This is a genomic window from Pseudomonas kitaguniensis (genome assembly GCF_049199985.1).
Taxonomy (GTDB): domain Bacteria; phylum Pseudomonadota; class Gammaproteobacteria; order Pseudomonadales; family Pseudomonadaceae; genus Aquipseudomonas; species Aquipseudomonas kitaguniensis.
Genome location: NZ_JBLZPT010000029.1, coordinates 1 through 57671, shown reverse-complemented (window position 1 = coordinate 57671; position 57671 = coordinate 1). Strand labels below are relative to the sequence as shown.

Sequence of the window (57671 nt, the reverse complement as noted above, 5' to 3'; positions counted from 1 at the left end):
GGTTTCTTCGAAGAAGCCATAAACCCAGAACGAGTTCATATCGACCACCGCCATCTTCGCCTCGCCGATGCGCGCGTAGTCGCCGCGATGCACATTAAGGTTGGTGACGTAACCGTCGACGGCCGCCAACACGTGCGTGCGTTTCAAATTAAGCTCAGCCGCTTCCAGTTGCGCCAGCGCCTGTTGGTAATCGGCCTGGGCTGCGCCTGCGAGGTTGCTCGCGTCGTCGCGGTTTTCCCTGGAGATCACCAGGGCGTCGAGGTCGGCGCGGCGGTGGGCGTTGAGCTTGCGCATCTCCCACGTGGCCTTGCGCGAGGCGACCAGCGATTGCGCCTGTTTGACCGCGATGCGGTAGTGCTCGGGGTCGATTTGCATCAGCAGGTCGCCCTTTTTGACACGCTGGTTGTCCCGCACCGGCACGTCCACCACTTCGCCGGTCACATCGGCGGCGACGTTGATAATGTCGGCGCGCACGCGGCCGTCGCGGGTCCACGGCGTTTGCATGTAGTGCACCCACAACGTACGGCCAATCCAGATCGCCAGGGCCAATACCAGCAAGGTCGCGAGCAGGCTGAAAAACTTTTTCATCGGGGCATTCTCAACGGTAGACGCTCAGCGCCAGCGCGCCGAACAGGCAAACGAACAGGCTCAGGCGCAGCAACGCCGGGTGCCAGAAAAACCGGTACAGGTCCAACCCGGCCAGGAAGCGGTCAAGCGCCCAGGCCAGCCCGGCCGCGATCACAAACATCAGCGTGATAGTCGGCATGTACAGGCCGTGGAAGGCGATTTCACGGGGCATGCGGGGATCCTTTGAGGGCAGCCAGCGGCGATTGCGGGTCCAGCAGCGAGGTGCGGATAAAGTGCAGGTAGCTTTTCACCCGGCGCAGCGCCGAGGTATCGAAGTGCGGCGCAAAAGGCTCGTCGGTGGCTTGCACGCGGCTGATCGCATGGTCGACGGCGATCAGGCCGCGCTCCAGGTTGCTCGCGCTGGGTTGCAGAAACAGCCGCACCAGCGAACGGCCCATCACGCGGATCGCCTGGCGCCACGGCTGGGACTCGGCATACGCCGGGTGCACCGGCAAAATCGCCTGCTCTTTGCGCAGCTCGATAATCGCGTGGCCGACCTCCAGCACCACGAACATCCAACGCAGTAAATCGCGTTGCACCTGCGGCTGGCCGACGGCAAGGCCATACGCTTGGTGCAGCAGGTCACGGGTGCGGCTTTCGAAGCTCGACGCGAGGCCTTTGAGCTTGCCGCTGATGGCGTACACCACTTGCTCGCGCAGGTCTTGCTCCAGTCGGCGCCACAGCCAGCGGCTGTTGGGCGGCAAAATGATCGCGCCCGCCGCCGCGCACACCAGCATGCCAATGACCATCGCAATGTAGTCATTGATGAAGCTGTAGGGGTTGTAGACCGTGAGGTTGTCCGGCACCGAGCCGGTACTGAAGAAAATCAGCAAGCCGACGCCGACACCAGCGTATTGCGGGCGTGAGGCGAGGAAAGCGCCGAAAATAATCACCGGCGCGAGCATCACGCAGAGCAGCGGAAAACCGTCGATCCGGGGGAACACAAAGAACATTTCGACAAAGCCGACCAGGGCGCCGATCAACGTGCCGCAGGCCATCTGAAACGCCATGCGTTTGGGGTTCGGCGTGGCGGCGGACAAGCCCACAGTGGCGGCCGCGATCAGGGTCATGGTCGCGCCGCTGGGCCACGCCGTGGCCACCCAATAACTGCCCAGCACGATCAAGATAAACGCGGCGCGAATGCCCGACGCGGCGCAGGCCAGCCAGTTGGTTTTAGGGGTAAAGGTTTCGTCCCACTGCTCGCGCGCATGCCGGTGCTCTGCCAGCGAGGCGTGGGTCAGCGCGTAGTTGTGCAGGTCGTCGACAAAGCGGTACAGCAGCTCGTAGGCGGTGTGAAAATCCAGTTGCGCGGCTTCGCTCGGGTCGCCTTGCTGAAAACTTGCGCGCAGGCTGCGAACCGTGGCGGGCAGGCCGTCCTTGTAGGCGCTCAGGGCGCTGACCAGGCGCGCGGCATCGGGGCTGGTGAGGGCGCGACCGGAAAAACCGTCGAGCACTTCGGCGAGGTCTTGCAGGCCGGGTTTGATCGCGACCACCACGTGGTCGGCGGCATCCGCGCGCAGCCGTTCAAGCAGTTGGTGCAGGGCGTTGAAGCGCGTGGTGATGCTCATGAATTCGCTGTTGAGGCGGCTGAGCCGGCCATTGCGCCGACGCATGTGCGGGTCTTCGAACACGGTCACGCTGCGCAGCCCTTCCAGGCCCACCGCTTCGGCGATAAAGCGCACGTTGCCGGCCTCGAAATCTTCACGCCGGCTGCGCCCGCGCAGGCCGTCGGTCACAAACAGCGCGAACACCCCAAAGCGCTGGTACAGGGCGTTGCGCATCGCCGCGCTGCTGGTTTGCGGCAGGATCGCGGCGCTGACCAGCGTGGCGCAGATAATCCCCAAGGAAATTTCCAGCACGCGCCACACCGCCGCCATAAAAGCCGCGTCCGGGTGCGCCAGGGCCGGTAGGCCGACCATCGCCGCCGTGTAGCCGGCCAACACAAAACCATAGGCGCGAAAGTTGCGATTACGCGTCGCACCGGCCGTGCAAATACCCACCCAGATCGCCAGCGCGCCGAGAAACAGCTCGGTGTTCTGCGCAAACAAGGCAATCAAAAAAACCATCACCGCCGAGCCCGCCAGCGTGCCGAGGAAGCGGTAAAAACTCTTGGCGAACACTTGGCCGCTCTGCGGTTGCATCACGATGAACACGGTGATCATGGCAGTGCGCGGTTGCGGCAATTCCAGGCGCATGGCCAACCACAGCGTGAGGAACGCGGCGATCAACACCTTGAAGATGTACACCCAGGTCACGCCATCGCTGCGTGCCCAGGCAAAAAAACCACGCCGCCACTCCAGCGAATGCAACCAGCGCAGCGGTGCAGGCAAGGTCGTCATGCAAGGCTCCTCAGTGATCAAACGCGGCAAGTGCCGCCGGCGCTTTGCCCGCGGCGATTTTGCCCGGCGGCGGCACATCGTCACCGGCGCCGAGCCCGCCACCCAACGCAGTGACCAATTCAGCGTGCGCGCTCAGGCGCGCGGCCTGTACCTGCTGCTCGATTTGCTGCTGGCGAAACAACAGGGTCTGCGCGTTGAGCACGTTCAGGTAGTCGGTGAGGCCGCGCTGGTAGGCGATCATCGCGATGTCATAGGTTTTCTGCGCCGAGGCCACCGACTGCGCGGCGAAGGCCGACTGCTTGTCCATCGACTCTCGGCGGATCAACTGGTCGCTGATGCCCTTGAGCGCATTCACCAGGGTTTGGTTGTACCGGGCCACGGCGATGTCATAACCGGCGCTGGCCTCGCCCAATTGCGCGCGCAAGCGGCCGCCGTCGAAGATCGGCAAGGTGATCGCCGGGCCGACGCTGTAGTTGAATTTCTGGCCGCTGAGAAACCCCAGCAGCGCGCCACCGGTGGCCATGTAGCCAAGGCTGCCGAGCAGGTCGACGTTGGGGTAGAAACCGGCGTGAGCCACATCAATTCCACGCGCCTGCGCCGCCACTTGCCAGCGGCTGGCGACCACGTCCGGGCGCTGGCCGAGCAACTGCGCCGGTAAGCGTGCGGGCAATTTCAGCGGCGCGGCGAGCGACACACTTGGGCGTTGCAGCTGCGCGCCTTCGCCTGGGCCTTTACCGGCAAGCGCCGCCAGTTGGTTACGGCTCAGGGCAATGTCTTCGTCCAGCGCGTCGAGTTGACGATGGGTTTCCGGCAGCGGCGTTTCGGCCTGGCTGACGTCCAAGTGCGTGCCAATGCCCGCGTTCAGGCGTTTATTCGCCAGGTCGAGTATCTGCTGTTGCTGGGCCAGGGTGGCGGCAACAATATCGCGGTTGGCGTAATGCAACGACAGCTGGATATAAGCGCGCACCACGTTGTTTTGCAGTTCGAGCTGAGCCTGGCGTGCTTCGGCGACGCGCCTATGGGCCACGTCGACGGCGCGTTCGCTGGCATTACTGTCACGCCCCCACAGGTCGAGGGCGTAGCTCAGGCCCAGCGAAGCATTGTTGTCCCAGGTCGTTGCGCCGCTCAATTCGCCGGGGCCGTAAAACTGATCTTTCGGCCAGTTGTGGCGTTTGAGCGTGGTGTCGCTGTTGACCTGCAACGACTCCGCCGACTCGGCAACCCCGGCCATGGCCTGCGCTTCGCGCACCCGCGCGGCGGCCATGGCGATGCTTGGGCTGTTGTGAGTCGCGAGGTCGACCCAGCGGTTCAATTGCGGGTCGCCGTAGGCTTGCCACCATTGACGGGTGGGCCAATGTGCGTCGCTGGCGGCGCTCTGGATGGCTGCATCGGTGGCCAGCTGGTCAGCGTTGAGCGCCTGGCCTTGGGGGGCGATTCCTCCGGTTCCGATGCAGCCGCTGATTGCTAACGATAAGGCCCAAACACTGAGAGTCTTCAGCTCTCTGCTGATGCGACGCGGCACGGCAAGCGAATTCCTGAGAGGGTGAGGCGGGGAAAGTGGCGCAATTCTAGGCGGCGGCATGCACGACGATAAGCTGGCATTCCTGTGAATCTTTGTTACCGTTCACGCGATAATCCGTTGGTAGGGATCACTGGACGGTGCAACTTTCTGTCACAATTTGTCATCTCCCCTGAGAACTCTCCATGGACACTTTGCAAAACATGCGCGCTTTCAGTTGCGTGGCCGAAGCGGGCAGCTTCACCGCCGCCGCCGTGCAACTGGACACCACCACCGCCAACGTCTCGCGCGCGGTCTCCAACCTTGAGGCCCATCTGCAAACCCGCTTGCTCAACCGCACCACCCGCCGTATCGCGCTGACCGAAGCCGGCAAACGTTATTTGCTGCGCTGCGAACAAATCCTCGCCTACGTCGAAGAAGCCGAGGCCGAAGCCAGCGATGCACACGCACGCCCCGCCGGGCAGTTGAAAGTGCACACCATGACCGGCATCGGCCAGCATTTTGTGATCGACGCAATTGCCCGCTACCGCCGCACCCACCCCGACGTGACCTTCGACCTGACCCTGGCCAACCGCGTGCCGGATCTGCTCGACGAGGGCTACGACGTATCGATCGTGCTGGCCAGCGAGCTGCCGGACTCGGGTTTTGTGTCGCAACGCCTGGGCATCACCTACAGCATCGCCTGCGCCTCGCCGGATTACGTCAAAGCCAAAGGTTGCGCGCAACGGCCACAGGATTTGCTCAACCATGCCTGCCTGCGCCTGGTGAGCCCGGTTATTCAACTGGATAAATGGACGTTCAATGGCCCCGAAGGCCAGGAAAGTGTGGCGATTAATACCTCGCCGTTTCTGGTCAACTCGGCCGATGCGATGAAAACCGCAATCACCAGCGGCATGGGCGTCGGCCTGCTGCCGGTGTATGCGGCCATCGAAGGCCTGCGCAACGGCACGCTGGTGCGGGTGATGCCGACTTATCGTTCGCAAGAGCTGAATTTGTACGCCATCTACCCATCGCGCCAGTATTTGGATGCGAAGATCAAGACGTGGGTGGAATACCTGCGCGGTTCGTTGCCAGAGATTCTGGCGGCGCATCAGGCAGAGTTGGTGGCGTATGAATTGAGCGGCAGCCTGAGCGGCGCGCGCCTGGCGAACTGACGGGGCATGCCAGACAGCCAAAACCCGCTCAACGGTGGGAGCGGGCTTGCTCGCGATGGCGGTGGGTCAGTCAACTCATGTATCAACTGTAAAACTGCTATCGGGAGCAAGCCCCCTCCCACAGAAAGCAAAAAAAGCAGATCTGCCGTGTATGCAAAACTGCTTTTGATCTGCTTCAACCACTCAGGTCGGCTTCCGGTCCTGTCAAAAGTGACTCGCTGTAAGAGCGAAACCGATACAAACCATCACCCAAACAACGGATATGTACGAAAATTCAAAGAACACATCGAACCCGCTTGCTGCGCGAAAGCGCCACATCAAAGATCCAATCCAACCACTCAGCGTCCTGACAATAAACGGCAGCAATGTTAGCGTGCTTAGCATTCTTCCGTAGTCGATGAGCCCGCCTGCCATGAAAAAGACCGTCCTCGCCTTCAGCCGCGTCACCCCGCAAATGATCGAACGCCTGCAACAGGATTTCGACGTCATCGCCCCGGACCCCAAGCGCGGCGACCTCAACGCTCAATTCAACGAAGCCCTGCCCCACGCCCACGGCCTGATCGGTGTAGGCCGCAAACTCGGCCGCGCGCAGCTCGAAGGGGCGAGCAAGCTTGAAGTGGTCTCCAGCGTCTCCGTAGGCTACGACAACTACGACGTAGCGTATTTCAACGAACGCGGGATCATGCTCACCAACACCCCCGATGTACTCACCGAAAGCACCGCCGACCTGGCCTTTGCCTTGCTGATGAGCAGCGCGCGCCGCGTGGCCGAGCTGGACGCCTGGACCAAGGCCGGCCAGTGGAAAGCCAGCGTGGGCGCGCCATTGTTCGGCTGCGATGTACACGGCAAGACCCTCGGTATCGTCGGCATGGGCAACATCGGCGCAGCCGTGGCCCGGCGTGGGCGACTGGGTTTCAACATGCCGATCCTGTACAGCGGTAACAGCCACAAACCCGCGCTGGAACAGGAACTGGGCGCGCAATTTCGCAGCCTCGACCAATTGCTGGCCGAGTCGGACTTCGTCTGCCTGGTGGTGCCGTTAAGCGAGAAGACTCGCCACCTGATCAGCACGCGCGAGCTGGGCCTGATGAAGCCCGGCGCAATCCTGATCAACATCTCGCGTGGCCCGGTCGTAGACGAACCGGCGCTGATCGAAGCCCTGCAAAGCCAACGCATTCGTGGCGCCGGCCTGGATGTGTATGAGCAGGAGCCGCTGGCTGAGTCGCCACTGTTCCAACTGAGCAACGCCGTGACCTTGCCGCATATCGGCTCGGCCACCCATGAAACGCGTGAGGCCATGGCCAACCGCGCGTTGCAAAACCTGCGCAGCGCCCTGCTCGGCCAGCGCCCGCAGGACCTGGTGAACCCGCAGGTGTGGAAAGGCTGACACCACCACTTCCAGGCGAATGATCGTTCCCGTGCTCTGCGTGAGAACGATCAGTTGCGCTGGTGACAACGATCATCAAATCCGGTTAAAGCCTGGCGCTGACAAGTCGATAACCCTCTATAGATTGTCTTCCCTGATCCACAGAAGGTTTTTATGTCCACCACCAAAGCCCGCGCAGACTCACTCTCGCTTCTGCTGTTTACCTTGCGCAGCGGCAAGCTGATGGCCATCAATCTGTTGAAAGTCAGCGAAATTATCCCCTGCCCACCGCTGACCAAGCTGCCGGAGTCGCACCCTCACGTCAAAGGCATCGCCACCCTGCGCGGTGCGTCGCTGTCGGTGATCGACCTGAGCCGCGCGCTGGGCGAAATGCCCTTGGAAGACCCGAACGGCGGCTGCCTGATCGTCACCGATGTCAGCCGCTCCAAGCAGGGCTTGCACGTGCAAGCGGTGAGCAAAATTGTGCACTGCCTGACCACCGACATTCGCCCGCCGCCCTATGGCTCCGGCGGCAATCGCTCGTTTATCACCGGTGTGACTCAGGTTGAAGGCGGGCTGGTGCAGGTGCTGGACATCGAAAAGGTTATCCACGGTATCGCGCCGGCACCGATTGAAGTGGCGCCGACCGACCTGACCATGGAAGAGGCCGAAGTGCTGGGCAACGCGCGAATTTTGGTAGTAGACGACAGCCAAGTGGCCTTGCAGCAATCGGTCCACACCTTGCGCAACCTCGGCCTGACGTGCCACACCGCCCGCAGCGCCAAGGAAGCGATTGACGTGCTGCTGGAATTGCAGGGCACCGTCGAGCAGATCAACGTGATGGTGTCGGACATCGAAATGTCCGAAATGGACGGTTACGCCCTCACCCGCACCCTGCGCGAAACCCCGGATTTCCAGGAGCTTTACGTGCTGTTGCACACCTCCCTGGACAGCGCCATGAACAGCGAAAAAGCCCGCCTGGCCGGGGCCGACGCGGTGCTGACGAAATTTTCCTCGCCCGAACTGACCAAATGCCTGGTGATTGCTGCGCAGACCGTGGCGCAAAAAGGCCTGTAAACAGTGGCGGAGTACTTTCAACTGTTGCGCCGCGACCTCACCGGCAGCCTGCCCGCGCCGCAGTGGCCGGCGGGTACTCGGCTGGAACATTACCGCGACGAACTGGCCCCGGCGATTCATGCCGTATTGCGCTTGGGCGAGGCGCAAGGCGGCGGCCGTGTCGCCAGCCTTGAGCAATGGCGCCAACGGTTCCTGACCGATGCCGAGTTCGACCCGACGCTGTGCCTGGTGGCCAGTCATGGCGACGGCATTCTTGGCGTCGCGCACTGCTGGACCAGCGCGTTTATCAAGAACCTGTGCATACACCCCGCCGCACAGGGCCAAGGGCTGGGCCGAGCGTTGTTGCTGCAGGCTTTTGCGGTGTTCAAGCAGCGCGGCGAACCGTGGGTCGACCTCAAGGTGCGCGAAAGCAACGCGCGCGCCCGGCAACTGTACGAAAGCGCGGGCATGGTGTTTGTGCTGCGCGACCGGGTGCCCGAGGCCTGACCGGCGCTGGCGCATAACTTGCTTCCCACGTGTGTGAGCAGTGCGAAGAGGTAAAAACCCGTCACTGTTCGAGAGTGCCCTCTGACCTTGCCTGGTGACAGAACTTCCATGAACACTCATTTTTCCTGCGTGGGTTGCGGCAAATGCTGCACCGACCATCATGTGCCACTGACCCTCGAAGAGGCCCGCCAGTGGGCGGCGGACGGCGGTAACGTCATCGTTCTGGTGGAAGGTTTTCTGGGCACCGGCCTGGGCTTGCCCGTGCAACAACGCGAACACGCGCAGCGGCGCTCGGTGGTTGTGCCTTGCGGCAGCGCCGAGGCGTTTGTGGCGATTACCTTTGCCGCCTACAACACGGGGCGCTGCCGGAATCTTGACGAAGACAACCTGTGCCGCATCTATGAACGTCGCCCGCTGGTGTGCCGCATCTACCCGATGGAGATCAACCCGCACATCCCGCTCAACCCTGCCGCCAAGGACTGCCCGCCGGAATCCTGGGAACAAGGCCCTGCGCTGATCGTCGGTGGGCAATTGGTGGACCTGGAGTTGGCTGACTTAATCAGCCGCTCACGCCAGGCCGACCGTGACGACGTGCACACCAAGGAGGCGGTGTGCGCCTTGCTGGGTATTCGCACCACGGCGCTCAAGGGCGACGGGTTTACCGCGTACCTGCCGGACATGCACGCGTTTGCGCAGGCGATCGAGTTGGCCGCTGACCAGCCGAGCGTGGCCAATGAGTGGGTGTTCCACGTCTCCGGGATGGACATCGCCGAACAATTGCTCGACGCCGGGGCGCAGCTTGCCACCGAGGTTCCGGCCAACTATGCGTTTATCTCGCTGCGCGCCGCTTAACCGGCGACGGGCCCAGGTAAGCCAGGGTAATGGCCGCGTATTTGCCAGTGTCTTTCAAGCGTTGCAGTGCCTTGTTCAGCGCCGCGGTCAGTTCAGGGGTGGCTTTGCGCGTAGCACTCGATGTTCAGGCCTGCGAGTTCACCTTGGGCGTCGTGGAATTTAAGGGGCGGTACATCCGCCTCGACCCCGAAGCGTATTTCACGCCGCAGGTTATCGGCTGGGGGCGCAACCGCGCAGCCCGCACCGACCAGTAAAATCAGAAAAAACGTCGTCAGTGTCAGCAGTTGTCTTGCCGTAGTCATATACCCGTCCAATACTAGAGTAGTGTGAGGCATGCGGGCCACGTAACGCATGGCCAAAACGCCGCAGACGTTTTAACAAGCACTGGCCGGTCTTTAACTGCGACTCGCCTGTTTAGTTCGTAGGCAAATTCCCAAAGTAGGGGTAGACGCGTTAGCGCCCTGGTGGCGTTTGCCGCCGTTAGCCATCGCTGGCTTCCAGTCGGTAGTGCGCAAGAATTCGCTGGTACTCGCCGCTGTGCATCAGTTGTTCCAGCGCATGGTTAAGTTGATCGCGCAGCTCGGTATCAGGCTTGCGCAGCGCAATCGCCACGCCGTCGCCAAGCAGATCAGCCGACACCGCCGGGCCCAGAAAGTCGAAATCCTGGCCTTCAGCGGTGTCGAGCAATACCTGGCGGATTTCCACGGTGCCTTGCAACGTCGCATCGATATGGCCCGCCACCAGGCTGCGAGCCAGTTCATCGTTGAGCCAAAAGCTCTGGATAATCACGCCGGACGGCGCCCAGTGGGATTGAGCAAACGCTTCACGGTTGCTGCCCAGCAGCACGCCGACGCGCTTGCCTTTGAGCGAGCGCACGGTCGGCAGCAACCCTGATGTTTTGCGCGCCACCAAGCGGGTGGTGAACGGATAAAGATTATCGGTGAAATTCACCCGTTGGCGCCGCCTCGACGTGGCGGCTATGCCCATGATTGCATCGAACTGGCGGGCCTCCAGGGCTGCAAAATTTTCCACGACAACCTGATCGACCCAGGTACAACGCACGTTGAGCTGTTGGCACAAGGCATTGCCCAAATCGATGTTCAAACCCACCAGCTGACCTTGCTGATTACGGCTTTGAAAAGGCGGGAATTGCGCGGCGACCGCGAAACGCAGGGCGCGCGGTGATTCTTCAGCTGTCGCAGGGGCGCAAAAAACAGCGGCCAGGACCAATAAGGCAGGCGCAACAGAGACCCGTACTAAGACCACAGCGAACATCCTTTTCCAGAAAGACCAGCTTCCACGCCCCGGCCCCAAAAAACCGGGGCGAAGCCAATGTCATGCAAGCTTTCTAGAACCGACCGTAGCGCTACAAGCAGAATTATCAGCAAGCGTTGTAGGCAAATGCCGATACGGTGTACGGATTTTTAGCCTCAGCGTTTACCCATCGAACGGCGAGTACCCGGCGGAGCCATGCCTGGCGACTTGGTATGGCCGTTTTTAGCGCCATTTTTGTACCAGGGCTGGGCGGCATTCTTGGCCCCGGCCAGCTCACCCGGTTTGAACGGAAACTTGAACGCCGGGATCTCGGCTTGTTCAACGCTTGCAGCGTCGGCCGGGTCGACGAGGTCGGTCGCTTCAACAGGCGGTTGTGTCGGGGAAGTCATAAGGGCTCCGGCGCAGCTATAGGTGTAAAACCGCGAGTATACCGGGGCCGGGGCTGCAAGCGGTAAGCTTCAAGCGACAGGTTAACAACGTTAGCTGTCACGGCTGTCAGTTAGCCGTCACGATCCTGACCGGCTTATAGCGCTATAAAGCATTCATACACATTCTAACTTGCGGCTTGCAGCTAGAAACCTGCAACCGCGCCTACGGCGTAATCCCATGCACATTCAACGCAAAACTGCCCTGATAGTGGGTGTCGTCGTGGTAGTGGCGATTGCAGCCTGGGCACTGACCCGGCCGGCCAAGACCAAACTGGCGGCGCCCACCGCGATTCCGGTGCGCGTGGTCAGCGTTACGCAACAGGATGTGCCGCGGTTTGTCAGCGGTATCGGCTCGGTGCTGTCGATGCACAGTGTGGTGATTCGCCCGCAAGTCGATGGCATCCTCACCCAATTGCTGGTCAAGGAAGGCCAACGGGTCAAGGCCGGCGACCTGTTGGCGAGTATTGATGACCGTTCGATCCGCGCCAGCCTCGACCAGGCCAAGGCGCAACTCGGCGAAAGCCAGGCGCAACTGCAAGTGGCGCTGGTGAACCTCAAACGTTACAAGGAACTGAGCATCGACAACGGCGTGTCGAAGCAGACCTATGACCAGCAACAAGCGCTGGTCAACCAACTGAAGGCCACGGCGCAGGGCAATCAGGCGGCGATTGATTCGGCTCAGGTGCAGCTTTCCTACACGCAAATTCGCTCGCCGGTCACAGGTCGCGTCGGCATTCGCAATGTGGATGAAGGCAACTTCCTGCGCATGAGTGACGCCCAGGGCCTGTTTTCCGTGACGCAAATCGACCCGATCAGCGTCGAGTTCTCCTTGCCGCAACAGATGCTGCCGACCCTGCAAGGCCTGATCGCGGCGCCTGCCCAAGCCAGCGTCGATGCCTACCTGGGCGCCGACACCGACGGCCAGACCGGCGACTTGCTCGGTGAAGGCCACTTGAGCCTGATCGACAACCAGATCAGCTCCAGCACCGGCACCTTGCGCGCCAAAGCCGAGTTCACCAACGCCTCGCAGCGCCTGTGGCCGGGGCAACTGGTGACCATCAAGATTCAAACCGCCCTCGACAAAAATGCTTTGGTAGTGCCGCCGACCGTGGTGCAACGTGGCCTGGACACGCATTTTGTGTACCGGGTAAACGCTGACAAAGTTGAGGTGGTGCCGGTGCAGGTGGTCTACCAGAACAGCGACCTGAACATCATCAAGGGCGTGCAAGCCGGCGATGTGCTGGTCAGCGATGGCCAGTCGCGCCTCAAGGCCGGTGCCCAGGTCGAAGTGCTCAAGGAACCGCCGCAGGTAATTCAGACCGTCGATGCCAAGGTGCAACGATGAGCAGCCGCCTTTCGCCGTCCGCCTGGTGCGTTGACCACCCGGTCGCCACCCTGCTGCTGACCTTTGCCCTGGTGCTGTTGGGCGCCATTGCCTTCCCGCGCCTGGCCATCGCGCCTTTGCCGGAAGCGGAGTTCCCGACGATTCAGGTCAGCGCGCAATTGCCCGGCGCCAGCCCGGACACCATGGCGTCATCCGTGGCAACGCCGTTGGAGGTGCAATTCAGTGCCATCCCCGGCATGACGCAAATGACCTCCAGCAGCGCCTTGGGCTCCAGCCTGTTAACCCTGCAATTTACCCTGAGCAAAAGCATCGACACCGCAGCGCAGGAAGTGCAGGCCGCAATCAATACCGCGTCCGGCAAATTGCCCAGCGATATGCCAAGCCTGCCGACCTGGAAAAAGGTCAACCCGGCAGACAGCCCGGTGCTGATCCTCAGCGTCAGCTCCGACAGCATGCCCAGCACCGAACTGAGCGACTACATAGAAACCTTGCTGGCGCGCCAGATCAGCCAGATCGACGGTGTCGGCCAGATCAACATCACCGGCCAGCAACGCCCGGCGATTCGCGTGCAGGCCTCGCCCGACAAACTTGCGGCCATCGGCCTGACCCTGGCTGACGTGCGCGTGGCCATCCAGCAATCCAGTTTGAACCTGGCCAAGGGCGCGATTTACGGTGAGAACAGCGTGTCGACGCTGTCGACCAACGACCAGTTGTTTCACCCGGATGAATACGCCCGGTTAATCATTTCCTACAAAGACGGCGCACCGGTTCAACTGCGCGACATCGCCAAAGTCGTTAACGGTTCGGAAAACGCCTACGTGCAGGCCTGGTCCGGCGACACGCCGGGGGTCAACCTGGTGATTTCGCGCCAGCCCGGCGCCAACATCGTCGAGACCGTCGACCGTATTCAAGCCGAGCTGCCGCGCCTGCAAGGCATGTTGCCAGCCTCGGTGCAGGTCAGCGTGTTGACCGACCGCACCAAGACCATTCGCGCCTCTTTGCATGAAGTGGAAGTGACCCTGCTGATCGCCATCTTGCTGGTGGTGGCGGTGATGGCGCTGTTCCTGCGCCAGTTGTCGGCCACGCTGATTGTGTCCAGCGTGCTCGGCGTGTCGCTGATCGCCAGCTTCGCGCTGATGTATGTGATGGGCTTCAGCCTCAACAACCTCACGCTGGTCGCCATCGTGATCGCCGTGGGGTTTGTGGTGGACGACGCCATCGTGGTGGTGGAGAACATTCACCGCCACCTGGAGGCGGGCTTAAGCAAACGTGAGGCGGCGATCAAGGGCTCCAGTGAGATTGGTTTTACTGTGGTGTCGATCAGCTTCTCGCTGGTGGCGGCGTTTATTCCGCTGCTGTTCATGGGCGGCGTGGTCGGGCGGCTGTTCAAGGAGTTTGCGCTGACCGCCACCTCGACCATTTTGATTTCGGTGGTGGTCTCGCTGACGCTGGCGCCCACCCTGGCCGCGCTGTTCATGCGCGCGCCGACCCATCCTGTTCACGACAAACCGGGTTTCAGCGAACGCCTGCTGGCCGGTTATGCGCGCAACCTGCGCCGCGCGCTGGCGCATCAGCGCAGCATGCTGGCGATTTTTGCCGTGACCCTGGCACTGGCCGTGGTCGGCTACGTGTTTATCCCCAAAGGTTTCTTCCCGGTCCAGGACACCGGTTTTGTGCTGGGCACCAGCGAAGCGGCGGCGGATGTGTCGTACCCGGACATGGTCGCCAAGCACAAGGCGCTCGCCGAGATCGTCAAGGCCGACCCTGCGGTGGAGGCGTTTTCGCATTCGGTGGGCGTCACCGGCAGCAACCAGACCATCGCCAACGGCCGCTTCTGGATCGCCTTGAAAGACCGTGGTGATCGCGACGTGTCCGCCAGCCAATTCATCGACCGCATCCGCCCCAAACTGGCGAAGGTGCCAGGGATCGTGCTGTACCTGCGCGCCGGCCAGGACATCAACCTGAGCTCCGGCCCCAGCCGCGCTCAGTATCAATATGTGCTTAAAAGCAATGACGGCCCGACGCTGAACACCTGGACCCAGCGCCTGACCGAAAAACTGCGCGCCAACCCGGCCTTCCGCGACTTGTCCAACGACCTGCAACTGGGCGGCAGCATCACCCACATCAGCATCGACCGCCAAGCCGCCGCGCGCTTCGGCCTGACGGCGACCGACGTTGACCAGGCGCTGTACGACGCCTTCGGCCAGCGCCAGATCAACGAGTTCCAGACCGAGATCAACCAGTACCAAGTGGTGCTGGAACTCGACACCCAGCAACGCGGCCGAGCCGAGAGCCTGAACTACTTCTACCTGCGCTCACCGTTGACCAACGAAATGGTGCCGCTGTCGGCAGTCGCCAACGTCGACCCGCCAACCGTGGGGCCGTTGTCCATCAGCCATGACGGCATGTTCCCGGCGGCCAATCTGTCCTTCAACCTGGCGCCCGGCGTGGCGTTGGGCGATGCCGTGATCATGCTCAACCAGGCCAAGAACGAAATCGGCATGCCGGCCACTCTGATCGGCTCGTTCCAGGGCGCGGCGCAAGCGTTTCAGAGTTCATTGGCCAGCCAGCCGTGGCTGATTCTGGCCGCGCTGGTGGCGGTCTACATCATTCTGGGTGTGCTGTATGAGAGTTTTGTGCACCCGCTGACGATCATCTCGACCTTGCCCTCGGCGGGCTTGGGCGCGCTGATCATGCTCTGGCTGCTGGGCCAGGACTTTTCGATCATGGCGTTGATCGGGCTGGTGCTGCTGATCGGTATCGTCAAGAAAAACGGCATCCTGATGATCGACTTCGCCCTGGAAGCCCAGCGCGTGCGCGGGTTGCCGCCCGAGGAGGCGATTTATGAGGCATGCGTCACACGGTTTCGGCCGATCATCATGACCACCCTCGCAGCCTTGCTCGGTGCGGTGCCGCTGATGCTCGGTTCCGGGCCAGGCGCAGAACTGCGCCAGCCACTGGGTATTGCCGTGGTCGGCGGCTTGCTGGTGAGCCAAGCGCTGACGCTGTTCACCACGCCGGTCATATACTTGTACCTGGAGAAGTTTTTCCACAGGCCCAAACCAGCGCTGGCGCTGACGACCACACATTGAGGCTGAGGCCCCGCCCTGGAGCAAAAGGCTCATGCGAGTCCTGATTATTGAAGATGAAGAAAAAACCGCGGACTACTTGCACCGCGGCCTGACGGAGCAAGGCTACACCGTCGACGTGGCGCGCGAAGGCGTCGAAGGCCTGCACCTGGCGTTGGAGAACGATTACGCAGTGATCGTGCTCGACGTGATGCTGCCCGGCCTCGATGGCTTCGGCGTGTTGCGCGCATTGCGCGCGCGCAAGCAGACGCCGGTGATCATGCTGACCGCCCGCGAGCGCGTGGAAGACCGCATTCGCGGCCTGCGCGAAGGCGCGGACGATTATTTGGGCAAGCCGTTCTCGTTCCTCGAACTGGTAGCGCGCCTGCAAGCGCTGACCCGCCGCAGCGGCGGCCACGAACCGGTGCAAGTCACCGTCGCCGACCTGTGGATCGACCTGATCAGCCGCAAGGCCAGTCGCAACGGCGTGCGCCTGGACCTCACCGCCAAAGAGTTCTCGCTGCTCAGCGTGTTGGCGCGGCGCCAGGGTGAAATTCTGTCGAAAACCTCGATTGCGGAAATGGTCTGGGACATCAATTTCGACAGCGACGCCAACGTGGTCGAAGTGGCGATCAAGCGCCTGCGCGCCAAACTCGACGGGCCGTTCGAAGAAAAACTGCTGCACACCATTCGCGGCATGGGCTACGTACTGGAAAGCCGCCTGCTGCAGAACCGCGTGCTGGAGAACCACAGTGGCGGCTAACTCCATCGCGCTGCGCCTGAGCGGCATGTTCACGCTGGTGGCGCTGCTGATCTTCGTGTTGATCGGCGGCGCACTCTATCAACAGGTCGACCGTGGCTTGGGGTTGTTGCCGGGCGCCGAGTTGGATGCGCGCTACAGCGTGCTTGAATCCTCGGTCAGCCGCTTCGGCACGCCGGAGCATTGGGTGAAGATCAAGGCCAAACTCAAGCTGTTGGGCGAGGAAGACAAGCGCATCCGCTTCTGGGTGGTGAGCAGCGATCCGAACTACGAATACGGCAACCCTGATGCGCAGATACGTGCGTTCGCCGAAGGCCCGACCGGCAAGCGCGACTTGCGCCTGCCGGAGCGTGAATACCCGTTCAAGGTCTTGGTGAGCAAGTTCCCGGCCAAAGACCAACGCCCGCCGCTGCGCTTTATGATCGCCATCGACACCGAAAACTTCCGCGCCACCCAGCACCAACTGCTGATCGCGTTGATCGGCCTGGCGTTTGTCGGCGTGGTGCTGGCGGCGCTACTGGGGTTTTGGGTCTCGCGTATCGGCCTCAAGCCGCTGAGCAAACTCTCGGACGAAGCGCAGAAACTCGCGCCGCCAAAACTCTCCGGGCGCCTGCAATTGTCGCCGCTGCCGCCGGAGCTGAGCCAGTTTGTCAACTCGTTCAACGCCACGCTCGACCGCGTGGAGCAGGCCTACTCGCGCCTGGAGTCGTTCAATGCCGACGTGGCTCACGAACTGCGCTCGCCACTGACCAACTTGATCGGGCAGACCCAAGTGGCGCTGACCCGTGGCCGTTCGGCCGAGCATTATTTCGAGGTGCTGCAATCCAACCTTGAAGAGCTGGAACGCTTGCGTTCGATCATCAATGACATGCTGTTCCTGGCCAGCGCCGACCAGGGCAGCAAGGCGACCAAACTGACGCAAAGCTCGCTGGCCGATGAAGTGGCGACCACGCTCGACTACTTGGATTTCATCCTGGAAGACGCCCAAGTCAACGTGCGGGTAAACGGTGATGCCTTGGTGCACATCGAAAAAGCCCACTTGCGCCGTGCGCTGATTAATCTGCTGAGCAATGCGGTGCAGCACACCGCGCCGGGGCAGGTTATCGAGGTGAACATCGACGTGCGCGAACGTCAGGTGACGATTGGCGTGACCAACCCCGGCGAGCAGATTGCCAGCGAGCATTTGCCACGGCTGTTTGAGCGCTTTTATCGGGTGGATGCGTCGCGCAGTAACAGCGGGGCGAACCATGGGTTGGGGTTGGCGATTGTTAAAGCGATTGCGTTGATGCATGGCGGGGACGTGTTCGTGCGCAGTGAGGGCGGCGGTAATACCTTTGGCATTACCTTGCCGGTGTAGCTGACCTGAATCACAGGGCCGAACTCAGTCAAAAATGCTCCCGGCATTGGCGCTGCATTCATCAGGTAGAGCCCCATTCCTTTCAGTCTGACTGTTGCGATTTGGGCAACAGTCATTATCTTGTTACACTCCGCCCCCGCCGCTCAACTGCTTGATTTTCAAGCAAGCATGAGCGCGACGGCAAAGACAGCTTCCGCTTGCTCGAATCCACATCGACTGAATCTTAGGGCTCTAACCTGGGATTCCGTCTCAAAGCCGCTGACTCAAGCGGCTTTTTTTTGCCGCAAAAAAGGCCAGGCACACCCCCACGACATTGGCCGTTTTCGATTGATCAAAGGAGCTCCCCCAGTGAAGAACTCGCTGACGTTAACCCCACTATTCCTAGCGATCACAGCAATTATCGCCCCCCTCGCCCACGCAGCAGACGCCGCGCCGGCCGACGGTTTTATCGAAGGCTCACACCTGACGATCAACACCCGCAATTACTACATGAACCGTGACCGTCGCGACATTCACACCGATGACAGCAAAGAGTGGGGCCAGGGCTTTCTCGGCACGTTCACATCCGGCTACACCCAAGGCACAGTCGGCTTTGGCTTGGACCTCAACGCCATGCTCGGCCTGAAACTCGACGGCGGTGGCGGCACCGACGGCTCCAGCATCCTTCCCTACGGCAGTGGCGACGGTAAAGCACCCGGTTCGTTCTCGACCGCAGGCGGCACCTTGAAAATGCGTGCCCTGGACACCGAGTTGAAGGCCGGCGACCTGTTCCTGAATAACCCGGTGATCGCCGGCGGCATGACGCGCATGTTGCCGCAGACCTTTCGTGGCGTCAGCCTGACCAACCACAGCTTTGACGGCTGGATGTTCGAAGGCGGCCAGGCCAGCTTCACCAAGCTCTACAACCAGAGCGGCCACCGGCGCATCGGCACCAGCTACGGCGCGCTGCCGAACACTGCCGACAGCCAGAACCTGAACTGGGCTGGCGTGTCTTTCAGCGGCCTGCCGGGGCTGACCAGCAACCTGTATGCCTCCGAACTCAAGGACGTGTGGCACCAGTATTACTACGACCTGGATTACACCTACGCGCTGAACGACTGGGTAAGCCTCAACCCAGGCCTGCACTACTACCACACCCAGGACACCGGCCAATCGCTGCTGGGCAACATCGACAACAACACTTACAGCCTGCATTTCACCGTGGGCGTGGGCAACCACAGCGTCACCGCCGCCTACCAGCGGGTACACGGCGACACGCCGTTCGACTACATCACCCAGGGCGACAGCGTGTACCTGGACAACTCCCAGCAGTACTCGGATTTCAACGGCCCCAACGAGCGTTCGTGGAAACTCAAGTACGCCTACGATTTCGCCGGCCTCGGCGTGCCTGGGCTGACGTCTGCCGTGTCGTATATCAGCGGCAAGACCGACCTCACCAAAGTCGACCCCAACAGCCGTGGCTACAGCACGTGGTACAGCGCTGATGGCAAAGACGCCAAGCATTGGGAACGCGACATCGACGTGAAATACGTGGTGCAAGGCGGTAAGGCGAAGAACTTGGCGGTACGCCTGCAGTGGGCCGAAAACCGTGGGAGTAACGGCTATTCGGCGGTGGACCGGGATGTGGATGAATACCGGGTGATCGTGGACTATCCGATCAACGTGTTCTAAACCGCGGCGGTTTCTTGCAAAGCAGTGAATCAATTTTCGTCGCGTAGAACTAAACTGCCAGCATCTTCACTGCTGAAGTCTGCGCGATGAGTCAACGCCCTGCTCGTACACCGCCTGCACTCCCGGAAATTCTGCTGATTCTGGGCAGTGGCCTCACTGTCATCGTGATTGTGATTATCGTCGCGGCGTTGCTGATTCGTGAACACGCCAGCACCCTGCGGGCGGCCACGCGCTCAACCACCAATATTGCCCAACTGATCAACGCCGATGTGCTGCGTAACGTCGAGCTCTACGACCTTGCCCTTAAGGGACTGATCCAGGCAAAACAACGCGAAGACTTGTCGCAGGTGCCCGCCGACATCCAGCACTTGGTGCAATTTGACCTCTCTACGGCTGCGCCCTTCAAGGGCGAAGTGCTGTTGCTGGACGCGAATGGCGCGGTCGCCGCTGATTCATCTACCCTCAAGCCCACCTCGCGCAACTTTGCCAACCGCGATTATTTCCAGGTACACGCAAATGACGCGCAGGCGGGTTTGTTTATCAGCCGACCGTTCAAGATCCACTGCGATTGCGAGCAGGTCTGGCGCATCGCATTCAGTCGTCGCGTGTCTGGCCCCAACGGTGAATTCGCCGGCGTTGCAGTGGCGACCATGCGCCTGGCGTACTTCGACCAGCTATTCAGCAGCCTCACCATTGGCAACGGCAGCACCGTGAACCTGCTGAGCAGCAACGGCATTCTGTTGGCCCAGCAGCCGCTGCTCGAACGCGACATGATCAACAAGGACCTCAGCGATCGGCCGAATTTCAAGCGCATGCTGCGTGAAGGCAGCGGGAGCTTCCAAGCTATCTCGACCACCAGCGGCAAGGAACGTTTTTACACCTTCACCACGGTCGGGGAGCTGCCGCTGATTGTGGTGGTGGCGCTGTCCAGTGAAGACGTACTCGCGCCCTGGAAGCGCGCCACCTGGCTGACCAGCGGGGCCACCGGCGTACTCTGCATCGGCCTGTTGTGGTTAACGTGGATGCTGCGCCTTGAGCTGCGCCGCCGCCATCGCGCCGAACAGGTGCTGTCAGAACTGGCAGCCACCGATGCCCTGACCGGCCTGGCCAACCGTCGCACCCTTGATGAACGCCTGCGCCTGGAATGGGACCGCGCACAGCGCTCGACTGAGCCAATGGCGCTGTTGATGATCGACGTGGACCACTTCAAAGCCTTCAACGACCGCCATGGTCACCACGGTGGCGACGAGGCATTGCGCACGGTTGCCCAGGTGATCGGCAGCAATATCCGCCGCCCCGCCGACCTGGCCGCGCGCTATGGCGGCGAGGAGTTCGCGGTGGTATTGCCGCATACCGACCTGACGGGTGCCTGGGTGATCGCCGAGCACATCCGCAGCAGTGTCGAGCTGTTGCCACTGGTGGCCGACGCTGAACGGCCGATTACCGTGAGTATCGGCATGAGCATCTGGGAGAAACACAGCCGCACGTCGTTGGAGGCGCTGCTGCTGAGTGCGGATCAGGCGCTGTATGAGGCTAAACGCAGCGGGCGCAATCGGATCGTCGACGCCACGACTGCGTGAATCAGGCACCCGTAACGTGTGGCGAGCCACAGTGCATGAATTTTCGGCAATAAAAAAAGGCCACCCGAAGGCAGCCTTTTAAAACTAAAGAAAAGAGAGTTGTTACTTACACCGCCGCGACGGGACGCATGTAAGAGATCGGTGCGGTGCTGGCATCTTCGAAGGTCACGACTTCCCAAGCGTCTGTCTGAGCAATCAACTTGCGCAGCAGCTGGTTGTTAAGGGCATGGCCCGACTTGAAGCCTTTGAACTCGCCTATCAGGCTATTGCCCAGCAGGTAGAGGTCACCGATTGCATCGAGGATTTTATGCTTCACGAATTCGTCTTCATAGCGAAGGCCGTCTTCGTTCAGTACACCATCCGCGTCGACCACAATGGCGTTTTCAACGCTGCCGCCGAGTGCGAGGTTGTGCTTGCGCAGGTACTCGATGTCACTCATGAAACCAAAGGTACGGGCGCGGCTGACTTCTTTTACAAACGAAGTACTGGAAAAATCCACGCTTGCACTTTGCACGCGGTCACGGAATACCGGGTGATCGAAATCGATCTCAAAGCTCACTTTAAAGCCTTCGAACGGGACGAAGGTGGCGCGCTTGTCGCCGTCTTCTACTGTCACTTCCCGCAGAATGCGAATGAACTTCTTGGCTGCGTCCTGTTCTTCCAGGCCGGCAGATTGAATCAAGAATACGAAGGGTCCAGCGCTGCCATCCATGATCGGGACTTCGGACGCGGAGAGCTCGACGTAGGCGTTATCGATGCCCAGGCCAGCCATGGCCGAGAGCAAGTGCTCCACCGTGTCCACTTTGACGTCACCGTTGACCAACGTGGTCGACATCGTGGTTTCGCCAACATTTTCCGCGCGAGCAGGAATCTGCACCACAGGGTCCAGGTCGGCACGAACAAACACGATGCCGGTGTCGACAGGTGCAGGTTTGAGGGTCAGGTATACCTTCTCCCCGGAGTGCAGACCTACACCTGTGGCACGGATAATATTCTTCAGGGTGCGTTGTTTAATCATGGCTTGGACCGCTTGAGCGCAAATTGCGAACTGGTATCAACAAAGGCTGGCGATAATAGCAGACCAGACCTTTGCTGAACACCAATCACCTTCATAGCCCTGATACATTCCATCAATCGGCCTGACGACGCAGGAATGCCGGGATGTCCAGGTAATCCAAGTCATCTTGTGGATTCGGGCTACGCGAGGCCGCAGCACCGGCCTGAGCCTGGTTGCGCATCACGGTAGGACGGTCCAGATCACGGTAGTTAACCGACGGCAGTTCCTGGCGCGAAGGCGCTGGAGCCGCAGCCGATTGGCTGGCGTGGCTGTTGTGGCCGGTGTGAACGGTATTGTCGATGACCTTCACAGGCTTCTCGATTTTTGCGCCCAGGCCGGTAGCAACCACGGTCACGTGCAGCTCGTCGCGCATGTCCGGGTCGATAACGGTGCCGACCTTGACCATGGCGTGCTCGGAAGCGAAGGCTTCGATGATGCTACCCACGTCGGAGTACTCACCCAGGGACAGGTCAGGGCCGGCGGTGATGTTCACCAGGATGCCGCGTGCACCTTGCAGGTTCACGTCTTCGAGCAACGGGTTGCGAATCGCAGCTTCAGTGGCTTCACGTGCACGGTTAGGACCGCTGGCGCAGCCAGTGCCCATCATCGCCATGCCCATTTCGCTCATGACGGTACGTACGTCGGCGAAGTCGACGTTGATCATGCCCGGGCGCTTGATGATGTCGGAGATACCGCGAACGGCACCGGCCAGTACATCGTCAGCCTTGGCGAAAGCCGACAGCAGGCTGGCGTCCTTACCCAGGATGGTCAGCAGCTTCTCGTTGGGAATGGTGATCAACGAGTCGACGCTTTCAGACAGCAGACGGATGCCTTCGTCGGCGATCTGCATACGCTTGCGGCCTTCGAACGGGAACGGACGCGTCACGACAGCAACGGTCAGAATCCCCATTTCCTTGGCCACTTCGGCAATGATCGGGGCTGCACCGGTACCGGTACCGCCGCCCATGCCGGTGGTGATGAACACCATGTTTGTGCCTTGCAGCACTTCAGCAATACGCTCGCGGTCTTCCAGCGCGGCTTGACGGCCGACTTCCGGGTTGGCGCCAGCGCCGAGGCCCTTGGTCACCGCAGTGCCCAATTGCAGGATGGTCCGCGCGCCGATGCTTTTCAGCGCTTGGGCATCAGTGTTGGCGCAGATGAATTCAACGCCTTCAATGTTGCTCTTGACCATATGGTTGACAGCGTTGCCGCCGCCACCGCCGACACCGATCACTTTGATGACCGGGCTTGCGGGGATGTTGTCTACGAGTTCGAACATGTTCCCTCTCCTTTCGTTATCTCTAGTTTTTTCGCCTACTGCTTTACATCAGCTACAAGTTGCAAGCTATTAGCTGCAAGCTTGAAGCGTGTTACTTGAAGCTTGCGGCTTGACGCTTGCCGCTGCTTCTTTAAAAATTGCCTTTGACCCAAGCCTGCAGCCGTTCGAACAACGGCGCTTTCGCTTCGTCGTCGCTGCGGTAGCTGTCACGGATGCTCGGGCCCGACAGGGAAATGCCGTCGGTCTGCTTTTGCAGCCCGTACAACAGCAAGCCCACGCCGGTCGAATAAATAGGGTTGCGCACCACATCGCCGAGGCCTTTGACGCCATGCGGAACGCCCAGGCGCACCGGCATGTGGAAGATTTCTTCGGCCAGTTCGACTGCGCCTTCCATCTTCGAGGTGCCACCGGTCAACACGATGCCGGCCGGGATCAAATCTTCGTAGCCGCTGCGGCGCAGTTCAGCCTGAATCAGCGTGAACAGCTCGTCGTAGCGTGGCTCGACCACTTCGGCCAATGCCTGGCGCGACAGCTCGCGCGGCGGACGGTCGCCGACGCTTGGCACTTTGATGGTTTCACCGGCACCGGCCAGTTTGGCCAGGGCGCAGGCGTAGCGAATTTTGATTTCTTCGGCGTACTGGGTCGGGGTACGCAGCGCCATGGCGATGTCGTTGGTGACCTGGTCGCCGGCAATCGGGATCACCGCGGTATGACGAATCGCACCCTCGGTGAAGATCGCGATGTCGGTGGTGCCGCCGCCGATGTCGACCAGGCACACGCCGAGTTCTTTTTCGTCGTCGGTCAGTACCGAGTAAGCCGAGGCCAACTGCTCAAGAATGATGTCGTCGATTTCGAGGCCGCAGCGACGCACACATTTTTCAATGTTCTGCGCTGCGTTAACGGCGCAGGTCACCACGTGAACCTTGGCTTCCAGGCGTACGCCCGACATGCCCAGCGGCTCGCGAACGCCTTCCTGGTTGTCGATCACGTAGTCCTGCGGCAGGGTGTGCAGCACGCGCTGGTCGGCCGGGATCGCCACGGCCTGGGCGGCGTCAAGCACGCGCTCAAGGTCGGCCGCGCTGACTTCGCGGTCGCGGATCGCCACGATGCCGTGGGAATTCAGGCTGCGGATATGGTTGCCGGCAACGCCGACGAACGCCGAGTGAATCCGGCAACCGGCCATCAGCTGCGCTTCTTCAATCGCGCGCTGGATCGATTGCACGGTGGACTCGATGTTCACCACCACGCCCTTCTTCAGGCCACGGGACGGATGCGTGCCAATACCGACGATTTCGATCGTGCCGTCTTCCCCGACCTCGCCCACCAGCGCCACCACCTTGGAGGTGCCGATATCGAGACCGACGATCATTTTGCCGCTTTGCACGTTTGCCATGGGTCCTGCCTCTTCTTAATTCTTCGCGACAGCGGGTTGCGCTGCCGTGGGCGCAGCCGGTTCACGCCAGCCGACGGCAAGGCCGTTGGCGTAACGCAGGTCGACGCTCGCAATGTTCGTAATCTGTTCTTTCAAGGTCTTGTCATAGATGGCAATAAAGCGGCGCATCTTTTCCACCAAGCGGTCGCGTCCCAGCAACAACTCGATACCCGGGCCGGAACTGCCTGCCCCGGTGGTCAAAAACCAGCTACCCCGTTCACGCAGTTCCAGGCGTGCAATGGAGAAGCCCAGCGGCCGCAGCATCTGGCTCAAGGCCTGGTACTGCTGCATCACTTGCTGTTGCGCCCGCTGCGGCCCGAACAACTGCGGCAGGTGCTCGTAGTTGGCCAGTTCACGCGGGGTGAACGCCTGGCCCTGGTTGTTCAACAGCGCTTCATCACCCCAACGGGCCACGGGCAGTTGTTCTTCCAGGCGGATCGTCACTTGGTCCGGCCATACGCGGCGGACTTCGGCGTGAGCGATCCACGGCATCTGTTCCAGCTCTGAGCGCATACCGGCCAGGTCGATGGTGAAGAAGCTCGCCGCCAGGTACGGGCCGATACGCTGCTGCACCGCTTGCTGGCTGATGTAACTCAAGTCGCCCTGCACGCTGATCTTGGTGATCGGGCGGTCGGCATACGGCAACAAACGCTGTGCGCCTTCGTAAGTACCGAAGCCCAACACCACCAGCAACACCGGCCAGAACAGCGCTTTGATAAAACCAAAGTTGGCTTTGGGCAGGCGCGCCGACATCGGCTCTTTAGCCACCATTCGGCTGGCACCCCGTGGCACCGGCTTGCGGCCGGGTGCTTGTGGGGGCTGATGACGAAGCGATGCGCCGTTCATGTTCTTAGCCTCTAGGCTCAATGCTTGCCGCTAGAATCGCCAGCACCAACTGCTGGAAATCCAGACCGGCTGCACGGGCTGCCATGGGTACCAGGCTGTGGTCGGTCATGCCGGGAGCAGTGTTGACTTCAAGGAACCAGAAATTCCCTTGGTCATCCTGCATCACGTCTGCCCGCGCCCAACCGGCGATACCCAGCGCCTCACAGGCTTTCGCCGTGAGGTCCATCAATTCCTGTTCCTTGTCTGCGTCGAGGCCACACGGAATCCGGTACTGAGTATCGGAAGCCACGTACTTGGCGTCGTAGTCATAAAAGGTATGGGGCGTGCCCAATGCGATAGGCGGCAATACCTGGCCACGCAGGGTAGCGATGGTGAACTCGGGACCTTGAATCCACTGTTCCACCATCACTTGCGAATCATAGGTACTTGCCGCTTTCCATGCGTCGATCAATTCGGCGGCCGAGTTCACTTTGGCCATGCCGATACTGGAGCCTTCATGGGCTGGTTTGACGATCAAAGGCAGGCCCAGTTCCTTGGCTGCAGAAATACAATCGTCTTCGCTGCACAGAACACTGTGACGCGGTGTAGGAATGCCCAAGCTGTGCCACACCTGCTTGGTGCGCAGCTTGTCCATGGCCAGTGCCGAGGCAAGAATGCCGCTGCCGGTGTAAGGAATACCGGCGCACTCCAGCAAGCCCTGCATGCTGCCGTCTTCACCGCCACGGCCGTGCAAAATAATGAAGGCGCGGTCGATTTTTTCAGCTTGCAGGCGGGCGAGAAAATCATCGCCCACGTCGATACCGAACGCATCCACACCGCCGCTCAGCAGTGCTTCAAGCACCGCATTGCCGGACTTGAGCGACACTTCGCGCTCAGCGCTCTTGCCGCCGAACAACACCGCTACGCGGCCGAAGTCGGCAGGCGTAATAGTGGAAAACAGGCTGTGGTAATTCATGCTCATTTCGACGTCCCCTGCACAGCGGCGAACAACGGGCTCGCGAGCAATTTAGGCGCAAGGCCGCCGATGTCGCCGGCACCCTGGCACAGCAAGATGTCACCGGCACGCAGCAGCGGCTTGACGATCGGCGCCAGGTCTACACCACGCTCGATATAGATCGGGTCCAACTGGCCGCGCTGACGGATGCTGTTGCACAGCTTGCGGCTGTCGGCGCCCGGAATTGGCTCTTCACCGGCCGGGTAGACTTCCATCAACAGCAGCACGTTGGCATCGGCCAATACATTGACGAAATCGTCATACAGGTCGCGCGTACGGCTGTAGCGGTGCGGCTGGTAAACCATCACCAAGCGGCGCTCCGGCCAACCACCGCGTACGGCTTTGATCACCGCGGCGACTTCGGTTGGGTGGTGACCGTAATCGTCGACCAGCATCACGTCGCCGCCGTCTACCGGCAGTTGGCCGTAGACCTGGAAGCGACGGCCGACACCGGCGAAGCGCGACAGGCCTTCGACGATGGCTTCATCACTGACGCCTTCATCGGAAGCGATGCAGATGGTCGCCAGGGAGTTAAGTACGTTGTGGTTGCCCGGCATGTTCACCGACACATCCAACGGCTCGCGGTCTGGGCGCAGCACGGTGAAGTAGGTTTGCATGCCTGCCTGGCGCACATTGATCGCGCGCACGTCGGCGTCTTCGCTGAAGCCGTAAGTCACGGTCGGACGTTTGACCAGCGGCAGAATTTCGCGCACCACCGGGTCGTCCAGGCACACCACGGCCAAGCCATAGAACGGCAGGTTGTGCAGGAACTCGACGAAGGTTTTCTTCAACTTGTTGAAGTCACCGTCGTAGGTCGCCATGTGGTCTTCGTCAATGTTGGTGACCACCGCAACCATCGGCTGCAGGTGCAGGAAGCTTGCGTCACTTTCATCGGCTTCGGCGATCAGGTAACGGCTGGTGCCGAGCTGGGCATTGGTGCCCGCGGCATTCAGACGGCCACCGATCACGAATGTCGGGTCCAAACCACCGGCGGCGAACACCGACGCGATCAGGCTGGTGGTGGTGGTTTTGCCGTGCGTACCGGCCACGGCGATGCCGTGGCGATAGCGCATCAGCTCGGCGAGCATTTCGGCACGCGGCACCACCGGAATACGCCGCTCAAGGGCCGTCGCGACTTCCGGGTTGGAGGTGTTCACGGCGCTTGAAACCACCAGTACATCAGCTTCGGCAGCGTTCTCGGCACGGTGGCCGATGAAGATGTGTGCGCCAAAGGTTTTCAGGCGGTCGGTGACCGGCGACTCTTTCAAGTCAGAGCCGGACACCTGGTAGCCGAGGTTCAGCAGAACTTCGGCAATCCCGCACATGCCCACACCGCCGATGCCGACGAAGTGGATGCGACGGATGCGGCGCATTTCCGGCTGTGGCATGGCTTTCTGATTCTCAACCATGGGCCACCTCCAGGCAAATATCGACCACGGTGCGGGTTGCGTCAGGTTTGGCCAGGCGGCTTGCGGTGCTCGCCATGCTGTTGAGTCGTTCCGGTTGCATCAAAACCTCGGTCAGGCGTGCCGCCAAATCAGCGGCGCCAGTCGTTCTTTGCGGCAGCAGGAAGGCAGCGCCCTCCCCGGCCAAATATTCGGCGTTGCGGGTCTGGTGATCGTCGATCGCGTGGGGCAAAGGCACCAGCAAGGACGGCAGACCGGCGGCGGCCAGTTCACTGACGGTCAGCGCGCCGGAGCGGCAAACCACCAGGTCGGCCCAGCCATAGGCTTGGGCCATGTCTTTGATGAAGGGCTGCACATTGGCCTCAACACCGGCTTCGCGATAACGCGTTGCGGTGACTTCAGCATGCTGCTTGCCAGCCTGATGGAACACGTGCGGACGCACTTCCAGCGGGAGTTGCGCCAGCGCTTCAGGCAGCAATTTGTTCAAGGGCTCGGAGCCCAGGCTTCCGCCCAGGATCAACAAGTTCGCCTTGCGCCCGACCAGTGCTTCGCGGGCGATGCCCATGAACAGTTCGGTACGCACCGGGTTACCGGTGGTGCGCAATTTGCCCGAGGCGCTAAAGGTCTTCGGAAACGCTTCACACACCCGCGCGGCCAACGGCACCAGCAAGCGGTTGGCGGTGCCGGCAACGGCGTTCTGTTCGTGCACGATCACCGGCACGCCGGCGAGCTTGGCTGCCACGCCACCAGGGCCGGTCACGTAACCGCCGAAACCGAGCACGCACACCGGCTGCAATTGGCGAATCACTTTGCGCGCTTGCCACACGGCCTTGAGCAACACAAACGGCGCCTTGAGCAGGGACAATTTGCCCTTGCCACGCAAGCCGGTGACGTTGATCAGGTGCAGCGGCAAACCAGCGTTTGGCACCAATTCGTTTTCGATACCGCGCGGTGTGCCCAACCAGTGCACGCTGTAGCCACGGTTCTGGAATTCACGCGCACACGCCAGGGCCGGGAACACATGGCCCCCGGTGCCGCCCGCCATGATCAGCACGTTAGCGCCCATGGTTCGGCTCCTCGGCGAAGTCGCTTTCGCTGAACTCCATCTCTTCGCTGCCCAAGTGGGTTCGACTCTCCCACTCGATGCGCAGCAACAAACCGAGACACGCGCAGCAAATCACCAACGAACTGCCGCCGTAACTGAGGAACGGCAAGGTCAGGCCCTTGGTCGGCAGCAGGCCGACGTTCACACCGATGTTGATCAGGAACTGGCCGATCCACAGGAACGACAAGCCGTACGCCACGTACGCGGCGAAATACTGTTTGGCCTTCTCGGCCCACAAGCCGATGTACATGCCGCGTACACACACGAACACGAACAGCGCGACGGTGCAAAGCGAACCGACTACGCCGAGCTCTTCGGCGAGTACCGAGAACACAAAGTCGGTGTGCGCTTCCGGCAGGTAGAACTGCTTCTGCACGCTGTTGCCCAAACCCACGCCCAACCATTCGCCGCGACCGAAAGCGATCAAGGCCTGGGTCAACTGGTAGCCAGAACCGAACTGGTCGGACCACGGGTCGGTAAAGGTAATCAGACGGGCCATGCGGTAAGGTTGCGCCTGCACCAGCACCGTCACGGCGGCCACGGCCAACACCACCATCAAAGTGAAGCGGAACAGGCCCACGCCACCGAGAAACAGCATCGCTGCGGCCGCGCCCATCATCACGACGGTGGCACCGAAGTCGGGCTCCATCAGCAACAGGCCGGCCATTGGCAGCAGCACGATGAACGGTTTGAAAAAGCCCATCCAGCTTTCGCGGACTTCTTTCTGGCGGCGTACCAGGTAACCGGCGAGGTAGATCACCACGAACACCTTGGCAATTTCCGATGGCTGCACGTTGAACGCACCGAAGCCGATCCAGCGCATCGAACCGTTCACCTCGCGCCCGATGCCCGGCAGGATCACCATGATCAGCAGGCCGAACGCACCGATCAGCATCAACCAACCCAGGCGCTGCCAGGTGGCGATGGGAATCATCATGGTGACAATGCACGCACCGAGGCCAATCACCAGGTACACCAAGTGACGGATCATCATGTATAGGGTGTTGCCCGACTGCACGGCGGCCACTTCGGAGGACGCCGAGGTGATCATCACCAGGCCTAGGCCGAGCAGCGCGAGGCAACCGGCAAGCATCGGGAAATCAAGGTCGATGCCACGCCCGGTGATGATCGGCGACGGATACGGCTTGATGATATTTCTGAAATTCATGCCAAGGCCTCCACGGCGCGGGCGAACAGCTGGCCGCGCTCTTCGTAGTGCTTGAACATGTCGAAACTGGCGCACGCCGGCGACAGCAGCACCGCATCGCCTGGCTGAGCCAGGGCTTTGCAGTGGGCAATTGCATCGTCCAAAGAGGTCGCGCGAATTTGCGGCACCGCGTCGCCGAGGGCGGCGGCGATCAAATCGGCATCGCGACCGATCAGCACCACAGCGCGGCAATGCGCAGCCACAGGACCTTTAAGGTCCTTGAAGTCGGCGCCTTTGCCGTCGCCACCGGCGATCAGCACCAGCTTGCCGTCGATGTCGGCACCCAAGCCTTCGATGGCAGCCAATGCGGCGCCGACATTGGTGGCTTTGGAGTCGTTGTAATAGCTGACGCCGTTGAGGTCGCGTACCCATTGGCAGCGATGCTCAAGCCCGCCGAACGTGCGCAAGCTGGACAGCATGGCATCGAACGGCAGGCCGACGGAATGCCCCAAAGCCAAAGCCGCGAGGGCGTTGGACTGGTTATGCGCGCCACGGATTTTCAGCTCGCGCACCGGCATCAGGTTCTGGAATTCGAAGGCCAGGTATTTCTCGCCGTTCTCTTCGCGAATGCCGAAAGCTTTGAAGTCGGGCTTGCTCAGGCCGAAGGTCCAGCACGGCAGGCCCTCGCCCATCAACGGACGGCTGAGGGCATCCTGACGGTTGACCACCACTTGCCGGGCGCCACGGAAGATCCGGTGCTTGGCCAGGTGATAAGCCGGCAGGCCGCTGTAGCGGTCCATGTGGTCTTCGCTGACGTTCAACACGGTGGCCACTTCAGCGCCGAGGTCATGGGTGGTTTCCAGTTGGAAACTCGACAGCTCCATCACGTACAGCTCGACGTCGTCACTCAGCAAGTCCAGCGCTGGTGTGCCGAGGTTGCCGCCCACGGCCACGCGCTTGCCGGCCGCAGCCGCCATGTCGCCAACCAGTGTGGTCACAGTGCTTTTCGCGTTCGAACCGCTGATGGCCACAATCGGCGCCTTCGCGTTACGCGCGAACAGGTCAATATCGCCAGAGAGCTTCACGCCACGCGCCGCTGCAGCTTGCAGAGCGGGTGTCGCCAGGGCCAGGCCAGGGCTCACGTAGAGCTCGTCGGCGCGGCACAGAAACTCGACGTCCAGTTCGCCACAACGCACTTCCACGTGCGGGTAGTCACGGCGCAGCGTGACCAGCTCCGGTGGATTTTCCCGCGTATCGGCCACGGCAAACGACGTGCCCCGGTTCGCCAGGAAGCGAACCAGGGACATGCCGCTCTTGCCGAGGCCGACAACGATGCGGAAGTGGTCTGAAGCGATCAGGGACACTCGTTTCTACCTCAGTTTCAGGGTGGCAAGGCCGACCAATACCAGAATCACGGTGATGATCCAGAAACGGACAATCACGCGCGGCTCGGGCCAGCCCTTGAGTTCAAAGTGGTGATGAATCGGCGCCATGCGAAATACCCGGCGCCCGGTCAATTTGAAGGAGGCCACCTGGATGACCACCGACAGGGTTTCCATCACGAACACACCGCCCATGATGAACAGCACGATTTCCTGGCGGACGATCACCGCGATGGTGCCCAAGGCTGCGCCCAGCGCCAGTGCGCCGACGTCGCCCATGAAAACTTGCGCCGGGTAGGTGTTGAACCACAGGAACCCGAGGCCGGCACCGATCAGCGCGCCGCAGAACACAATCAGCTCACCCGCGCCCGGTACATATGGGATCAGCAGGTATTCGGCGAATTTCACGTTACCCGACAGGTAGCAGAAAATGCCCAGCGCACCGCCGACCATCACGGTCGGCATGATCGCCAAACCGTCGAGGCCGTCGGTCAGGTTGACCGCGTTGCTGGAGCCGACGATCACAAAGTAGGTCAGCACCACAAAACCGATGCCCAGCGGGATGCTGGCGTCTTTGAGCATCGGGATGATCAAGGTGGTCTCGACTGCGCTCGGCGCCGTCGTGTAAAGGAAGATCGCGGCGGCGAGGCCAAACACCGACTGCCAGAAATACTTCCAGCGGCTTGGCAGCCCTTTGGAGTTTTTCTCGATCACTTTGCGGTAGTCGTCCACCCAGCCGATGGCGCCGAACAACAGGGTCACCAGCAACACCGTCCAGACGTAACGGTTGTGCAAGTCAGCCCAGAGCAAGGTGCTGATGCCGATGGACGACAGGATCAGCGCGCCGCCCATGGTCGGGGTGCCGGATTTGGACAGGTGCGACTGCGGGCCGTCATTACGAACCGATTGACCAATTTGCAGGTTCTGCAGGGTGCGGATCATCCACGGCCCCAGGAACAGCGACAGAGACAGCGCGGTCAGCACACCCAGAATCCCGCGCAGGGTCAGGTACTGAAAGACCGCAAAGCCTTTGTGGAACTGTTGCAGATACTCAGCCAGCAGCAGCAGCATTAATGTTTCTCCGTACTTGAGCCACACAAAGCCGCGACGACGTTTTCCATCACCGCGCTGCGCGATCCCTTGATCAAAATAGTGGTGTGTGGGTCTTGCTCAGCCGCACTCAGCGCCTGAATCAACTCGGCTTGGGTCGCAAAATGCCGCGCACCCAGGCCGAATGCATCAACCGCGTGTGCCATGTTCGGGCCGACCGCATACAGGGCGTCGACCTTATCGCTGGCGTAGGCACCGACTTCGCGATGGCCTTGCTCAGCCCAATCGCCCAGCTCGCCGATGTCACCGAGTACCAAAACCTTGCGCCCGGCAAACGTTTTGAGCAGGTCAACAGCGGCATTAACCGAGGACGGGTTGGCGTTGTAGGTGTCGTCGATCACGCGCATGCCGTTGCTCGCCAGTTGCGCGACCGTGCGGCCCTTGACCGGCTGCACCGCGCCCAAGCCGGTGGCGATACCGAACAGCGACACACCCAGGGCGTGCGCAGCAGCAGCAGCGGCCAAGGCATTGGCGACGTTATGGTTGCCGAGCAAATTCAGTTGCACGTGTTCGTTACCTTGCGGGGTGTGCAAGGTAAACGAAGGGCAACCACGCGCATCGACGGTGACAGCCGAGGCGTGAACATCAGCCGCCGCGTTGAGCACGGCAAACGTCAAGACCTTGCGCCCGGCGGCGCGTACACGCCAGGTTTCGAAAGCCTTGTCGTCGAGGTTCAATACGGCAGTGCCCGAAGCATCAAGGCCTTCAAGGATTTCGCCCTTGGCTTCGACGATTTTTTGCGGGCCGCCGAACTCGCCAACGTGCGCAGTACCGGCGTTGTTGATAATTGCTACGTGGGGCTTGGTCAGCGCCACGGTGTAGGCGATTTCGCCGACGCGCGAAGCACCCAGCTCGATCACCGCCGCCGTATGTTCCGGGGCCAGTTCGAGCAGGGTCAGCGGCGCGCCGAAATCATTGTTCAGGTTGCCACGGGTCGCCAATACCGGCCCACGCGTACGCAGAATACCGGCCAGCAATTCCTTGACCGTGGTTTTGCCGCTGGAGCCAGTGACTGCCGCAACCGGCTTGTTAAAGGCGGCGCGGTTCAGTGCACCGAGTTGCCCAAGGGCCAGGCGAGTGTCGGCGACCAACAATTGCGGCAAGGTCGAATCTGCCACTTCACGCTGCACCAAAGCTGCGACGGCACCTTTGGCGGCGACTTCATTCAGGTAGTCGTGACCATCGAAACGCGGGCCCGTCAGCGCGACAAACAATTGCCCCGGCTGGATGTTACGGCTGTCGATACTGACGCCGTCGAAGCTGCAATCGCTCGACACTACGCGGGCCGACAGGGCCAGGGTCAGTTCGCTGAACTTCATCGCTTTAAGCATGGGCAAGCTCCCAGGCAGCCAGGGCGCGCTCGGCCTCGACCAGATCGGAGAAAGCCTGGCGTTCGCCGTTGATTTCCTGGTAGTCCTCGTGGCCTTTACCGGCCAGTACCACCACGTCATCGGCGCTGGCGCCGGCGATCAGTTGGGCAATGGCTGCGCCGCGACCGGCGACGAAGGTCACCTTGGACGCGTCGTTAAAGCCTGCACGAATGTCGTCGAAAATCTGGCTTGGGGCTTCGCTGCGCGGGTTGTCGTCGGTCACCAGCACGCCATCGGCCAAGCGCTCGACAATCTCGGCCATCAATGGGCGTTTGCCGCGATCACGGTCACCGCCGCAGCCGAACAGGCAAAGCAATTTGCCCTTGGCGTGAGGGCGCAGGGCTTCGAGGACTTTTTCCAGCGCGTCCGGGGTGTGCGCGTAATCGACCACCACCAGCGGCTGGGTGCCGCCACCCAAACGCTGCATGCGACCGACCGGGCCTTCGAGCTTGGGCAGCACACGCAGGATTTCATCGAGCGCGTAATCCAGGCCGAGCAGCGCGCCGATGGCGGCAAGCACGTTGCTCAGGTTGAAGCGCCCGAGCAAGGTGCTGCGCAAGTGATGCTCGCCTTGTGGCGTGACCAACGTGGCGCGCACGCCTTCGTCGTTAAATTGGGCTTCGCGGCAATACAGGTAAGCGCTGGCGTCTTCCAGGCTGTAGCTGATCAGGCGCGCCTCGCTGTCTTCGGCAGCCAACTGGCGACCGAATGCGTCATCGAGGTTGACCACTCGGCACTTCAAATCATTCCAGGCAAACAGCTTGGCCTTGGCCGCGGCATAGGCCTGCAGGGTGCCGTGGTAATCCAGGTGGTCGCGCGACAAGTTGGTCATCACCGCCACGTCAAAGGCCAAGGCCGTAACGCGCCCCTGGTCGAGGCCGTGGGAGGAGACTTCCATGGCGACCGCCTTGGCACCGGCCTTTTTCAGGTCGGCCAAGGTGGCTTGCACCGCAATCGGGTTGGGCGTGGTGTGCATGCCGCTTTGCAGCGCGCCATAAAAGCCGGTGCCCAGCGTGCCGACAATGCCGCAGTGCTGGCCCAGCAGGTCAAGCGCTTGCGCGACCAGTTGGGTCACACTGGTTTTGCCATTGGTGCCGGTCACGCCCACCAGGTTCAATTGTCGGCTCGGGTCGCCATAAAAACGCCCGGCAATATCCGACAGTTGCGCCGCCAGGCCTTTGACCGGAATCAACGGCACGTCGGTGATCGGCAGCACAGTGGCCCCTTCCACTTCATACGCCACTGCCGCCGCACCGCGTTGCAACGCATCGGCAATGTGCGCACGGCCATCGAACTTGCCGCCAGGCACCGCCAGGAACAGGTCACCGGCGCGCACATTACGGCTGTCCAGGCTCAACTCGCGAATCAGCAGATCGCGGCCGGCATGTGCAAAAATCTTGTTCAAGCTAAGTGACATCAGCCGCGCCCTCCATTGGCTTTGGCAGCAGCGGCCGGTGGCCCGGCGTTCGCCTGTTGAGTCGGCGGCAGGTTGTCCGGCGTGATGTTCATCAGGCGCAGGGTGCCGGACATCACTTTGCTGAACACCGGCGCCGAGACCAGGCCACCGAAGTAGCCGGCCTTGCTCGGCTCATCAATCACGACCACGATGGCGTAGCGCGGGTCGCTCATCGGGCCGAAGCCTGCGAACAGCGAACGATAAGAGTTTTCGGCATAGCCCTTGGTGCCCACCGAAGTTTTACGCGCGGTACCGGACTTGCCTGCCACGTGATACGCCGGCACCTGCGCACGGAAGACGCCGCGCGGTGCTTCGATCACTTGTTGCAGCATGCCTTGCATGGTCTTGGCGACGTTTTCCGGAATCACCTGGGTGGCTTTCGGCGCTTCGTCTACGTGGATCAGACTTAAAGGAACCATCCGACCGTTATTGGCCAATACAGAGAAGGCATGCGCCAGTTGGATCGCGGTCACCGACAGGCCGTAGCCATAGGACAGCGTGGCGGTCTCGGCTTTTTTCCAGTCGCGGTAGTTCGGCAGGTTGCCCACGCGCTCGCCCGGGAAGTCGAGACCGGTGGGTTGGCCCAAACCGATTTTCTGCGCGAGGTGATAAATGGTTTCGCCGCCAATATCGAAGGCGACCTTACTCATGCCGACGTTACTGGAGTTGATCAAAATACCGGTCAAATCGAGCACCGGGCCTTCGGTACGCGATACGTCGCGAATGGTGTATTTGCCCAACTGCAGCGTGCCTGGGTACACCTCGACTTTGTCGCTCGGCTTCCAGCGCCCGGTTTCCAGAGCGGCACTCATGGAGATGGCTTTCATGGTCGAACCTGGCTCAAACACGTCGATCATTGCGCGGTTACGCATCATCGCCGGTTGCAGGTTGCGACGGTTGTTCGGGTTGTAGGTCGGCTGGTTGACCATGGCGAGGATCTCGCCGGTCTTCACGTCCATGATCACCAGGCTACCGGCCTTGGCACCGTTCTCGATGATCGCGTTACGCAGCTCGCGGTTGGCCAGGTACTGCAGGCGCAGGTCAATCGACAACGCCAAGGGCTTGCCGGCCTTGGCGTTTTTGGTGACTTGCACATCCTTGATCAGTCTGCCGCGCCGGTCCTTGATGACCTGCCGTTTGCCAGGCACACCCGCCAGCCATTCATCGTAGGCCAGCTCTACACCTTCGCGGCCATGGTCATCAATGTCGGTAAAGCCGACCATATGCGCGGTGGTTTCACCGGCCGGGTAGAAACGACGAAATTCCTCGATGCCATAGACACCGGGGACTTTAAGGTCGAGCACTTGCTGGCCCTGCTCAGGCGTGAGCCCGCGAACCAGATAGATGAATTCTTTGTTGGCTTGGGCTTCCAGGCGCTCGGCCAAGGCTTTTGGGTCCTGGCCCAGGGCGGAAGCCAGCTGTGGCCATTTTTCCTTGGCGGTTTGCAGTTCCTTGGCGTTGGCCCACAGCGTGGTCACCGGCGTGCTCACGGCCAGCGGTTCGCCGTTACGATCGGTGATCAAACCGCGGTGCGCAGGAATCGGGATATGCCGCAGGCTACGCGCGTCGCCCTGACCGATCAGGAAGTCACGATCGATCACTTGCAGGTCAATGATGCGCCAGGCAATTGCGCCGACCATCAGCGCCAGCAGGCCGATCATCAGGCGGAAGCGCCACGGGTAGAGTGCACCCTCAAGTTTCATCATGGCGCCACCATGCGAACGTCGGCGGCGCTTGGAATGTGCATCTTCAACTGCTCAGTCGCCAGCACTTCAATGCGGCTATGCGCGGTCCAGGTGCTTTGTTCGAGAATCAGCCGACCCCATTCCGCTTGCGCTTTGTCACGCACGCTCAACTCCCCATAGAGGGTATTGAGCAGTTGGCGGTTGTAGTGGGCGCTGTAGGACACCGCAATCGCGGACACCAGCACGCCGACAAACAGCAGCAACATAAAGAAACTGCCGCCCGGCAGGGGTTTGGCGAAAAGCTTGCTCACCGCAACTTCTCCGCGACACGCATGACAGCGCTGCGCGAACGTGGGTTGGCCTTGAGTTCAGCTTCAGAAGCGAACTGCGCTTTGCCATGGATTTTAATTTTCGGCACGAAGGCTTCAAAACGTACGGGCAGGTTGCGCGGCAGGTTATCCGACTCGCCCTTGACCAGGCGGCGCATGAACAGTTTGACGATGCGGTCTTCCAGGGAGTGGAAGCTGATCACTACCAGGCGACCGCCAACTTCGAGGGCTTCCAGCGCGGCTTCGAGGCCAGCCTCAAGATCGCCCAGTTCGTTGTTGACGTGAATGCGCAGGCCCTGAAACGCACGGGTCGCCGGGTTCTTGCCCTTTTCCCATGCCGGGTTGGCGACTTTCAGCACTTCGGCCAAGTCAGCGGTGCGTTCAAACGGCTGGATTTCGCGGCGCTCGACCACGGCACGTGCCATGCGGCCGGCGAAACGCTCTTCACCGTACTCTTTGAACACACGGGTAATTTCTTCGTGGGGCGCGGTGGCGATGAACTGGGCGGCACTGACGCCGCGCGTCGGGTCCATGCGCATGTCCAGCGGGCCGTCGTTCATGAAACTGAAGCCACGCTCCGGGTCATCGAGTTGCGGCGAGGACACGCCCAAGTCGAGCAAAACCCCGGCCACCTTGCCTGCCATGCCGCGCTCGGCGACTTCGGCACCCAGCTCGGCAAAGCTGCGCTGTACAACGACAAAGCGGCCGTCTTCGGCCGCTAGCGCTTGCCCGGTGGCAATCGCTTGAGGGTCTTTGTCAAACCCGAGGAGTTTGCCGTCTGGCCCGAGCTGGCTGAGTATCAACCGGCTGTGCCCGCCCCTGCCGAACGTGCCATCCAAATAGCAGCCATCCGCGCGTACGGCGAGAGCCTCAACGGCTTCGTCAAGCAGTACGGTGATGTGGTTAAAGCCGCTATCAATAGTCACAGGATCAAATCACGCAGTTCATCAGGCATAGCGCCCGGTTGTTGAATAGCCGCCAGGTCAGCTGCAGAAACAGCGTCCCAGGCACCTTCGTCCCACAATTGGAACTTGTTCAGTTGGCCGACCAGCATTGCGTGCTTGTCGAGCTTGGCGTACTCGCGCAAACGCGGCGGCACCAGGAAACGGCCACTGCCATCGAGTTCGAGGTCGACGGCATTACCAATCAGCAAGCGTTGCAGCCGGCGGTTTTCTTCACGCAATGAAGGCAGAGCGCGCAATTTGGTTTCAATCAACTCCCACTCATCGAGCGGGTAAACACATAAACAAGGGTCAACGGCATCAATGGTGATGATTAATTGCCCGGAACTTCGCGAAATCAGCTCGTCACGATACCGGCTCGGCATAGCGAGACGGCCTTTTGCATCGAGACTGATAGCGTTAGCTCCGCGAAACACAGGTGCGTTTCTCCAAATTTTAGCGTTTTACGTTCAAAAAACCCACTTTGTGCCACTTTCCGCCACTTGCGCACACTATAGGAATGCGCCCACCACACCGTCAAGGCGCGGATTCAAGGAAAAGCCTTACAGAACGGAGATTTAGGAGCGTAAAAGGAGGAGAAACCAGAGTTCGACGATGTTTTTGACTCAACAACCGCAAATAGCTCATAGAGCTAGGGCTTAAAGTTAAAGTGATTTATTAAGAGTAAGATTTTTTTGGTATTACGAAGACGCATCTGCCAATGATTTGGCAGGGAGGGATTCTTGCGTTACTACCGGATTTCTGACCGAGATTCGGGCAGAAGGAAAAAGGTGGAGAGTCGATCTGTAAGCCGGGTTCTGTCTTGAACAGTCATTCGTCTACGATGGCCATCACTGGACATCTTTAGCAACCTACCCGGTCCCAGCGCGGGCCACGCCTTGGGACCCTATTTGGTCTTGCTCCAAGTGGGGTTTACCTAGCCACGAACTGTTGCCAGTCGTGCGGTGCGCTCTTACCGCACCTTTTCACCCTTACCGGCACCGAAGTGCTTAGGCGGTTATTTTCTGTGGCACTTTCCGTAGGCTCACGCCTCCCAGGCATTACCTGGCACTTCGCCCTATGGAGCCCGGACTTTCCTCCCCCCCCTAATTTTCATAGAGGGCAGCGACTGTCCAATCGACTCTCCGCCGCAAAGGTTAACGGCACGACGGGCTTAGGACAAGTATTAAAAGTGCAGCAATGCCATCACGTTCAGACCAAATACCGTTTTAACCCCGGAACTATTCGACCTTCTGTTTATCAAGCGCCACTTGATACAGCACATTTTTTCGCACCCCGGTAATTTCCGCAGCCAGTGCGGCCGCCCGCTTCAGCGGCATCTCTTTAAGCAGCAAATCCAGAATCCGCATCGCCTCACTGCCTACCGCGTCTTCATTCTCCGGTGGCGTCCAGCCGGCCACCAACACCACACACTCGCCACGCTGCTGGTTGCTATCGCCCTCGACAAAAGCGCGCAGCTCTTCCAGCGGCAAGCCCTTGAGAGTTTCGAAGGTTTTGGTCAACTCGCGGGCCAACAGTGCCAGGCGCTCGCCACCGAACACCAACTCCATGTCTTGCAGGCATTCGAGGATGCGGTGCGGGGCTTCGTAAAAGATCAGCGTGCGCGGTTCTTCCTTCAGGGCTTGAAGGCGCGCGCGCCGCCCAACGGCCTTGGCCGGCAGGAAACCCTCGAAGATAAACCGGTCCGATGGCAACCCTGCAGCAGATAAAGCAGCAATCAGCGCGCACGCTCCCGGAACAGGCACTACATTGATACCAGCCGCGCGTGCCTGGCGGACGAGGTGGTAGCCCGGGTCGGAAATCAACGGCGTGCCGGCATCGGAGATCAACGCCACATCATCACCGGCCAATAGACGGGTGATAAACCGGCTGCCTTCTTCGCGCTCGTTATGCTCGTGGCACGCGGCCAATGGCGTGCTGATACCAAAATGCTGCATTAAACGTTGGGAGTGCCGTGTGTCTTCCGCCGCGACCAATTTAACCTCGCGCAACACTTTAAGCGCCCGAGCACTGATGTCGTCCAGGTTGCCAATGGGCGTCGCCACCACAAATAGCGAGCCTGCAGTGGAATTCAAAGGACCTGGAGCAGTCAAAACGCACACCTCGATGGTTGGCAAAAGTGCCATTGTAGCGCGTAGGCGCCTTTAAAATATGCCCTCAACGCCATTGCCTTTTCAGCTGTCGATGTCCGTTTGCAACAATTGCACGACCTAAATCGACGGTTTAATGCCACTAACATCGCGCCTGGGCCAGTGCTTGGGTACACTTCCACGCTCACTTGATCGGTATCAGGAACACTTACATGATCGCTTGCCTACGGCTGCTCTCCGCCCTCTGCCTCGCTGCCTTATTGGCCGCGTGTTCCAGCTCGCCCTCATCCAGCCTTGGCGACCTCCCACGGACCCCGGATGCCAGTATCGAGCAATTGCTCGAACAGGCCACCGCCGCCAACACGCCGGAAAAGGCCGCGTTGCTGCGCCTGAGCGCGGCTGACCTGGCTTACCACCAGAACAACCCTGGCCGCTCGTCGCAGATTCTTGCGCAGGTGCCGTTGGGTGTCCTGAAGCCGGCCGCGCAAGTATTTGCCAGCACCCTGGCCGCCGAACTGGCCATGGCGCGCAACCAGCCCAAGGCTGCGTTGACGGCACTGAACCACGCCAGCCTGCAAAGCTTGAAGGAGCTGCCGACAGACCAGCAGATCCGCACCGGCACCGTGCATGCACGCGCTTATGAAGCCGATGGCCAAACCCTGGCTGCCGCTCGCGAGCGTGTCGCCATCGCCCCGCTGCTGAGTGGTGATGCCGCCAAAAGCAACCACGAAGCCATCTGGGCGCTGATTGCCGCCCTGCCTGCCGAACAGTTGCAAGCCAGCGGCAACCCGACACTCGACGGCTGGATCAGCCTGGCCCAAGCGGTCAAGGGCGCGGGCACGCTGGAGCAACAGCAAGCAGCGATCGACACGTGGCGTGCGCAAAACCCTGGCCACCCAGCGGCGGTGAATCTGCCGACCCCGCTGACCAAGCTCAAGGAGCTGGCGAGCCAACCGCTGAACAAAATTGCCCTGCTGCTGCCCCAGGACGGCCCGCTGGCCGGCGTTGCCAAAGCGCTGCGCGAAGGCTTCATGGCGGCACACTACCAGGCTGAACAAGCCGGGCAAAAACCACCGGTCATCGAGTTTTATGACACCTCGCGCCTGACCTCGCTGGATGACTTCTACGCCAAGGCACAGGCCGCCGGTGTGCAACTGGTGATTGGCCCTCTCGAGAAGCCGCTGGTCAAACAACTCAGCGCACGCGCGCAACTGCCGATTACCACCCTGGCGCTGAACTACAGCGAAACCGATCAAAGCCCGCCGCAACTGTTCCAGTTCGGCTTGGCCGCTGAAGACGAAGCCCGCGAAGTCTCGCGCCGCGCCCGCGCCGATGGCCTGCACCGCGCGGCCGCCATGGTGCCCAAAGGCGAATGGGGCGAGCGTGTCTACAGGGCGTTCCGCCAGGATTGGGAAGCCAATGGCGGTACCGTCGTCGGCGTCGAGTACGTTGACCAGCCGGTCGCCCTCGCCCAACAAATTGCCGACCTGTTCCAACTGCGTAAAAGCGAAGGTCGCGCCAAGAGCCTGCAAAACACCGTCGGTGCCGACGTAGCGGCGCAGCCGTCGCGCCGCCAGGACATCGAGTTCATCTTCATGGCGGTTACCCCGCAACTGGCCCAACAGATCAAGCCGACGCTGAACTTCCAGTACGCCGGTGATGTGCCTGTGTACGCGACCTCCCACGTGTTCAGCGCCAGCGGTGACAAGAACCAGTACCTGGACATGACTAACGTGATGTTCTGCGAAACCCCGTGGCTGCTCAACACCACTGACCCGCTGCGCAACCAAGTGACCGCCCAATGGCCACAAGCCAACGGCAGCCTCGGCCGCTTGTACGCGATGGGCGTTGATGCCTACCGCCTGGCGCCGCGCCTGGGGCAGCTCAAAGCATTGCCGGACACGCGCGTTGACGGTCTTTCGGGCAGCCTGGGCGTCAGCGCCAACCAGCGCGTTGATCGCCAGATGCCATGGGCCAAATTCGTCAGCGGCGAAATCCAGCGCCTGCCGGACACCCCGCGCTGATGCCCGAGCGGTCCAGTGCTCAAAGCGGCAAGGATGCCGAACTTCAAGCCCTCAACTATCTGCAACAACAGGGTCTGCGCCTTCTGGCGCAGAACTGGTTGTGTAAACGCGGTGAGCTTGATCTGGTCATGCTTGACGGCGATACAGTAGTATTCGTCGAAGTCCGCTATAGAAAACACGCACAATGGGGTGGCGCGCTCGCCAGTATCGACGGGCGCAAGCGTCAGAAGCTGATACTCGCCGCGCAGTTTTACCTGCTCAAAGAGCATCGCTGGGCTGACTCCCCCTGCCGTTTCGATGTGGTTGCCATAGAAAGCACACCGTCTGGCCCGGCTGATCCGAACTGGCTGAAAAATGCCTTCGACAGCTGATTCACCGGACATTTTCACCCCACACTTTTGCTCTTTGCATTGCGGGCTGCACATGACTGTGCCAAACAGCCGCGCTACTTAAGGTCACACAGATGGACATGCAATCCCGAATTCGCCAGCTTTTCCAGGCCAGCATCGACACCAAGCAACAGGCGATGGACGTACTTGCACCGCACATCGAGCAAGCCAGTCAGGTCATGGTCAATGCCTTGCTCAACGAGGGCAAAATGCTCTCGTGCGGCAATGGCGGTTCGGCTGGTGATGCCCAGCATTTCTCTTCCGAGCTGCTCAACCGCTTCGAGCGCGAGCGCCCAAGCCTGCCCGCCATCGCCTTGACCACCGACTCGTCGACGATCACCTCGATCGCCAACGACTACAGCTACAACGAAATTTTCTCCAAGCAGATCCGCGCGCTGGGCCAACCCGGCGACGTGCTGCTGGCGATCTCCACCAGCGGCAACTCGGCAAACATTATTCAAGCGATCCAGGCCGCACATGATCGCGAAATGATTGTCGTAGCATTGACTGGGCGCGACGGCGGCGGCATGGCCTCGTTGCTGCTGCCTGAGGACGTAGAGATTCGCGTCCCGGCCAATGTCACTGCACGCATTCAGGAAGTCCACCTGCTGGCGATCCACTGCCTGTGCGATCTGATCGACAGCCAACTGTTCGGGAGTGAAGAATGACCGTTAACCGCCTCAGCCTTTTGGCCATTACGCTGTGCCTTGCCATCAGCGGCTGCAGCACGGCAATCACCGCGACACGTGACACCCCCATCCAGGACGACAAGGGCACACGTACATTCGGTAGCAAAATTGACGACTCGCTGATCGAAACCAAGGTCGAAGTAAACGTCGCCAAGGCGGCTACCGACCTCGGCAACGGCGCATCGCGTATCGTCGTGACCAGCTTCAATGGCGTTGTACTGCTCGCTGGCCAAACGCCGCGTGCCGACCTCAAAGCTCAAGCCGAGCAAGCCGCCTCCACCGTGCAACGGGTGAAGAAGGTCCATAACGAACTGCAGGTGATGGACCCGATCACGCTGTTGGCCATCAGCAACGACGCCTTGCTGACCACCAAGATCAAGGCGCAAATGCTCACCGACAGTGCGATTCCCGGCTCGCGGATTAAAATCGTCACCGATAACGGCATTGTCTACATGATGGGCCTGCTGACCCAGGCAGAAGCCACTCGCGCCTCCAACTTGGTACAAGGCGTGTCTGGTGTGCAAAAGATCGTGAAGGTCTTCGAATACATCGACTGATGTAATCGACAGCCACAAAAAAGGGCGCCGTGCATTGACTGCACGGCGCCCTTTTTAGTGGCCAGCGTTTACTGGTACTGCTGGTACGGGTTGCCCTGGAACTGGTTGTTCTGCTGTGGCGCCTGTTGCTGCTGCTGAGCAGGCTGGCCATATTGCTGGCCAGGGATCGGGCCGAGGTTAACCTCTACGCGACGGTTCTGCGCACGGCCATTCACGTCGGCGTTGCTGGCAATCGGGTTATCCGGGCCGGCACCGCGTGCGCTCAAGTTGGTCGGGCTCACGCCTTGCGAGGTCAGGTAGTTGGCCACGCTTTGCGCACGGCGTTGGGACAGGTCCATGTTCAACTGGCGGCTGCCGGTGCTGTCGGTGTAGCCAACGATCTGGATGGTGTTCTGGTTGAACTGCTTGAGCGAGCCCGCCAGGTTGTTCAGCGGCGTGTAGAAGCTGCTGGAAATCGCATCGGAGTTGGTCGCGAAGGTGATGTTACCCGGCATGATCAGCTTGATCTGATCGCCCTGGCGCTGCACCTCAACGCCGGTGTTGGCCATGCTCTCACGCAGTTTCTTTTCTTGCTGGTCGGCATAGTAACCATAGCCTGCGCCACCCAGACCTGCGACGGCGGCGCCAATCAGAGCGCCCTTGCCACGGTTGTTATGGTCGATTGCGGCACCCGCCAAACCACCGGCCAATGCAGCCAGGCCGCCGTACTTGGCGGTTTTGCTCATACCGCCTTGCGTTTCGTTATTTGCTTGCCCTTGGCTGCCATCATAAGGATTAGGTGAAGCGCAGCCGGACAAAAGGGCTACGGCGGTGGCAACAACAAGAAGACGACGTGGCGTGAACATGAGGAAAGCTCCTACTTTTGCATTCTGTGGTGCAGAGGACATTGGCAATGGGCCTGTGCCGAGTTTTGAACGCGACAAACGGTAAAAATTCCGTGGAGACTTTCTGAGCATCGACAAACAATTGGCCACACTTACCGGCAGTGAAAACGTAGCAGACACAGGCTGAACGCGACCTGTGTTTTTACAAAGCGAACTGATTCAAGATTCTTCCAGGACTCGCGACCGATAACTGCCTGGTGGGCAACCAAACCAGCGATTACAGGCTTTGTGAAAGCTACTCGAGTCACGAAATTTCAGCCTCTGCGCGATCGCCGTCACAGTCGAGTTCTGCAGCCTCAGCAACTCGCCCGCCAACTGACGGCGACACTCATCAAATAATTCACGAAAACCCGTCGACTCGTCATCAAGGCGATTTTGCAGCGTGCGAGTCCCAAGGTTGAGTTCCCGCGCAACGATCTCCAGCGACACGTCTTTGCTGAGTGTCAGCCCTATATAAATATGATTGCGTACCGCGGGTGCCAGTTTGACCTGGCGCCTCGCAAGTTCTTCACTTGCGTGGCTCATGTGATGGATACGCAGTGCTGCATTCGCCGTAGCCAGCGGTTTTTTAGCGGTTTCAGACGCAAAGGTGATTTTATTGATCGGGCAGCCAAACGACAGGTTTTTACCAAATACTGCTTCTAGCCGCGCAAGGTCGCGTGGTTCGTCATAACTGAACGAGGCGGAATCGGGCAATGGCCTATCCCAAGGTTCAAGCCAATGCGTCAGCCCCATAAATGTCGACATGCAGCAGTCGATGTAGTGCCTCGCCACCCCCAAGGACTCAATGCCCAGAAAGTTAACGCTGATCACTCCCGATTCGTCTCGCGCAACCAGCGGGGTTCTATCAGACGATAACACCGAAAAGTGCGAGGCAGTCTTCATCGCCTCACCCAGCGTGGCACTGGACATGATTGCGTAAAAATGCGAACTAAGTTGGCCTGGATGGAACATCGCATAAGACGCCAACCCGACCTCTACATCACCCGCCTCTGCGGCAACAGCGTCAATAAATGTTGAGGCCGTTAGAATCGCCAACATTGATTGGTTCTGGATCTTTTCCATGAGTTCAGCATGAAAAACGGTTAGCGCCAACGAAGGGTTAGGTACACAGTTAATCAAGCGAAGAACCACGTGTGCGCATGAGGCGGCAAGCATTGGCATAACAGGGCACTCAGGGCCTATACATTTACTCAGCATGCCAAAGCCAAATGACCGTGCCAAGTTTTCTTTTATCGGTTATTTGACCGAACACACTGAGACAGAAGAAATCAAGGCCGCACCGGCACACAGTTTTTATTTTCAAGGCTTCTGTTTGCACATAACATTTTTATGTCACTAACAGCATGAATAATCTTTTATTTGGTTAGCATGCCAGCGATCTGCGGGTATGAACATTTTAATAGTGGGCAACGCTATATAATAACCATGCGCAAAAAAACGGCTGCCCAAGCGACACCTATCGCTTGGGCACTCGCGTTAGACGCTACTTCTATACCTTGAAGTGACTGACCATCTTTTGCAGTTGGCCGCCCAACCGCGCCAATTCAATGCTTGAAGCGGCCGTTTCCTCACTCGCGGCGGCCGTCTGCTCGGACACATCGCGAACATTTACAATACTGCGGCTTATATCTTCGGCGACAGCGCTCTGCTGCTCAGCGGCGGCGGCGATCTGTTGGTTCATCAATTCGATGTTGGACACCGTTGTTGTGATGCTATGCAGCGACGTGCCAGCTTTACGGGTGAGGTCTACGCTGCTGAGCGTGAGTGCCCGACTGCTCAGCATGATCGTGGCGACCTGGCGAGTACCGTTCTGTAGCCCTGCAATGAGTGTTTCGATCTCTTCAGTCGATTGCTGAGTTCGCTGTGCCAAGCCTCGCACCTCGTCAGCGACCACAGCGAAACCGCGGCCTGCTTCGCCCGCTCGTGCGGCCTCAATAGCGGCGTTGAGGGCGAGCAGGTTGGTCTGCTCGGCAACGGCCTTGATAACATCCATGACCTTGCCAATTTTAGCGCTCTCCGCCTCCAATTGGTTCATCGCATCGGTTGAGCGATCCACCTCAGCCGCAAGGGTCTCAATCTGGGCGATCGCATCACTGACGACTTTATCGCCGGCACGCGCTTCGGCATCAGCGGTGGATGCCGCACGCGACGCTTGTTCGGCATTACGTGCGACCTCCTGGACCGTTGCCGACATCTCATTCATTGCGGTGGCCACTTGGTCGGTTTCGACTTTCTGGCTGTTAACGCCCGCGCTGGTTTGCTCCGTCACCGCCGAAAGCTCTTCCGCGGCGCTCGCAATCTGCACGACGCTGTCGCGAATCCCGCCAATCAGGTCTCGCAAGGTATCGCCCATGTGCTGGATACCCTGTTGCAACTGACCCAGTTCGTCCTGGCGAGACACGGCCGCGGAAGGGGAAAGGTCCCCGGAGGTTATGCGCCTGACGACCACCAGCGTCTCGCTCAGAGGCCTCGTTATCTGCCGGGTGATGACGATGGCTGCAATCACTCCGATCAGCATGGCGAGCAGCGTACAGCCCAATTGCACACTGCGAGCCTGAGCGCTCTCGGCATCGCGCTGGGTCAATTGGAATTGGTAGAGTTGCTCACTCAGCTCGACGATGCTTTGCCCTTGGCCTGTCATCTCGGCGCGCGCACTGGCAATGTTGTCGCTGGCAGACTTAAAGGTCTGCAGCGATGTTTGGTAATTCGAAAGAGACTTTACGATCTGCCCGACTGTGTTGGCCTCTGCTTCGCCCAACACCGATTGCACCTCGCCAAACCCCTTGATCGCGACCTCCACCGACCGCATGGCCAACTGCGCAGCCTCTGGCGTCAATACAGAGGTGTACCCGCGTACTTCGTAGCGTGCTTGCATCAGGTTTTCTTTCGCTTGAGTAATCACCTGATAGTTACCCATGGTCTTTTCAGTGACCGGCGTGACCTTGCTGGCATCGGCTTGAAGCTGATCAATCAAACGGACCGACGCCTCCGCGTTTACGTTCATCTGCACCCGCATCGCGCCACTCGATGTGTAAGCGCTACGCATGGAATTGAGCGATTTTTGGTAGTCTGCGATCACCGTGCCGAGTTTATTCAGTACTCGAATATTTTCGGGACTCTTGAGCGTTCCGAGTAAAAACTCTTGATAGGTTTTAAAGTCGTCCAACGCCACCTGGACGTTAGCCGCTACCTTCTCGTCTCCCTTCGCGATCATGTATTGCAGGCGCGCTACGCGAAGGATAGAAACCTTGAAGTTTAACTTGGTAATGTCACTCATCCAATTGCTACGGTCAATCAGACTGTTCAAGCTGGACCAACTGGTCACTGCCAGAATCCCGGTCAATACCAAGACAACCCCAAATCCAAGGGCCAGTTTTTTACTGACGGAAATATTGGCGAACCCGCTACTCATTAACAATCTCCAAAATATTTACGCAAAAAGGTTCGTGTAGTGACAGGGCACTAAACCCAAATAGGTTGTGGCTTTATGCTATCGGCGAGGCGTGAAAAAAATTTAAATTTAAACGCTGATCGGGGATAAAAAAATGCGTTTATTTAAACACTATTGTCCTCAGGCGAATTCAGAGGACAGTTTGGAATGACAGGACATTAAGCGATAAAAAAGTACGCTCATTACCGAACAGCTCGATGCCTGTTTCAATAAAAGTTACTCATCATGAATACATTGATACCGCAGGTCGTATTTCGCATAACGAAGGACCCGAAAACACCGTTGCCGGAGAGAGCAGTTCTCGCAAAACAGGCATAAAAAAATCCGATGCCAAGCCTTGGCATCGGATTTTTAAGGAAGCCCAGCGCGTGCTCAACTGCTCAAGTAACTGCAGTTACAGCGCCCGCCGGACTCTTTTCAGGTCAGGCCGCTTTACAGCGCCATGTCCTGAGCCGGTTTGCTCTCCTGCGGAGCAGCCGGCTTGGCCGGAGCAGGGACCGCATTTGAGTAGGCCGTCACGTCGATCACTGGCGGCTTGCTCAGTTGCAGAACCTCAGCGGTGTAGTCCCATTCTTGCTGAACGCGCGCTGGCGACTCATTAAGCTTGGTACCGTAGCTCGGCACGATCTGGTGCATCTTCTCCTGCCAGGCAGGCGTCGCGACCTTGTCCTTGAAGACCTTTTCCAACACATCGATCATGATCGGTGGAGCGGTCGAGGCACCTGGCGAAGCGCCCAGCAGGCCAGCGATGGTGCGGTCCTGGGAATACACAACCTCGGTACCCAGCTTCAAGACACCGCCTTTATCGGCATCACGCTTGATGATCTGTACGCGCTGGCCGGCTTGCCACAAGCGCCAGTCTTCTTTTTTGGCGTGCGGGAAGTACTCTTTCAGTGCGTTGAAGCGGTCGTCATCCGACATCATCAACTGACCGGCCAGGTATTCGATCAGCGGGTACTGCTCAACACCGACTTTGGTCATTGGCCACACGTTATGCGGCGTGGTGGTCGACAACAGGTCGAAGTAAGAACCATTTTTGAGGAACTTGGTGGAGAACGTCGCGAATGGCCCGAACAGAATCATTCGCTTGCCATCCAGTACGCGGGTGTCCAAGTGCGGTACCGACATGGGCGGTGCGCCGGTCGAAGCGATGCCGTAAGCCTTGGCCATGTGCTGCATGGCGATGTCCTGGTTTTCAGTCACCAGGAACGAGCCACCTACCGGGAAGCCGGCATAATCGCGGGCTTCAGGGATGTCGGCTTTTTGCAGCAGCTTCAATGCACCGCCGCCTGCGCCGATGAACACGAATTTCGCATCCGTGGCGTGGGTGGTGCCGTCTTTCAGGTTTTTGTATTCAACGTGCCAGCCGCCGTCCTTGTTGCGAGTGATTTCTTCCACTTCGCTGGACAACTTGAGGCTGAAGTTAGGCTTGGTTTGCAGGGCAGCAACGTACTGGCGAGTGACTTCACCCCAGTTCGCGTCGGTGCCGATCGGCGTCCAGGTAGCCGCGATTTTCTGGCTGGGATCACGCCCTTCCATCATCAGCGGAACCCATTGTTTGATCTGCGCCTGATCTTCGCTGTATTGCATGCCGGCGAACAGCGGGCTGCGCTGCAGTGCCTCGTAGCGCTCTTTCAGGAACTTGACGTTATCGTCGCCCCACATGAAGCTCATGTGCGGGGTGGTGTTGATGAAGGAATGCGGGTTTTTCAACACGCCCGACTTGACCTGCCAGGCCATGAACTGACGAGTAACCTGGAAGGCCTCGTTGATCTCGATCGCTTTGGCGATTTCGATCTTGCCGTCTTTGCCATAAGGGGTGTAGTTGGACTCGGCCAGCGCAGAGTGGCCCGTACCGGCGTTGTTCCAGCCGTTGGAGCTTTCTTCGGCAACGCCATCGAGGCGCTCGACCATTTCCATGGTCCAGCCTGGCTCGAGTTCGTTAAGCCAAACACCGAGGGTGGCACTCATGATGCCGCCGCCAACCAGCAACACGTCGACTTTTTTGGTCTCTGCCGCATGAGCCTGCATAAGGCCCATAGACAAGGCCAGGCCCAACAGGGCCTTGTTCGCTTTCTTCAACATACTGTGATTTCCAGGATAGAAGGTCATCCGCCTGCCCGCCGCAAACGTACGGTTTTACGGCTCACGGCTTGCCACAAACGCGGGCAATCGCAGACCTGGCGGGATGAACATACAGGCCGATAAACTGCATCGACCTAACTCTCATGCCCCCTGCGCTGACTTCTTGTAGGTTGTCTTCAGCTGCTTGAGAAACTATGAATACTTGGCCCTGCTTCCAGGCGTTAAACCTTAAGAAACTGAAGCGAGGATAAAATTTGCGCTCACATTAGCGGCTCCGCCATGGCAATACAATGCTAGGGTGCGTCTATTTGCCACTCTCGACGGCCGGGAGGGAACGATTTGGCTTTTTGCTGTTCCCTCCACCGCATACGGCTAATCACGGATGATTGACGTTGCCCCTGCTGCGCAAGGGGTAAGGCCTGTGATGCAGCAACGGGTAAGCTACTCACCCGCGATTAAACCAAGAGCAACATCCAGCACCGCCGCGCGTCGCGTTTGGAGCACGAGTTATGCCGAGTAAACGGGTCATCTGCGAACACTGCGACTGCGTGTACGAAAAAGTCACGCTCGCCAAACATCAAAAGGCCGTGTGCACACGCTGCTCTAGCGTACTGCAGCGTTACAACGGCCTGTCGGTGCAACAACGGCTCGCCCTGACCGTGACCGCCGCCGTGCTGTGGGCCTTCGCCAACTTTTACCCGGTAATGAGCATCAGCCTGCAAGGTTTGAAAAGCAGCGCGACCTTATGGGATTCAGTCGTGGCGCTGAGCTTGGGGCCGATCACCTTTATTGCTTTGGTGGCGGCCATTTCCATCATCATCGCGCCCGTGTTTCAACTGCTGTTGCTGATATGGGTGCTAAGTTTCGCCCTGTCCGGCAAACGCTCACCGGCGTTCAAGCTGTGCATGCGCTGGCTAGAGGCACTCAGGCCGTGGAGCATGCTCGAAGTTTGCCTGCTGGCCGCCATGGTCGCAGTGTTCAAGCTGGCCGGCATGCTTGATGTGGCGCCCGGCACTGGGCTGTTTGCGTTGGGCGCCCTCAGCCTGTTGCTGATCCGTATCGCCGGGCGCGATGTGCGCGACTTGTGGGACAGCGTATGAAGCCGCCGCCAACTGCCCGCGAACTCAACCTGTGCCTGTGTCACACCTGTGGCCAGGCCTGCGACATGAGCACCGAGCCCACCGAGTGCGAGCGCTGCGGCGCGCCCTTGCACCGGCGCAAGGTGCGCTCACTGACACGCACCTGGGCCTTCATGCTCACCGCACTCGCGTTTTATGTTCCGGCGAATTTATTACCGGTGATGAACACCAACATGCTCGGTTCAGGCGCGGACAGCACTATCATGAGCGGCGTGCTGGAGTTCTGGCAGCATGGCGCCTGGGACATCGCCCTGATCATTTTCATCGCCAGCATTGCGGTGCCCGGCATCAAGTTTGTGTCGTTGACGCTGCTGCTGGTTACCGTGCAGCGCAACAGCCTCTGGGCACGCAGGCAACGCTCGAAGCTGTTTCGGTTTATCGAACTGATTGGCTACTGGTCAATGCTCGATGTGATCGTGGTAGCGCTGGTGGCCGCACTGGTGAAGTTCCAGGCGCTGGGCACCATCGAGCCGCGCCTGGGCATTCTGTTTTTTGGCTTGGTGGTCGTATTTACAATGCTCGCAGCCATGAGTTTCGACCCACGGCTGATCTGGGAAAACCCACACAACGAGGAAACCTCGGATGACCTTACACAAGGCTGACACCCCCGCCGGGTCGCCTGCGATCAAGACGCAGCGTTTCAGCGTTTCGCTGGTATGGATCGTGCCGATTGTTGCGGTATTGGTGGGGCTGTCGCTGGTCATTCACAGCATGCTTCAACAAGGCCCGACCATCGTCCTCAACTTCAAGACCGGCAGCGGCCTGACCGCCAACAAAACCGAGGTCAAATACCGCAATGTGGTGATCGGCCAAGTCTCCGACGTGGCCTTGAGTGATGACCAGAAAAGCGTCAATGCCACGATCAAACTGGTCAAGCAGGCCGAGAGCTTCACCCGCGAAGACTCGAAGTTCTGGGTGGTCAGGCCGCGCATTGGCGCGGGTGGCGTGTCCGGCATCGATACCTTGCTTTCGGGTGACTACATCGGCGCCGACATTGGCCAGTCCGATACGCGTTCGCACCAATTCAAGGGCCTCGAAAACCCGCCGCCGATCACCTACGGCGAACCGGGCAAACGCTTCACCCTGCATACCCAAAGCCTCGGCTCGCTGGATATTGGCTCGCCGGTCTACTACCGGAAAATCCCGGTCGGCCAGGTCGTGGCCTACGAACTGGATAACGAAGGCAAAGGCGTGAATATCGACGTGTTTGTGCATGCGCCGAATGATGTGTATGTCACCGACAACACGCGTTTCTGGAACGCCAGCGGCATAGACCTGAGTGTCGGCGCGAATGGCTTCGCACTCAAAACCGAATCGTTGTCTTCGATGCTCGCCGGTGGAATCGCCTTTGTGGCGCCGCCTTACAGCCCCAACGACAAGCCGGCCGACGAAAATCACGCCTATGAACTGTTTGACGATCAGCAAAGCGCCCTCGCCCCGCCTAACGGTGAGGGGCAATACATGGTCCTGCGGTTTGATCAGGCATTGCGTGGGCTGAAAGTCGGTGCGCCGGTGGAATTCCTCGGCGTCGAATTCGGCAAGGTGGTGTCGATCAACATGGATTTCGATGCCAAAAAACGCAGCTTTCCGATCAACGTCGGCATCGTGATCTACCCGCAACTGCTCGGGCAGGCGCACACCAAGCTGCTTAAAGCCATGGACCATAACATCGACGATGAGGCGAGCGGCGTGCGCCTGATCGGCACGTTTATCGAAAACGGCCTGCGCGCCCAGGCCCGCAGCGGCAACCTGCTGACCGGCCAACTCTACATCGCTTTGGACTTCTACCCGAAGGCCGAAAAAGTCAGGTTTGACGCGAGCCAGCGCCCGGTCAGCATCCCGACCATCCCCGGTAACCTGGAACAGTTGCAGGAAAAACTCGAAGGCATCGTCAACAAGATCAGCCAGCTACCGATTGACCGGATTGCCGGCAACCTCGACAGCAACCTGGTCGAATTGCGCAAGGGCCTGACCCAGTTCAACGCCAAGACCTTGCCCGCCGTGCAAAACACCTTGGGTGACGTGAGCAAGACGTTGCAGTCGGCCAATTCCACCCTGGCCGAAGACTCGCCGCAGCGTGAGCAACTGACCCAAACCCTGGATGAACTCGGCCGCATGTCGCGCTCCTTGCGCGAGCTGTCGGATTATTTGGGCAGGCACCCGGAATCGCTGATTCGCGGTCGCCCTGAAAATGCCGCGCCACTGGACCTGCAGGCGCCACCACGCAAATGACTATTGGAGCAGCCATGACGTTTCCGTTGAAGATCACGCTGATGACTGCGTTGCTGCTACTTGCGGCGTGCAGCAGTGAGCCGATTGCATTTCACACGCTGACCCCGGCGCACTGGAGCAACGCAACGCGCGCCGACGCGGGTAGTATTCGCATTGAAAGCATCAGCGTGCCGCCGCAAGTCGACCGCCCGCAGATCGTGATTCGCCAAGGCAACAGTGGCGTGGCGATTCTTGAGACGCAATGGTGGGCCGCCAGCCTGGCGGATGAGCTGAAAAGTGCGTTGGTCGATCAGTTCGCCAACAGCGATGCCCGCCAAGCCGTATCGCTGCGCCTTGAAGTGCAACGTTTTGACTCGGTGCCTGGCCAATACGCGCTGCTCGACGTGCGCTGGCGCTTGCGGCAAACCAGTGGCGGTGATCGCCCGATGCTGACCTGCCGCAGCACCTTGCAGTCGCCGGCAGGCCCGAGCATTGACGACGTGGTGGCGGCGCACCAGAACAACCTCAAGCGCTTCGCCACGCTGATCAGCCAAGTGGTCGACAAGCAGCTCAAAGAGTGCCCGACGGCGCAATAAACGGCTGCAGGTTCAGGCCAGCAAGCCCATCGACTTGGCCCGCGCCACCGCCTGGGTACGGCGCTCTACGCCCAGCTTGCTGTTGATGTGGCTGGCGTGGGTTTTCACCGTGTGCAGTGAAATGAACAACTGGTTGCTGATTTCCTGGTTTGAACAGCCTTGGGCGATCAGTTGCAGTACCGCCAGTTCGCGGGCGCTGAGGGTTTCGTGGTTGGGCGCCACCTCAACCACCGCGACAACCGGCAACAGCGCCAGCAAACTTGGGCTCAATACGCCATTGGGGTCTTTGCCCAACTGTTCGCGCATCCAAACCGGGTGAGTTTCCAACAGGCGCTGAAACGGTTGCAGCGCGCCACCGGCGCCAGCTTCAAGGGCCTGAGCGACGGTCGCTCGCGCCTTGGTTTCCTGGCCGCACGCCAAGAGTAAATGCGCCTGCTGAGTCAGCGCCATCAGGGCAATCATCTGGCGCCCGCTGCTTTGCGCCTGTTGCGCCAGCGTTTCGAGGCGGTGCAGCGCGGCGGCAGGCTGATGGCGAATAGCATCGAGTGCCGCGTGTTGCAGCCCGATGTGTTGCGCCAAGTGTGGATGAAACTCCGGCGCGGCCGCCGCGTGTTCGCCGTTGTAGGTCTGCCCCAGCCGAGTCAGCCAGGCGTCGGCGAGGTCGGTACGGCCTTGGGCCAGCCACAATTCGCATTTGATCAGGGTGATCATCGCCAGGTAGTAGATCGGCGGCACATCCCAGATATGCATCAAGCGCTCGGCCTCGGCGAGTTCGGCAAAGCCCTTGGGGAAATCCCCACGCCGCCCTTCGAAGTTGGCGATCACGCAGTGCCCGATCAACACGCTGATGTCCCGACAGGCGCGGGCTTCGCTGAGGCCGGCGCGCAGGCGCGCGAGGCCGGCTTCAGGCTGACAGCGCAGCAACAGCAGATAACCTTCGTAGAGCGACAACCGCGCGCGTACGGCGTACAGCCGCTGCGGCGCCACGCCGTGCAGGCGTTGCAGGCCCTGACGCACCTCGTCGAGCGAGCGCAGGATTTCGCCACGCGCCTGCAACACACGTGCGCGGTCGTAGTGAGCCAGGGCTTCAAACAGCGGGTTGCCGACGCGTTGCGCCAGCTCCAGCGATTCGCGGTTCAACCTGCGCGCGCGCCACAGGTCGGCATCGACGATGGCCAGGTTGGACAGGGTCGACAGGCACATCAGGCGCTGGCCGTAGCGCTTCTGCGGCAGGCTTTCCAACGCCTCGCTGCAATAGCGCTGGGTCAACTCGCGGTCCCCTCGGCCCCGCGCGATAATCCCGCTCAGCGCCAGCCATTGCGCCAGCATCGATTTTTGCGCAGTCGCCGACGGTGCCGGCAGGTAACGACTGAGGTAGCCGGATAATTCTTCGGCAGCATCCAGTTGGCAGGCCAGCCCCAGCGCCCAGCTGTAAAGCACGATCAACCGCGGCGTGCTGACCAGCAGGCTTTCGGGCAAGTCCATTTTCCAGCGCAGCAGCATGCCGACATTCTGCTCAGCCAACAATTGCTCTTCCGACAGGTTTTGCACCAGGTTTGCCGCCACGTCGAGGTGGCCGGCGCGCAACGCCTGTTCCACCGCTTCATCGATCAAGCCCTGCGCGTTGAACCAGCGGCAAGCACGCAAGTGCAGGCTGGCAATCGACAACGTGGCATTGCTGGCGCGGCGGGTGAGCAGCAAGTCGGAAAACAGGTGGTGATAACGGAACCAGTGGCCCTGCTCGTCCAGCGGCACCAAAAAAACTTGATGGGCTTGCAAATAACCGAGGATTTCCGCGCTGTCGTGGGCTTCGCGCACGGCGTCGCAGAGTTCGCTGCAAAAACGATCCTGCGGAGCGGTGTCGTACAAGAACGCTTGAACCTCGACCGGCAGGCAGTCGATCACTTCTTCCAGCAGGTAATCGCGAATCAGCCCTTCGCCACCGTTCAAGTGCTGCGGCAACGCGCCTTCATTGCCGGCTTCGGAGACGGCCAGCAGCCAGAAACGCAACCCGGCCACCCAGCCCTCACTGCGACGGATCAAGTTGTCCAGTGCCTCGCCGCGCAACGAGCTGCTGTGCCGGTCCAGTAACGCCAGGGACTCGTCGTGTGTCAGGCGCAGGTCTTGTTCGCTCAGCTCCAGCAAGTGCCGCGACAGCCGCAGCCGCGCCAGATGCCAGTCCGGGCGCTGGCGGCTGGTAACCATGACCACCAGCCCATCCGGCAAATGATTGAGAAAAAACTGCAGGCAGCGATCCAGCACCGGGCCTTGGGCCAAATGGTAGTCATCGAGCACCAACAATAAAGGCGCACGCGTGGACAGGTGCACCGTCAGCTCATCGAGCAGGCCGTCGAGCCATTCTTCAAAGGCAAAGGGTTGGTGACGCTGGCGCATTTTCAGCAAGCCCAAGGACTGATTGCCGAGTTGCGGGAAGTAGTGTTGCAAGCCTTCAAGCAGGCGCTCAAGGAAACGGCCGGGGTCGTTATCGCGGGCGCTCAGGCCCAGCCACAAGCTTTGCCAATGCGTCGGCAGGCCTTGGCAGAACTCCACCGCTAACGAGCTTTTACCGAACCCGGCCGGGGCGCTGACCAGTAACAGTCGCCCTTGCAAACCGGCACTCAGCCGTTCGCACAGGCGCGGGCGCAGCACGTAGCCGTCAGGCAGCGGAGGCCTGTAAAAGCGCGCTTCCGGGGTCGGAATCACAGCGTTTGCAGGCCCCTGGATTCGGGACAGATCAGTCATCGCCGGGCTCTTGTAGAAGGCTGTCGTCGGCATTGCAGATGTCCGCAGACTAGCGGTAAACGCGGCGGGGTTGTAGGGCTTTGCAAAAATTGGCTGAAAAAGAACTGCGACAAAAAATGTGGGAGATTCGATGGCTGAACGGTAGGCCCACAAAACCGTTTTGAAAGCGGGACGCAGAGCGTGGGAACGATCATCTCCCCAGTAGCCAGTAGAATGCATTAAAACTGTGGGAGATTCTATGGTTTTGGGGAAGCCTCCAAAACCGCTTTCGACTGGTATTCGCTCAGGTTTTTCATGAGAGAAAACGCGATGCGAGCCAGCTTGCGGGCGATGATGACCAGGGCCTG

The 57671-nt window shown here is 60.1% G+C and carries 48 protein-coding genes, 1 other RNA gene and 1 pseudogene (1 of these 50 running past the window's edge); 19 read left to right on the top strand and 31 right to left on the bottom strand.

Going from position 1 to position 57671, the window contains the following annotated elements:
• The 4 genes in view from ACOZK9_RS24605 to ACOZK9_RS24590 are tightly spaced (at most 10 nt apart) and all read right to left on the bottom strand, a layout consistent with a single transcriptional unit that may run on beyond the window.
• On the bottom strand, nt 1-588 hold the 5' portion of the coding sequence (locus tag ACOZK9_RS24605) for an efflux RND transporter periplasmic adaptor subunit (RefSeq protein ID WP_122250896.1). The gene continues 273 nt to the left of window position 1, outside the view; the window shows 588 of its 861 coding nt (coding positions 1-588); it begins with the start codon at nt 586-588; its stop codon lies beyond the left edge, outside the window.
• Between the two features lie 10 nt (nt 589-598).
• Entirely contained in the window at nt 599-799 is a 201-nt protein-coding gene (locus ACOZK9_RS24600; protein ID WP_058414246.1) for a DUF1656 domain-containing protein, read from the bottom strand.
• The gene (locus ACOZK9_RS24595) at nt 789-2966 is read right to left on the bottom strand and encodes an FUSC family protein (protein ID WP_058414247.1); all 2178 of its coding nucleotides are present in this window, start codon (nt 2964-2966) and stop codon (nt 789-791) included. Before ACOZK9_RS24595 ends, ACOZK9_RS24600 begins: the two co-directional genes overlap by 11 nt.
• A 10-nt stretch (nt 2967-2976) precedes the next feature.
• Nucleotides 2977-4488 (bottom strand): efflux transporter outer membrane subunit, encoded by a 1512-nt coding sequence (locus tag ACOZK9_RS24590; RefSeq protein WP_421556790.1) that lies wholly within the window; start codon nt 4486-4488, stop codon nt 2977-2979.
• 182 nt (nt 4489-4670) lie between these two features.
• On the opposite strand from ACOZK9_RS24590, the gene ACOZK9_RS24585 reads away from it, so the two are divergent.
• The 5 genes from ACOZK9_RS24585 (at nt 4671) to ACOZK9_RS24565 (ending at nt 9420) form a co-directional block, all read left to right on the top strand.
• Nucleotides 4671-5639 carry a LysR family transcriptional regulator gene (locus ACOZK9_RS24585; RefSeq protein ID WP_053254489.1) on the top strand — a complete coding sequence of 323 codons (969 nt, stop codon included), beginning with the start codon at nt 4671-4673 and terminating at the stop codon, nt 5637-5639.
• 412 nt (nt 5640-6051) lie between these two features.
• Nucleotides 6052-7026 (top strand): 2-hydroxyacid dehydrogenase, encoded by a 975-nt coding sequence (locus ACOZK9_RS24580; protein WP_421556789.1) that lies wholly within the window; start codon nt 6052-6054, stop codon nt 7024-7026.
• Between the two features lie 153 nt (nt 7027-7179).
• On the top strand, nt 7180-8082 hold the full coding sequence (locus ACOZK9_RS24575; protein WP_058414250.1) for a chemotaxis protein CheV: 903 nt from the start codon (nt 7180-7182) through the stop codon (nt 8080-8082).
• 3 nt (nt 8083-8085) lie between these two features.
• Nucleotides 8086-8568 carry a GNAT family N-acetyltransferase gene (locus tag ACOZK9_RS24570; protein ID WP_421556788.1) on the top strand — a complete coding sequence of 161 codons (483 nt, stop codon included), beginning with the start codon at nt 8086-8088 and terminating at the stop codon, nt 8566-8568.
• A 108-nt stretch (nt 8569-8676) separates the two neighbouring features.
• A complete protein-coding gene (locus ACOZK9_RS24565; RefSeq protein WP_421556787.1) occupies nt 8677-9420 on the top strand; it encodes a YkgJ family cysteine cluster protein in 744 nt (247 codons plus the stop codon).
• A 92-nt stretch (nt 9421-9512) separates the two neighbouring features.
• Here the strand turns inward: ACOZK9_RS24565 and ACOZK9_RS24560 are convergent, their stop codons facing one another.
• From ACOZK9_RS24560 to ACOZK9_RS24550, 3 genes are all read right to left on the bottom strand, one after another.
• A complete protein-coding gene (locus ACOZK9_RS24560; RefSeq protein ID WP_147468924.1) occupies nt 9513-9722 on the bottom strand; it encodes a hypothetical protein in 210 nt (69 codons plus the stop codon).
• 178 nt (nt 9723-9900) lie between these two features.
• A complete protein-coding gene (locus ACOZK9_RS24555; protein WP_152751530.1) occupies nt 9901-10695 on the bottom strand; it encodes a transporter substrate-binding domain-containing protein in 795 nt (264 codons plus the stop codon).
• A 155-nt stretch (nt 10696-10850) separates the two neighbouring features.
• Entirely contained in the window at nt 10851-11084 is a 234-nt protein-coding gene (locus ACOZK9_RS24550; protein WP_058414254.1) for a hypothetical protein, read from the bottom strand.
• Nucleotides 11085-11301: 217 nt separating this feature from the next.
• On the opposite strand from ACOZK9_RS24550, the gene ACOZK9_RS24545 reads away from it, so the two are divergent.
• The 6 genes from ACOZK9_RS24545 (at nt 11302) to ACOZK9_RS24520 (ending at nt 20904) form a co-directional block, all read left to right on the top strand.
• The gene (locus tag ACOZK9_RS24545) at nt 11302-12468 is read left to right on the top strand and encodes an efflux RND transporter periplasmic adaptor subunit (RefSeq protein ID WP_122250799.1); all 1167 of its coding nucleotides are present in this window, start codon (nt 11302-11304) and stop codon (nt 12466-12468) included.
• Nucleotides 12465-15560, top strand: a complete 3096-nt coding sequence (locus tag ACOZK9_RS24540) for a multidrug efflux RND transporter permease subunit (protein WP_421556786.1) — start codon at nt 12465-12467, stop codon at nt 15558-15560. Before ACOZK9_RS24545 ends, ACOZK9_RS24540 begins: the two co-directional genes overlap by 4 nt.
• Nucleotides 15561-15591: 31 nt before the next feature.
• Nucleotides 15592-16299, top strand: coding sequence for a heavy metal response regulator transcription factor (locus ACOZK9_RS24535; protein WP_122250797.1), 708 nt, complete (start codon nt 15592-15594; stop codon nt 16297-16299).
• The gene (locus ACOZK9_RS24530) at nt 16289-17653 is read left to right on the top strand and encodes a heavy metal sensor histidine kinase (protein WP_421556785.1); all 1365 of its coding nucleotides are present in this window, start codon (nt 16289-16291) and stop codon (nt 17651-17653) included. Before ACOZK9_RS24535 ends, ACOZK9_RS24530 begins: the two co-directional genes overlap by 11 nt.
• Before the next feature lie 348 nt (nt 17654-18001).
• On the top strand, nt 18002-19324 hold the full coding sequence (locus ACOZK9_RS24525; protein WP_421556784.1) for an OprD family porin: 1323 nt from the start codon (nt 18002-18004) through the stop codon (nt 19322-19324).
• Nucleotides 19325-19410: 86 nt separating this feature from the next.
• Complete coding sequence (locus ACOZK9_RS24520; RefSeq protein WP_421556783.1) at nt 19411-20904, top strand: sensor domain-containing diguanylate cyclase; 1494 nt, start codon at nt 19411-19413, stop codon at nt 20902-20904.
• A 106-nt stretch (nt 20905-21010) separates the two neighbouring features.
• Here ACOZK9_RS24520 and lpxC read toward each other — a convergent pair whose 3' ends face one another.
• The 18 genes from lpxC to rsmI all read right to left on the bottom strand — a co-directional run bounded on the left by lpxC (nt 21011) and on the right by rsmI (nt 40590).
• Nucleotides 21011-21922: a UDP-3-O-acyl-N-acetylglucosamine deacetylase gene (gene lpxC / locus ACOZK9_RS24515; RefSeq protein WP_058414261.1), complete on the bottom strand. Its 912-nt coding sequence runs from the start codon at nt 21920-21922 to the stop codon at nt 21011-21013.
• A 112-nt stretch (nt 21923-22034) separates the two neighbouring features.
• The gene (gene ftsZ, locus ACOZK9_RS24510; RefSeq protein WP_058414262.1) at nt 22035-23240 is read right to left on the bottom strand and encodes a cell division protein FtsZ; all 1206 of its coding nucleotides are present in this window, start codon (nt 23238-23240) and stop codon (nt 22035-22037) included.
• Between the two features lie 130 nt (nt 23241-23370).
• Nucleotides 23371-24633 carry a cell division protein FtsA gene (gene ftsA, locus ACOZK9_RS24505; protein WP_057724626.1) on the bottom strand — a complete coding sequence of 421 codons (1263 nt, stop codon included), beginning with the start codon at nt 24631-24633 and terminating at the stop codon, nt 23371-23373.
• A gap of 15 nt (nt 24634-24648) precedes the next feature.
• Nucleotides 24649-25518 (bottom strand): cell division protein FtsQ/DivIB, encoded by an 870-nt coding sequence (locus ACOZK9_RS24500; protein WP_058414263.1) that lies wholly within the window; start codon nt 25516-25518, stop codon nt 24649-24651.
• Nucleotides 25519-25522: 4 nt separating this feature from the next.
• Nucleotides 25523-26479, bottom strand: coding sequence for a D-alanine--D-alanine ligase (locus ACOZK9_RS24495; RefSeq protein ID WP_421556782.1), 957 nt, complete (start codon nt 26477-26479; stop codon nt 25523-25525).
• Nucleotides 26476-27921 carry a UDP-N-acetylmuramate--L-alanine ligase gene (gene murC / locus ACOZK9_RS24490; protein WP_099240300.1) on the bottom strand — a complete coding sequence of 482 codons (1446 nt, stop codon included), beginning with the start codon at nt 27919-27921 and terminating at the stop codon, nt 26476-26478. Before murC ends, ACOZK9_RS24495 begins: the two co-directional genes overlap by 4 nt.
• The gene (murG, locus tag ACOZK9_RS24485; RefSeq protein ID WP_058414266.1) at nt 27914-28984 is read right to left on the bottom strand and encodes an undecaprenyldiphospho-muramoylpentapeptide beta-N-acetylglucosaminyltransferase; all 1071 of its coding nucleotides are present in this window, start codon (nt 28982-28984) and stop codon (nt 27914-27916) included. The genes murC and murG overlap by 8 nt, the downstream gene beginning before the upstream one ends.
• The gene (ftsW, locus tag ACOZK9_RS24480; protein WP_058414267.1) at nt 28974-30191 is read right to left on the bottom strand and encodes a putative lipid II flippase FtsW; all 1218 of its coding nucleotides are present in this window, start codon (nt 30189-30191) and stop codon (nt 28974-28976) included. Before ftsW ends, murG begins: the two co-directional genes overlap by 11 nt.
• Complete coding sequence (gene murD, locus ACOZK9_RS24475; RefSeq protein WP_172979990.1) at nt 30188-31534, bottom strand: UDP-N-acetylmuramoyl-L-alanine--D-glutamate ligase; 1347 nt, start codon at nt 31532-31534, stop codon at nt 30188-30190. Before murD ends, ftsW begins: the two co-directional genes overlap by 4 nt.
• A 6-nt stretch (nt 31535-31540) precedes the next feature.
• Entirely contained in the window at nt 31541-32623 is a 1083-nt protein-coding gene (mraY, locus tag ACOZK9_RS24470) for a phospho-N-acetylmuramoyl-pentapeptide-transferase (RefSeq protein WP_058414269.1), read from the bottom strand.
• Nucleotides 32623-33993 carry a UDP-N-acetylmuramoyl-tripeptide--D-alanyl-D-alanine ligase gene (locus ACOZK9_RS24465; protein ID WP_152751520.1) on the bottom strand — a complete coding sequence of 457 codons (1371 nt, stop codon included), beginning with the start codon at nt 33991-33993 and terminating at the stop codon, nt 32623-32625. Before ACOZK9_RS24465 ends, mraY begins: the two co-directional genes overlap by 1 nt.
• On the bottom strand, nt 33986-35449 hold the full coding sequence (locus tag ACOZK9_RS24460) for a UDP-N-acetylmuramoyl-L-alanyl-D-glutamate--2,6-diaminopimelate ligase (RefSeq protein ID WP_058414271.1): 1464 nt from the start codon (nt 35447-35449) through the stop codon (nt 33986-33988). The genes ACOZK9_RS24465 and ACOZK9_RS24460 overlap by 8 nt, the downstream gene beginning before the upstream one ends.
• Nucleotides 35449-37191, bottom strand: coding sequence for a peptidoglycan D,D-transpeptidase FtsI family protein (locus ACOZK9_RS24455; protein WP_162839879.1), 1743 nt, complete (start codon nt 37189-37191; stop codon nt 35449-35451). Before ACOZK9_RS24455 ends, ACOZK9_RS24460 begins: the two co-directional genes overlap by 1 nt.
• Nucleotides 37191-37484 carry a cell division protein FtsL gene (gene ftsL / locus ACOZK9_RS24450; RefSeq protein WP_058414273.1) on the bottom strand — a complete coding sequence of 98 codons (294 nt, stop codon included), beginning with the start codon at nt 37482-37484 and terminating at the stop codon, nt 37191-37193. The genes ACOZK9_RS24455 and ftsL overlap by 1 nt, the downstream gene beginning before the upstream one ends.
• Entirely contained in the window at nt 37481-38428 is a 948-nt protein-coding gene (rsmH, locus tag ACOZK9_RS24445; protein WP_058414274.1) for a 16S rRNA (cytosine(1402)-N(4))-methyltransferase RsmH, read from the bottom strand. The genes ftsL and rsmH overlap by 4 nt, the downstream gene beginning before the upstream one ends.
• On the bottom strand, nt 38425-38880 hold the full coding sequence (gene mraZ, locus ACOZK9_RS24440; protein WP_058414275.1) for a division/cell wall cluster transcriptional repressor MraZ: 456 nt from the start codon (nt 38878-38880) through the stop codon (nt 38425-38427). The genes rsmH and mraZ overlap by 4 nt, the downstream gene beginning before the upstream one ends.
• A 354-nt stretch (nt 38881-39234) precedes the next feature.
• Nucleotides 39235-39588, bottom strand: an RNA gene (gene rnpB / locus ACOZK9_RS24435) — RNase P RNA component class A.
• 96 nt (nt 39589-39684) lie between these two features.
• Complete coding sequence (gene rsmI / locus ACOZK9_RS24430) at nt 39685-40590, bottom strand: 16S rRNA (cytidine(1402)-2'-O)-methyltransferase (RefSeq protein WP_161936713.1); 906 nt, start codon at nt 40588-40590, stop codon at nt 39685-39687.
• A 176-nt stretch (nt 40591-40766) separates the two neighbouring features.
• Between rsmI and ACOZK9_RS24425 the strand changes: the two genes are divergently transcribed.
• The 4 genes from ACOZK9_RS24425 (at nt 40767) to ACOZK9_RS24410 (ending at nt 44213) form a co-directional block, all read left to right on the top strand.
• Nucleotides 40767-42578: a penicillin-binding protein activator gene (locus ACOZK9_RS24425; protein WP_421556781.1), complete on the top strand. Its 1812-nt coding sequence runs from the start codon at nt 40767-40769 to the stop codon at nt 42576-42578.
• Entirely contained in the window at nt 42578-42949 is a 372-nt protein-coding gene (locus ACOZK9_RS24420) for a YraN family protein (protein WP_099240316.1), read from the top strand. The genes ACOZK9_RS24425 and ACOZK9_RS24420 overlap by 1 nt, the downstream gene beginning before the upstream one ends.
• Before the next feature lie 92 nt (nt 42950-43041).
• Nucleotides 43042-43635, top strand: a complete 594-nt coding sequence (locus ACOZK9_RS24415; protein ID WP_007904374.1) for a phosphoheptose isomerase — start codon at nt 43042-43044, stop codon at nt 43633-43635.
• Nucleotides 43632-44213, top strand: coding sequence for a BON domain-containing protein (locus ACOZK9_RS24410; RefSeq protein ID WP_058414278.1), 582 nt, complete (start codon nt 43632-43634; stop codon nt 44211-44213). Before ACOZK9_RS24415 ends, ACOZK9_RS24410 begins: the two co-directional genes overlap by 4 nt.
• A gap of 68 nt (nt 44214-44281) precedes the next feature.
• On the opposite strand, the gene ACOZK9_RS24405 is transcribed toward ACOZK9_RS24410, so the two are convergent.
• The 5 genes and pseudogenes from ACOZK9_RS24405 to mqo all read right to left on the bottom strand — a co-directional run bounded on the left by ACOZK9_RS24405 (nt 44282) and on the right by mqo (nt 50636).
• The gene (locus ACOZK9_RS24405; RefSeq protein ID WP_058414279.1) at nt 44282-45058 is read right to left on the bottom strand and encodes a YiaD family glycine zipper/OmpA-like lipoprotein; all 777 of its coding nucleotides are present in this window, start codon (nt 45056-45058) and stop codon (nt 44282-44284) included.
• Nucleotides 45059-45256: 198 nt separating this feature from the next.
• On the bottom strand, nt 45257-46162 hold the full coding sequence (locus ACOZK9_RS24400) for an AraC family transcriptional regulator (RefSeq protein WP_058414280.1): 906 nt from the start codon (nt 46160-46162) through the stop codon (nt 45257-45259).
• A 427-nt stretch (nt 46163-46589) separates the two neighbouring features.
• The gene (locus ACOZK9_RS24395) at nt 46590-47453 is read right to left on the bottom strand and encodes a methyl-accepting chemotaxis protein (RefSeq protein WP_421556791.1); all 864 of its coding nucleotides are present in this window, start codon (nt 47451-47453) and stop codon (nt 46590-46592) included.
• Nucleotides 47445-48377, bottom strand: a pseudogene (locus tag ACOZK9_RS24390) (methyl-accepting chemotaxis protein); the annotation flags it as partial. The pseudogene ACOZK9_RS24390 and the gene ACOZK9_RS24395, both read right to left, overlap by 9 nt.
• A 606-nt stretch (nt 48378-48983) precedes the next feature.
• A complete protein-coding gene (gene mqo / locus ACOZK9_RS24385) occupies nt 48984-50636 on the bottom strand; it encodes a malate dehydrogenase (quinone) (protein WP_421556780.1) in 1653 nt (550 codons plus the stop codon).
• A gap of 509 nt (nt 50637-51145) precedes the next feature.
• Between mqo and ACOZK9_RS24380 the strand changes: the two genes are divergently transcribed.
• From ACOZK9_RS24380 to ACOZK9_RS24365, 4 genes are read left to right on the top strand one after another with little or no spacing between them, the layout of a single operon-like run.
• Entirely contained in the window at nt 51146-51736 is a 591-nt protein-coding gene (locus tag ACOZK9_RS24380) for a paraquat-inducible protein A (protein ID WP_058414283.1), read from the top strand.
• The gene (locus ACOZK9_RS24375) at nt 51733-52377 is read left to right on the top strand and encodes a paraquat-inducible protein A (protein WP_152746330.1); all 645 of its coding nucleotides are present in this window, start codon (nt 51733-51735) and stop codon (nt 52375-52377) included. Before ACOZK9_RS24380 ends, ACOZK9_RS24375 begins: the two co-directional genes overlap by 4 nt.
• Nucleotides 52358-54007, top strand: a complete 1650-nt coding sequence (locus ACOZK9_RS24370; RefSeq protein ID WP_058414285.1) for a PqiB family protein — start codon at nt 52358-52360, stop codon at nt 54005-54007. Before ACOZK9_RS24375 ends, ACOZK9_RS24370 begins: the two co-directional genes overlap by 20 nt.
• 14 nt (nt 54008-54021) lie before the next feature.
• On the top strand, nt 54022-54582 hold the full coding sequence (locus tag ACOZK9_RS24365) for a PqiC family protein (RefSeq protein WP_152751512.1): 561 nt from the start codon (nt 54022-54024) through the stop codon (nt 54580-54582).
• Nucleotides 54583-54594: 12 nt separating this feature from the next.
• Here the strand turns inward: ACOZK9_RS24365 and ACOZK9_RS24360 are convergent, their stop codons facing one another.
• Nucleotides 54595-57324: a winged helix-turn-helix domain-containing protein gene (locus tag ACOZK9_RS24360; RefSeq protein WP_421556779.1), complete on the bottom strand. Its 2730-nt coding sequence runs from the start codon at nt 57322-57324 to the stop codon at nt 54595-54597.
• Nucleotides 57325-57671: the final 347 nt, after the last annotated feature.

Coding starts and splice junctions, on each gene's coding strand:
- ACOZK9_RS24600 (WP_058414246.1), bottom strand. CDS start 799: ATGCCCCGTGAAATCGCCTTCCACGGCCTGTACATGCCGACTATCACG.
- ACOZK9_RS24595 (WP_058414247.1), bottom strand. CDS start 2,966: ATGACGACCTTGCCTGCACCGCTGCGCTGGTTGCATTCGCTGGAGTGG.
- ACOZK9_RS24585 (WP_053254489.1), top strand. CDS start 4,671: ATGGACACTTTGCAAAACATGCGCGCTTTCAGTTGCGTGGCCGAAGCG.
- ACOZK9_RS24580 (WP_421556789.1), top strand. CDS start 6,052: ATGAAAAAGACCGTCCTCGCCTTCAGCCGCGTCACCCCGCAAATGATC.
- ACOZK9_RS24575 (WP_058414250.1), top strand. CDS start 7,180: ATGTCCACCACCAAAGCCCGCGCAGACTCACTCTCGCTTCTGCTGTTT.
- ACOZK9_RS24565 (WP_421556787.1), top strand. CDS start 8,677: ATGAACACTCATTTTTCCTGCGTGGGTTGCGGCAAATGCTGCACCGAC.
- ACOZK9_RS24560 (WP_147468924.1), bottom strand. CDS start 9,722: ATGACTACGGCAAGACAACTGCTGACACTGACGACGTTTTTTCTGATT.
- ACOZK9_RS24555 (WP_152751530.1), bottom strand. CDS start 10,695: ATGTTCGCTGTGGTCTTAGTACGGGTCTCTGTTGCGCCTGCCTTATTG.
- ACOZK9_RS24550 (WP_058414254.1), bottom strand. CDS start 11,084: ATGACTTCCCCGACACAACCGCCTGTTGAAGCGACCGACCTCGTCGAC.
- ACOZK9_RS24545 (WP_122250799.1), top strand. CDS start 11,302: ATGCACATTCAACGCAAAACTGCCCTGATAGTGGGTGTCGTCGTGGTA.
- ACOZK9_RS24540 (WP_421556786.1), top strand. CDS start 12,465: ATGAGCAGCCGCCTTTCGCCGTCCGCCTGGTGCGTTGACCACCCGGTC.
- ACOZK9_RS24535 (WP_122250797.1), top strand. CDS start 15,592: ATGCGAGTCCTGATTATTGAAGATGAAGAAAAAACCGCGGACTACTTG.
- ACOZK9_RS24520 (WP_421556783.1), top strand. CDS start 19,411: ATGAGTCAACGCCCTGCTCGTACACCGCCTGCACTCCCGGAAATTCTG.
- lpxC (WP_058414261.1), bottom strand. CDS start 21,922: ATGATTAAACAACGCACCCTGAAGAATATTATCCGTGCCACAGGTGTA.
- ftsZ (WP_058414262.1), bottom strand. CDS start 23,240: ATGTTCGAACTCGTAGACAACATCCCCGCAAGCCCGGTCATCAAAGTG.
- ftsA (WP_057724626.1), bottom strand. CDS start 24,633: ATGGCAAACGTGCAAAGCGGCAAAATGATCGTCGGTCTCGATATCGGC.
- ACOZK9_RS24500 (WP_058414263.1), bottom strand. CDS start 25,518: ATGAACGGCGCATCGCTTCGTCATCAGCCCCCACAAGCACCCGGCCGC.
- ACOZK9_RS24495 (WP_421556782.1), bottom strand. CDS start 26,479: ATGAGCATGAATTACCACAGCCTGTTTTCCACTATTACGCCTGCCGAC.
- murC (WP_099240300.1), bottom strand. CDS start 27,921: ATGGTTGAGAATCAGAAAGCCATGCCACAGCCGGAAATGCGCCGCATC.
- murG (WP_058414266.1), bottom strand. CDS start 28,984: ATGGGCGCTAACGTGCTGATCATGGCGGGCGGCACCGGGGGCCATGTG.
- ftsW (WP_058414267.1), bottom strand. CDS start 30,191: ATGAATTTCAGAAATATCATCAAGCCGTATCCGTCGCCGATCATCACC.
- mraY (WP_058414269.1), bottom strand. CDS start 32,623: ATGCTGCTGCTGCTGGCTGAGTATCTGCAACAGTTCCACAAAGGCTTT.
- ACOZK9_RS24465 (WP_152751520.1), bottom strand. CDS start 33,993: ATGCTTAAAGCGATGAAGTTCAGCGAACTGACCCTGGCCCTGTCGGCC.
- ACOZK9_RS24460 (WP_058414271.1), bottom strand. CDS start 35,449: ATGTCACTTAGCTTGAACAAGATTTTTGCACATGCCGGCCGCGATCTG.
- ACOZK9_RS24455 (WP_162839879.1), bottom strand. CDS start 37,191: ATGAAACTTGAGGGTGCACTCTACCCGTGGCGCTTCCGCCTGATGATC.
- rsmI (WP_161936713.1), bottom strand. CDS start 40,590: ATGGCACTTTTGCCAACCATCGAGGTGTGCGTTTTGACTGCTCCAGGT.
- ACOZK9_RS24425 (WP_421556781.1), top strand. CDS start 40,767: ATGATCGCTTGCCTACGGCTGCTCTCCGCCCTCTGCCTCGCTGCCTTA.
- ACOZK9_RS24420 (WP_099240316.1), top strand. CDS start 42,578: ATGCCCGAGCGGTCCAGTGCTCAAAGCGGCAAGGATGCCGAACTTCAA.
- ACOZK9_RS24415 (WP_007904374.1), top strand. CDS start 43,042: ATGGACATGCAATCCCGAATTCGCCAGCTTTTCCAGGCCAGCATCGAC.
- ACOZK9_RS24410 (WP_058414278.1), top strand. CDS start 43,632: ATGACCGTTAACCGCCTCAGCCTTTTGGCCATTACGCTGTGCCTTGCC.
- ACOZK9_RS24405 (WP_058414279.1), bottom strand. CDS start 45,058: ATGTTCACGCCACGTCGTCTTCTTGTTGTTGCCACCGCCGTAGCCCTT.
- ACOZK9_RS24400 (WP_058414280.1), bottom strand. CDS start 46,162: ATGGAAAAGATCCAGAACCAATCAATGTTGGCGATTCTAACGGCCTCA.
- ACOZK9_RS24395 (WP_421556791.1), bottom strand. CDS start 47,453: ATGGGCGATACCTTGCGAGACCTGATTGGCGGGATTCGCGACAGCGTC.
- mqo (WP_421556780.1), bottom strand. CDS start 50,636: ATGTTGAAGAAAGCGAACAAGGCCCTGTTGGGCCTGGCCTTGTCTATG.
- ACOZK9_RS24380 (WP_058414283.1), top strand. CDS start 51,146: ATGCCGAGTAAACGGGTCATCTGCGAACACTGCGACTGCGTGTACGAA.
- ACOZK9_RS24375 (WP_152746330.1), top strand. CDS start 51,733: ATGAAGCCGCCGCCAACTGCCCGCGAACTCAACCTGTGCCTGTGTCAC.
- ACOZK9_RS24370 (WP_058414285.1), top strand. CDS start 52,358: ATGACCTTACACAAGGCTGACACCCCCGCCGGGTCGCCTGCGATCAAG.
- ACOZK9_RS24365 (WP_152751512.1), top strand. CDS start 54,022: ATGACGTTTCCGTTGAAGATCACGCTGATGACTGCGTTGCTGCTACTT.
- ACOZK9_RS24360 (WP_421556779.1), bottom strand. CDS start 57,324: ATGACTGATCTGTCCCGAATCCAGGGGCCTGCAAACGCTGTGATTCCG.